The sequence below is a fragment of the Polaribacter aquimarinus genome (genome assembly GCF_003129485.1).
In the GTDB taxonomy this organism is placed as follows: Bacteria; Bacteroidota; Bacteroidia; order Flavobacteriales; family Flavobacteriaceae; genus Polaribacter; species Polaribacter aquimarinus.
The window spans coordinates 634,385-692,055 of record NZ_QFFG01000001.1 but is presented as its reverse complement, the minus strand read 5'-3'; the positions used below and the strand labels follow the sequence as shown (position 1 = coordinate 692,055).

Here is a 57,671-nt window from a genome sequence, read left to right as displayed (position 1 = left end):
AAACTAGACTCAGTAAAGGTGTTTTGTCTATTTTTTTGAAACTTAGTAACTTGCCAAATTCCATATAAAGGAGATTTAGAATTTAAGTATCTTTTTTTATATCTGGGGTAACTTGTAAGGATAAAAAAAACTGTAGTTACCAAAAATAATACTGTTTTTGAAATCAATATAATTTTTCTGTCTTCCTTATTTTGTTGAGGATATATAGTGTAATTATTAATGTTTTTGTTTAAAACTACTACTCCAAAAAATCTTTTAAAATCAGCCATTAAAATTAAGATGCCCATTAACATTAAATGGAAAGAAAATATTTTTACTGGAATGTCGAAACATAAATTCATCATAAAAACATTTAGCATCACAACAATAGTTGCAATTGCACCATATGTTTGTGTTCTTCTAGATATTAATAAAATGCCAGCGGTAACTTCTGCTAAACCAGCAAAAACACTATAGGTTTTTGAAAATCCCATAAAATCCCAAGCTAACCCCATTGGAGATTTGTTGCCAAATGTTGAAATTAAATCTGAGTTTGATAAAGCTGGCATTTGTAAGTGAAATATTTTTACAATACCGTATGTAAACATAAAAAAGATAAGAATAAACCTTAATCCAACTAAAAGTCCATATTGTAGTTGGTTATATGATTTTCTTTTCCGGTCTAAAAAAGACCAAATGATATTTCCTAATATAGAAAAGCATAAGAACAGAAAAAGCATTAAATATGCATAAGTTGTATCTCCACTTCCTCTGCCATTTGATGAGAAGTCATAATCAATATTAAAAACAAAAGTTCCTATCCAATTAATTACAGGCTCCCACAAACTGGAAGTAAATATTGATAAAACATAAAGCGAAAAATATAAAAATAAAAATCTGAAACTCATTTTTTCAAACGAACTCCAGATTTCTTTTTTTTCTCTTGTTAAAATCATAGTCAGTAATTTTTATACTAACTAAAATTACAAATTTTACTTTGATAACTCAGTAAAATATTGATAAAAGTAAGGTATTGTTTCAATTCCTTTTAGGTAATTCCAAATGCCAAAATGTTCGTTTGGAGAGTGAATTGCATCCGAATTTAAACCAAATCCCATTAAAATCGTTTTACTTTTTAGTTCTTGTTCAAACAAAGCTACAATAGGAATGCTTCCTCCACTTCTTTGAGGAATTGGCGTTTTACCAAATGTAGTTTCATAGGCTTTACTTGCTGATTGATAGGCAATATTATCTATTGGTGTAACATAACCTTGTCCTCCATGATGAGGTTTTACAACAACTTTTACAGATTTTGGTGCAATACTTTCAAAATGTTTTTTAAACAATTCTGTAATTTCTTTCCAATTTTGATTCGGAACTAAACGCATAGAAATTTTAGCATAGGCTTTACTTGCAATAACCGTTTTAGCTCCTTCACCAGTATAACCACCCCAAATTCCGTTTACGTCTAGTGTTGGTCTTATAGAGTTTCTTTCATTAGTAGAATAACCATTTTCACCATAAACATCATCAATATCTAATGCCTTTTTATAGTTCTCTAAAGAAAAAGGTGCTTTTGCCATTTCTTTTCTTTCTTCGGCTGTTAAATCTTCAACATTATCATAAAAACCAGGAATGGTAATATGATTATTTTCATCGTGCAAAGAAGCAATCATTTTGGTTAAAATATTAATAGGATTTGCTACTGCACCACCATACAATCCAGAATGTAAATCTCTATTTGGACCAGTAACTTCAACTTCAACATAGCTTAAACCACGTAAACCAGTTGTGATTGAAGGAATGTCGTTGGCAATCATACCTGTGTCAGAAATTAATATAACATCATTGGCTAGTTTTTCTGTATTTCTTGGGACAAACCAAGCCAAACTTTCTGAGCCAACTTCTTCTTCACCTTCAATCATAAATTTTACATTACAAGGTAAATTTCCAGTTGAGGTCATATATTCTAATGCTTTTACGTGCATATACATTTGTCCTTTGTCATCGCAAGCACCTCTTGCAAAAATGGCCCCTTCAGGATGAATTTCTGTTTCTTTAATTACTGGTTCAAAAGGGGGAGAAGTCCATAAATCAATTGGGTCCGCAGGTTGTACATCATAATGTCCGTACACTAAAACTGTTGGTAAGCTTTTATCAATAATTTTTTCTCCATAAATTATTGGATATCCAGGAGTTTCGCACAATTCTACTTTGTCACAACCGGCTTTTTTAAGACTTTCTAAAACAAAATCAGCAGTAATTAAAACATCTTTTTTATAGGCAGAATCTGCACTTATAGATGGTATTTTTAGTAATTCAATTAATTCGTTTAAAAACCTTTTTTTATTTTCTTTTATATAAGATTGAATTGCGCTCATTTGAAGTGATTTTTTTGTCTATCAAAAATAGAAAAATAATAATGAACTACTTTGCAGTTTGTAAGTATTGTTTATATTTGCATCCCAATTAAATTGGAAAGTTGCAGGCGTGGTGGAATTGGTAGACACGCTAGACTTAGGATCTAGTGCCGCAAGGTGTGAGAGTTCGAGTCTCTCCGCCTGTACAGATAAAAATCTCATCATATTGATTTCCAATAAGTTGAGATTTTTTAGTTTTTGAAATTGTACGATTTTTGTATTGTAGGTAAAACATAACGTGATTTTAGGAGGTGTATAAAAAATAAAGTGTAGTTATAACTTTATTTTTTTTCATTATCAAAGTTTTATAAATTTTTTATTTATTTTTTTTTCTCCATTAGAAATACGAATCATATAAATTCCTTTTGGTAATTCTTTAACGTCTATTTTACGTATATTTACTTTGGTACTAATCTTTTTTCCTTGAGCATTGTAAATAGTAATTTTTATTGGTGACTCACTTCCCTTTATGAATATATTAGCAATTACAGGGTTTGGGTATAATGAAATAGTATAATTATTACTTTCATTATCTTTTGTGCTTAAAGAACTACAGTCCAGTCCGTCGTCTATAATTATCCAACCAAATTTATCAATTATTCCTTGTCTTTCTTTTTGTGAATTGCAGTAATTTACACCTGCAGCCCCAAAATTAACTCCTTGTTTTAATGTTAAAGAAAACCAACCTGATAAAATTGCGTCGTAATTTTCGATTGATAAGCCAGTTTTACTAAATATATTATCCATTTTAGTAACATTACTTACATCCCAAGAACTAATGTCTTGGTTAAAAGCAGTTGCATTATAAAACATTCTATTCATTGAATTCACCTTACTTACATCCCAGGAACTTATATCTTGGTTGAACTCAGAAGCTTCAAACATTCCACCCATATTAATTACATTACTTACATCCCAAGAACTAATGTCTTGGTTGAACTTAGAATCACGAAACATATGCCCCATATTAGTTACATTACTTACATCCCAAGAACTAATGTCTTGGTTAAATGAACTTGGTTTGTAAAACTCAGATTTAAACATACTGCTCATATTAGTTACATTACTTACATCCCAAGAGCTTATGTCTTGGTTAAAAGCATCTGAATTCCAAAATAGACCAGTCATATCTTTTACGTTGCTTACATCCCAAGAACTAATATCTTGGTTGAATTTAGTTTCTTCAAACATATACCTCATGGATGTTACATTACTTACATCCCAAGAACTTATGTCGGCATTAAATTCATATTTTAAATTAAAGGCTTCGTCCATATTAGTTACTTGACTAACATCCCAGTCTGGCATTGAACCATATTCGCTATTTGAACACAAACCATCTATATTATTACTACTAAGGCATTTGTTAATAGCTGTTTTGAAATTTGAATTTGTAATAGGAGTTTGAGAATACCCTATTAATGATATAATGTAAATAATGATAGTGATTCTTTTCATAGCTTCTTGTTTTTTCTCAAAGTTAAAAAATAAAGTTGTTTTTAAAACATCATTTTATACATTTCGTGCATAATTAGTTTAATGTACTTTACCTGATTCGTTTATTTAGAAATTAATAAACTTTCAATATCAGATTTATTAATGCTTTCGGCTTTATTAATTTGCTCTAAAAGTTTTAAATACTTCTTTGTTGGTTTCTCCGCCTGTACAGAAAAAAAGCTTCTCAAAATGAGAAGCTTTTTTAGTTTTGAAAAGTTTGTTATTTATAAACAATCTTTTATCATTTTTACTGCTTGTTCTGCAGTTATATCTCTTTGTGGAGTTCCAAACATTTCATAACCTACCATAAATTTCTTTACAGAAGCGCTTCTTAATAATGGTGGATAAAAACTCATATGCCAATGCCAATGTTTGTTTTCATTTCCATCTGTTGGTGCTTGATGAATTCCTGAAGAATACGGGAAAGATGTGTTAAAAATTTTATCGTAAGCTTTGGTTAAAATCGCAATTGCTTCTCCATATTGTAAAGCTTCTTCCGTATTCATTTCCAAGATATTAGCTTGTTTTTTTTTAGGAACAATCATTGCTTCAAAAGGCCAAATAGCCCAGAAAGGAACTAAAACTACAAAACCATCATTTTCAAAAATAATTCGTTCCTGTTTTTCTAATTCTTGTGCTAAATAGTCACCCAATAAGCTGCTGTTATTATTATTATAATAATTTAATTGTTGGGTATTTTTCTTATCAACTTCATTAGGTAATGACGATTGACTCCAAATTTGACCATGAGGATGTGGATTACTACAGCCCATTACAGCTCCTTTGTTTTCAAAAATTTGTACATAATTAATGCTAGGGTTTGCTACTAATTCTTTAAACTCTTTTTGCCATGCAAAAACTACTTTTTGAATTTCTGCTGCAGACATATCTGCTAAACTTTTAGAATGATCAGGGCTAAAACATATTACTTTACAAATACCAGTTTCACTTTGTGCTTTAAACAATCCATCATTTACATTAAAAGATGGCGAGTCATTTTGTAAAGCTGCAAAATCGTTTGTAAACACAAAAACATCTGTATATTTTGGGTTTATTTCACCATTAATTCTTGTATTTCCTGCGCATAAATAACACTTTTCATCATATGTAGGACGTTTTTCGTTATTTACTGCTTCATTTTGCCCTTGCCAAGGTCTTTTTGCTCTGTGAGGAGAAACTAATACCCATTCTCCAGTTAAGATATTAAATCGCTTATGCGAGTAATCTTGTAAATTTGTATTGTTCATTTTGTTGTTTTGTAGTTGATTATTTTACTAAATGTGTTCCTTGAAAAAGTTCTATAAAGTAAACAGAACAATCATTATCAAATTTATTTTTATATGCTTTAGATGCAGTTTCTGCAAAAGCTTTTGCTTCTTTTTTAGCGATTAAATTAATGGTACAACCACCAAATCCACCACCCATCATTCTTGCGCCTAAAACGTGCTTGTTCTTTTTAGCTTGAGTAACTAAAAAATCTAACTCATCACAACTTACTTTGTATTGGTCTGATAAACCTGCGTGCGATTGATAAATTAAAGACCCCAATAATTCCAAATCGTTATCTTCTATTGCTTTTGCAGCTTTAATAGTTCTTGCATTTTCTTGTATAACATACAGAGCTCTTTGATAATTAGAAGGAGTAACTTTATCAATCACGGTTTCTAAATCTGCTTCTGTAGCGTCTCTTAATGCTTTTACACCTAACAATTCTGAAATGCTTTCACAAGCAGAACGTCTATCATTATAAGCGCTATCAGACAAACTATGTTTTACATTTGTGTTGATTAACATTAATTGATGGTTTTTAAAATCAATCTTATAAGGACGAGATTCAACTGATCTACAATCTAAATGTAAAGCGTTGTCTTTGATACCAAACATACTTGCGTATTGATCCATAATTCCACAGTTAACCCCCACATAATTATGTTCAGCTTTTTGAGAAATTAAAATCATTTCGTGTTTGGTTAACCCTAATTCAAATAGTTCGTTCAATCCGAAAACTACTGAATTTTCTAATGCTGCAGAAGAAGACATACCTGCTCCTCCAGGAATATTTCCTTTAAAGATGATATTGAAATCACCCACAATTTTATTTCTATTTTGAATTTCTGCAACAACTCCAAAAACGTAATTTTCCCAATTTCCTTTCTTAGAAGGTTTTAATTTATCTAATTCAAAATTTACTGTACTATCCATATCTAGAGCAATAGCTGTACATTTTCCAGAATTACTTTTTTGAATTGCAGCTGCAATTCCTTTATCAACAGCAGCAGGAAAAACAAATCCGTCATTATAATCTGTATGTTCTCCAATAATGTTGATTCTTCCTGGAGAAAAAATTAATAAAGGTTCTGTTTTAAAAACTTCTAAAAATTTATTTTTTACTTCATTCATTAACGACTTGTCCATGATTAAATTATTTTTGTAGAACCGATATTTATTTACTTTTTATGGCAAGCTAGTTTTCTTAAACTATACTTTATGAAACAAATATAGTGAATTTCTAAAAAACCTACCAGTTCGTACTAGTTGTTATTAGGGTTAATCCTAGTAAAATTTCACAAGATGAAATTATTCTACTTCTTGAAATTAGGGTCAAAAATCCTTAAATAGGATATATTAGTACAATTTGTTAAAACAAGACGCTGGATTTTTCTTTTTTATCGTTTGTAATGTGTTGATTTTTATATATTTGAATAGGAAAATATATTTTAAAGAAATTTCTTTAAAATATATAGTTTAGATTTATTAAAAAATAAAGATAAAACAAGATAGTACAGGACATTCAAAAGAACTTACTTACTTACTTTTACTCTTTAAATTATACAACCAGATTTTAACTTATCAATGAGCAAAACAATCGTATTAACAGGAGCAGGTGGTGTTTTATGTAGCACAATGGCTATGGCACTTGCAAAAAAAGGAAACAGAATAGCTGTTTTAGATTTAAGAGAAGAAGCAGCTAATAAAGTGGCACAAGAAATTAAAGATGCAGGTGCAGAAGCTATTGGAGTTGCTGCTAATGTATTAGAAAAAGATTCTCTTGAAAAAGCAAAACAAGTTGTAAATGATGCTTTTGGTAAAGTGGATATCTTAGTCAATGGAGCTGGAGGTAATCATCCTTTAGGAACAACTTCTAATCCGTTTTTTGCAATGGAAGACTTACAAAATGCAGCTGAAGGTTTTAAAACTTTCTTCGATTTAGATCCAAAAGGAATTGAATTTACATTCAATTTAAACTTTTTAGGAACGTTAATTCCTACCCAGGTTTTTGCTACTGATATGGTTGGACGTGAAGGATGTTCTATCTTAAACATATCCTCTATGAACGCATACACTCCATTAACAAAAATACCAGCATATAGTGGTGCAAAGGCTGCAATTTCTAATTTTACACAGTGGTTAGCAGTACATTTTTCTAAAGTTGGTATCCGTGTAAACGCTTTAGCTCCAGGTTTCTTTTTAACGGATCAAAACCGAGCATTATTAACCAATGAAGATGGAAGCTTAACACAAAGAGGTCAACAAATTATAGATCAAACACCTATGGGGCGTTACGGAACTGCAGACGATTTAGTGAGTTCTACGTTGTATTTGTGTGATGATGCTTCTGCATTTGTTACAGGAATTGTAATTCCTATTGATGGTGGTTTCTCAGCATATAGTGGCGTATAAAAAAAGCATAAAATGATACAAAATTTAGAACAAACTTGGCGTTGGTATGGACCAAATGATCCAGTTTCTTTATCAGACATAAAACAAAGTGGTGCAACAGGAATTGTTTCTGCATTACATCATATTCCAAATGGAGAGGTTTGGACAGTTGAAGAAATTACCAAAAGAAAAGAAATTATAGAAAATGTAGGATTGACTTGGTCTGTAGTAGAATCGGTGCCAATTCATGAGAACATTAAAACTAAATCTGGCGATTATCAAAAATATATCGAAAACTACAAACAAACTCTTTTAAATTTAGGAGAATGTGGAATTGATATTGTTTGCTATAACTTTATGCCAGTATTAGATTGGACACGTACTAATTTAGATTACGAAGTGTCTGATGAATCTACTGCATTACGTTTTGAAGCTGCTGCTTTTGCTGCTTTCGAATTGTATTTGTTAAAAAGACCTGGTGCAGAAGAAGCTTATTCTGATAATCAAAGGCAAAAAGCAGCTGAGTTTATTAAAAACACATCTGAAGAGGAGCAAAAAAAGTTAATCAGAAATATTATTGCTGGTTTACCAGGTGCAGAAGAAGGATACAGTTTAGAAGAGTTCAATCAAATTTTAGCAACCTATAAAAATATTGGATCTAAAGAATTAAAAGCGAATTTATTTTCGTTTTTATCAGAAATTATTCCTGCTGCAGAACAAGCAGGAGTATTAATGTGTATTCATCCTGATGATCCACCTTTCCCAATTTTAGGATTACCAAGAGTAGTTTCTACAGAACAAGATATCGAAGATATTTACAATGCAGTTCCTTCTCAAAATAACGGATTAACTTTTTGTACAGGTTCTTTTGGAGTTAGAGCAGATAATGATTTAGCAGGAATGGTAGAACGTTTAGGAGATCGAATTCATTTTATTCATTTGCGTGCTACAAAACGTGATGAAGAAGGAAATTTCCACGAAGCAGATCATTTAGAAGGTGATGTAGATATGTATGCAGTAATGAAAGCTTTGATTTTAGAGCAGCAAAAAAGAATTGCTGCTGGAAGACAAGATTTGAGAATGCCTTTTAGACCCGACCACGGTCATAAAATGTTAGACGATTTAAAAAAGAAAACAAATCCAGGGTATTCAGGAATTGGTCGTTTACGAGGTTTAGCTGAGTTGAGAGGATTAGAATTAGGAATCAGACGTTCTTTATAATAGAAACAAAATAGAATAAAAAAGAAATATAATGGCAACAACTTTTGAAACAAGATATGCTTCAAGTCCGAAAGCAGTAAAAAAATACGACACACAAGAATTAAGAGATGAATTTTTAGTTACTGATTTAATGCAACCAGGAAATATCAAATGGGTATATACACATTATGATAGATATATGGCTGGAGGTGCAGTACCAACAACAGGTTCTTTAACATTAGAAACCATTGATCCTTTAAAATCAGACTTTTTCTTAGAAAGAAGAGAAGTAGGAGTTATTAACGCAGGAGGAACGGGAACTATAATTGCTGATGGTGAAGAGTTTAAAATGTTGCATAAAGACGCATTATATCTTGGTAAAGGTGTAAAAGAAGTTGTTTTTAAAAGTGATGATGCAAACAATCCTGCAAAATTTTATATGAATTCTGCACCAGCGCATACTTCTTATCCAACAAAACAAGTAACAAAAGCAGAAGCGAATAAAATTGAATTAGGTAGTTTAGAAACTGCAAACCATAGAACTGTTAATCAAATGATTATTGGCGGAATCGTAACTACTTGTCAATTACAAATGGGAATGACAGAATTAAAAACAGGTTCTGTTTGGAATACAATGCCTGCTCACGTTCACGATAGAAGAATGGAAATCTATTATTATATGGACATTATGGACGAACAAGCTGTTTGTCATTTTATGGGAGAGCCTCAAGAAACTCGTCATATTTGGATGCAAAATCACGAGGCTGTAATTTCTCCACCTTGGTCTATTCACTCGGGTTCAGGTACTTCTAACTATACTTTTATTTGGGGTATGGCTGGAGAAAATTTAGACTATGGAGATATGGATGTTGCAAAAATTACAGATTTAAGATAATAAACGATGTCACAAACTTTATTTGATATTACAGGAAAAGTAGCTTTAGTAACAGGTTCTACGCACGGTTTAGGAATGTCTATGGCTATGGGTCTAGGAAAAGCGGGTGCTACAATTGTTGTGAATGGAAATTCATCGCAAGAAAAAATAGATAACGCAGTGGCTTTGTACAAAGAAGCAGGTATTAATGCTGTAGGTTACAAATTTAACGTAACTGATGAAGCTCAAGTAATTGAAGCTATCAACAAAATTGAAAATGAAGTTGGGAACATCGATATTTTAGTAAATAACGCAGGAATCATTAAAAGAACACCACTTGCAGAAATGGAAGTGGAAGATTTTAAACAAGTCATTGATGTTGATTTGGTAAGTCCGTTTATTGTTTCTAAACACGTTATTAAAGGAATGATGGAGCGTGGAGCTGGTAAAATCATCAATATTTGTTCTATGATGAGCGAATTAGGTAGAAATACTGTAGGTGCTTACGCAGCCGCGAAAGGTGGTTTGGTAATGCTTACTAAAAATATGGCTACAGAATGGGCTCGTTTTGGAATTCAAGTAAATGGAATAGGACCTGGTTATTTTGCAACTTCGCAAACCGCTCCAATTCGTGTTGATGGACATCCATTTAACGATTTTATCGTAAACAGAACTCCAGCTAAAAAATGGGGAGATCCAGATGATTTAGCAGGAGCAGCAGTGTTCTTATCATCAAAAGCTAGTGATTTCGTTAACGGACATATTTTATATGTTGATGGAGGAATTTTAGCAACTATTGGTAAGCCTTCTAACGAAGAATAAGTATAATTTATTTATATCCTGCAAGGTTTCAAAAACCTTGTAGGCATATATTAAAAAGCATTTCTAATGAAAAAAATAGTTTTCTTTTTGTTAACAGCCTCTCTTTTCATCAATTGTGATAAAAAAGCAGAAATCGTTTCAACAGTTACCGTAAAAAATAACTTGTCTGTGGATAGGAAATTTGAAACAGTTGAGGTTGATATTTCTAACGTAGCTGCTGAAAAAGTAGCAGATTTGGTGATTTTAGATGCTGATAATTTAATTGTAACTTCTCAAATAGTAGATACTGATTTAGATGGTAAAAATGATGTTATTTTATTTCAACCAACCATAAAAGCAAACGATACGAAAACCTATACTATAGCAATTTCTGATGAAAAGAAAGACTCTGTAACTGCATATTGCTATTCGCGTTTTGTTCCGGAAAGAACAGATGATTATACTTGGGAAAACAATAGAGTTGCTTTTAGAACTTTTGGACCAGTAGCTCAAAAAATGGTAGAAGATGGTGTAAAAGGAGGAACGTTATCTAGCGGAATTGACGCTTGGTTAAAACGTGTAGAATATCCTATTATTAACACTTGGTACAAAAGAAATGATGTTAAAAAAGGAGCATATCATAAAGATCACGGTGAAGGTTTAGATAATTTTCACGTAGGTGTAAGTCGTGGAATTGGAGGTACTGCTGTAAAAGTAGATACATCTTACTACTTTTCTAAAAACTTCACATCATATAAAACTATCACCACTGGACCATTGAGAACAAGTTTTGTGCTCACCTATGCAACTTGGGATGCTAATGGAAAACACATTGATGAAACCAAACACATTTCTTTAGATTATGGTCAAAATTTAACTCGTTTTGAAATTGATGTAAAAGGAACAGAAACTATTTCTTCAGGAATTACTTTACACAAGAAAAAAGGCGTTACTAACCAAGATAACACTACCTTTTGGGTGAGTCATTGGGAAACTTTAGATGATTCTGAAGTAGGAACGGGAATTGTAACTACAAAACCATATTTTTTGGGTTCAGAGAAATATGTTACCTCAAGAAAAGACGAAAGCAATCACTTTTTACATTTAAATGTCGTAAACAATAAAGTTGTTTTTTACAGCGGTTTTGGATGGGTAAAGAGTAAACAATTTGCGAATCAGCAAGATTGGGAAAGCTATTTGACAGATTTTTCTAAAAAAATAAATAGTCCATTAATTGTGACTAAAAACTAAATCAACCTTTAAAAATGAAGAAACCTCACTTTTTTCAATATCTATTTGTACTAACCTTTTCAGTATTTGTTTTGGGTTGTCAATCAGAAGCATCCATCACAACTTTACGACTAGGTCACGCTTTAGATACACAGCATCCTGTGCATAAAGCAATGGTAATTTTAGGACAAGAAATAGAAAAGCAATCACAAGGAAAATTAAAATTAAACATTTACCCAAGTGGACAATTGGGTGGAGAAAGAGAATGTTTAGAATTGTTGCAAATTGGAAGTTTAGATATTACAAAAGTTTCTGCAGCAGTTTTAGAAAATTTTATCCCAGAATACAAAGTATTTAGTGTACCCTATATGTTTAGAGATAAAGCACATACTTTTAGTGTTTTTGATAGTGAAATTGGTGAAAGTTTATTGTTAAAAGGAGAAAAGTTTAGACTACGTGGATTAACGTTTTACGATGCCGGAAGTAGAAGTTTCTATATGAAAGACGCTCCTGTTAAATCGCCGTCAGATTTAGTAGGAAAAAAAATTAGAGTACAAAAAAGTAATATGGCTGTGGCTATGGTCAATGATTTGGGAGGTTCTCCAACACCAATTTCTTGGGGAGAATTATACACTGCCTTACAACAAGGAGTTGTAGATGGAGCAGAAAATAATCCACCAAGTTTTTTCACTTCAAAACATTACGAAGTTTGTAAGTTTTATTCTTTAGATGAGCATACGGCTGTTCCAGATGTTTTGTTAATTGGAACTGATACTTGGAAAAGATTGACAGACCAACAAAAAGGATGGGTAAAAAAGGCTGTAAGAGTAAGTACAATAGCTCAACGAAAATTGTGGGCAGCTTCAGAAAAAGAATCAATTGCAGCTGTTAAAGAAGCTGGTGTACAGGTAGTTTACCCGGATAAAAAACCTTTTGAAGAGCAAACCAAAGGAATTTTAAAAATGTTTGATGGAAACGAAGAAATGAAAAATTTAATTACATCTATAAAAAAGCAACAATAATGAGAGCAAAAATAGATAGTGTTTTAGAAAAATTAGTGCTTTTAATATTAGTGATTATGCTAGTAAGTGTAGTATGGCAAGTATTTTCGAGATTTGTATTACGTGCACCAAGTACTATTACTGATGAAATATCAAGCTTCTCATTAATTTGGGTTGGTTTGTTAGGCGCCGCTTATGCTGCAGGTAAAAACTTACATTTAGCTATTGATTTAATTCCGGAAAAAGTGGTTCAAAAAAGACAAAATTTATTCAACGGAATTGTGTTTGTATCTATTGCAGTTTTTGCATTAACAGTAATGATAATTGGTGGATTTAGATTAGTTCAATTAAGTTTTCAGTTTGGACAAACATCCGCAACCTTAGAAATTCCTTTAGGATTTATTTATATGGTAGTACCTATTTCAGGAATTTTAATTTGCTATTATAGCATAGACACACTTTTAAATCTAAGAAAATTAAATAAAGCATAGTTATGAATTTAGTAGAAGTCCTTATTTTAGTTGTTAGCTTTTTAGTTTTCTTGTCGTTAAGAGTTCCTATTGCATTTGCTATTGGTTTAGCAGCTTTGTTTACTTTATTGAGTGCAATGCCTTTTTTACCTAGTGTAACCACTTTAGCACAAAGAATGGCAACATCATTAGATAGTTTTACCTTATCTGCTATCCCGTTTTTTATTTTAGCAGGACAGATTATGAACAGAGGAGGAATTGCAGTCCGACTCATAAATTTTGCCAAAGCCATAGTTGGGCCTCTTCCAGGTGGATTAGCTTTCGTAAATATCATTTCATGTATGTTATTTGGGGCGATTTCTGGTTCTGCAGTAGCAGCAGCATCAGCAATTGGAGGTTTTATGAACCCGATGATGGAAAAAGATGGGTATGATAAATCATTTAGTGCAGCAGTAAATATTACTAGTGCTACAACAGGGTTAATTATTCCTCCAAGTAATGTGTTAATTGTATATTCTTTGGCAAGTGGTGGTGTTTCTATTGCAGCGTTATTTATTGCAGGTTATGTTCCTGGTATATTAATTGGTTTGGCTTTAATGATTGTGGCTTTAGTGTATTCAATCATCAAAAAATATCCAACAGATAAAATGGTTGGGTTTAAAGAGTTTTTTAAAAGATTCATAGACGCTTTTCCAAGTTTAATGTTACTTGTAGTTGTAATTGGTGGTATTGTAGCCGGAATTTTTACAGCCACAGAAGCATCAGCAATTGCTGTAATTTATACCTTAGTTTTAGGGTTTGTATATAAAGAAATTACGGTAAAAGATATTTCTCCAATTTTATTGGAAACAATTAAAACATCCGCAATTGTATTATTGTTGGTTTCTACCTCTATTGCAATGTCTTGGGTAATGAGTTATGAGAATATTCCACAAGAAATTAGCAATACGTTATTAGCAATTAGTGATAACCCAATTGTAATTTTAATTATCATCAACTTGATTTTATTATTCGTTGGTGTTTTTATGGATATGACTCCTGCAGTTTTAATCTTTACACCAATATTTTTACCAATTGTAACAGAATTAGGAATGGATCCAATTCACTTTGGAATCATAATGATAATGAACTTATGTATTGGTTTATGTACGCCGCCAGTTGGTTCTGTACTCTTTGTTGGGTGTAGTGTTGCCGATTTAAAAATACAACAGGTTATAAGGCCATTATTACCTTTATTTTTAGTGATGATTGGTGTGTTATTATTAATAACCTATTTCCCAGATTTAACATTGTGGTTGCCTAGAGTTTTTGATTTAGTATAAAATTAATTTACTTTTTTTAAAGGTGTAATAAGACATGTATTGCATTATATTTGCGTCAACTAAATGACACAAAACAAAGCCATTATCTACATGATTTTTAGTGCAATAGCATTTGCACTAATGGGTTCTGTTGTAAAATATTTGAGTACGTTTAATGTCTACCAAGTTGTTTTTTTTAGATCAGTAGGAACCCTATTATTTACGATTCCGTTGGTTCTCAAGGCAAGAGTTGCATTTTTTGGAACAAATAAGAAATGGTTAATTATTAGAGGGGTTACAGGAGTAATTTCATTAACTTGTTTTTTTCAATCATTAAATTATTTAAGTATTGGTACTGCAGTTTCTTTAAGGTATACAGCACCAATATTTGCAGCTGTTTTTGCACTTTTCTTTCTAAAAGAAAAAATAAAACCCATTCAGTGGTTGTTGTTTTTTATAGCTTTTTTAGGGGTGTTAATTATTAAAGGTTTTGGAACTGATGTAGAATTTTTAGGTTTATTTTTTGTGATTCTTTCAGCTATTTTTTTAGGGGTCATTTTTGTAGTTATTCGTAAAATAGGGAACACAGAACACCCTTTAGTAATTATCAACTATTTTATGCTTATGGCATTTACTTTCGGAGGGTTAATGTCTATAAAATATTGGGAACAACCTTCTTTGATAGAGTGGGTTTTGTTTATAAGTACTGGTGTTTTTGGCTATTTTGGACAGTTGTATATGACCAAAGCTTTTCAAGCAGAAGAAACCAATTTAGTAGCACCTATAAAATATTTAGAAGTAGTTATTACCATTATTATAGGAACATTTTGGTTTGGTGATATTTATAATGGTTGGACGTTATTGGGGATATTACTCATCCTTTCTGGATTGATTTATAACATCTATATCAAAAGAAAATCAACCTAAAATTACTTGATTTTAGGTTGTAAAAGTATCTAATATTTTCATTACTTCAACTCCATCTTTTATAGTACAAGGATTCTCTCTATCACCTAAAAAATAGTTCACTGTTTGTTCTATTAATGGTTGTTGTACATGAGCAGGATTTTGAAATGAAAATACGTTATTTTTATCAGAAATATTTAACAATACTTCTTCGCCATAAAAAGAAAAGGTAATCGTACCGTTTTCTCCATATATTTTACATTCATCTTTAACATCCTTTTCTGCAGCAATAAAATTCCAAATCCCTCTGAATTGAATTCCGTTTTCGAATTCAATAATTCCATTTACAATGTCTGCAACTTTGTTATTGAGAATTGATGTTGAAAACCCTTCGGCGGTTTTAATACTACCAAAATAATGAAGCATCAAATCTATTTGATGCGGAGCAATATCATGAAAATATCCACCTCCTGAAGTTTCTGGGTTCAATCTCCAATTATCATCTGTTTTTGCAATAACATTGTTTGTAGTAGATTGCAAAATGGTTATATCTGCAAAATATACCTTCCCAATACTATTTGCATCTAACAATGCTTTCACTTTCTGAAAGGCAGGCAAATTTCTTCTATAGTGAGCAACAACAATTTTATGATTTTCCTTTACAAAGGTTTCAAGTGTTTTTGCTTCATCAGCGTTCATTGTCATTGGTTTTTCTAAATAAACAAACTTACCAGCGGCCAAACATTGTTTGGCAATTTCTAAATGTGTTGATGGTGGAGTAGCAATATAAAGTGCATTTATTCCTTTATGATTGATAATGTCATTAACAGAATCATAAAAAAAAGGAACTTTGTGTCTTTTAGCAAAATCTTTGGCTTTTGTTCCATTTCTTCTCATAACAGCAATTAATTCTGAATTGGCAACTTTTTGAAAAGCAGGACCACTTTTTACCTCTGCAACATCACCGCACCCAATAATTCCCCATTTAATAGTGTTCATGATTTTTTATTGAAAGTTAAAGTAGTTTTTAGCGTTTTTATAACAAATGTCACTTACTATTTTTCCTAGAAATGCTTCGTCAGCAGGCAATTCACCATTTTTAACATCAGTTCCAATTATATTACACAAAATTCGTCTAAAATATTCATGCCTTGGAAAAGATAAAAAGCTTCTGGAATCAGTTAACATCCCAATGAAACAGCTTAATAAACCTAAATTAGATAATGCATTTATTTGCTTTTCCATTCCGTCTTTCTGGTCTAAAAACCACCAAGCAGCACCATATTGCATTTTTCCTTTTATAGTACCATCATTAAAATTTCCAACCATTGTTGCAAAAACCTCGCTATGAGAGGGGTTTAAATTATATACAATGGTTTTTGCTAATTGATTAGTGCTGTCTAGTTTATTTAAGACACCACTTAAAGCTTTCGCTTGAGAAAAATCACCAATCGAATCAAAACCAGTATCAGGCCCTAATTCATCTAATAATCTTTTATTGTTATTTCTTATTGCACCTAAGTGGAACTGTTGTGTCCAGCCAATTTTATGATACATTTTGCATAACTCAATAACGGTTTTAAATTTAAAGAAATCAACTTCTTCAGTTGTTAAAGATTCAATGTTTTTTACTTTATTGAATAGTGTATGTATATCATAAATATCATTTTCAAAGAATGATAGTTTCTCAAAACCATGGTCAGAAAGTCTTCCACCATTTTCATTAAAGAAATTGATTCTATTTTCTAAAGCATTTAATAAATCATCATAATTATGAATAGTGACATTAGAAACATTTTCAAGTTTTGTTAAATACTTATTGTAGGTAATCGCGTTTTCAACTGCGAAAGATTGATCAGGTCTAAAAGTAGGGAAAGTTTTTACTTTTGAAGTGTCTTCTTGAATAGCAATATGATGCTCTAAGGAATCAGCAGGGTCATCGGTAGTACAAATACTTTCTACATTCTGCATTTTTAGTAATCCATTAGCAGAATGAGATTTTTGTTGTAAAATTTTTGAAGTCTTCTCATAAATTTCTTCTGCATTCTCAGGAGTTAAAATTTCATCTATATCAAAATATGCTTTTAGTTCTAAGGCTGTCCAATGAAACAGGGGGTTTTTAATGGTATAAGGTACGACTTCTGCCCATTTTAAAAACTTTTCTTTATCTGTTGCATTTCCAGTAATGTATTTTTCATCAATACCAAAAGCACGCATTGCCCGCCATTTGTAATGGTCTCCATAGAGCCAAACTTGTGTAATGTTCTTGAATTGAGTATCTTGAGCTACCTGTTGTGGTGAAAGATGGTTATGGTAATCAATTATTGGTAATTTCTTTGCATAATTATGGTATAATTTAACTGCGTAGTCATTTTGAAGTAAAAAATCTTTAGTTAGAAATGAGTTCATTTTGTATCGTTATTTACAGTATATTAGACAATATAAAATTTTGATACAAATATAACATCTCTATCCATATTTATAAGTCTTAAGCCTTTTATTAATATTTAATATAAATAGGTTAAAATAATATAGATTTCAGTATAGTACAGGATACATAAAAACTAGTTTGTATATAATATTGTATATTAATGTAAGTTGAAGAAACCTTTTGTTTTACTTACTTAAAAAAATTAAATCAATCAATTTATTTTAAAAATTAATTTAAACATGAAACAAACCTTAAAAAAACGAAATCCTTTATACGGGCTAAAGCTGATGCTTTTTCTCTTGTTTATGGGTTTTACAACTTTTAATTTAGAGGCGCAAGAAAAGGTTACTGGTGTTGTAAAAGATGTTGGAGGTATTACTTTGCCTGGTGTAAGTGTAGTGCAAAAGGGGACAACTAGAGGAACATCTACAGATTTTGATGGAAATTATTCTATTAATCTAACTGTAGGTCAAAAAACTTTGGTGTTTTCTTATCTTGGCTTTAAAACAATAGAAATTCCAGTTAACGGTAAAAAAATTATCAATGTAACTTTAAAAGAAGAAGTTGCAAGCTTAGATGAAATCGTTATTGTTGGTTATGGTACTCAAAAGAAAGAAAGTGTTGTAGGAGCCATTACACAAATTAAAGGTGTGGAGTTAATGGATAGAGCTGCGGGTATTACAAACGTTGAAGAAGCATTACAAGGTAATTTACCGGGTGTTACTTCAATACAAGGTAGTGGTACTCCAGGAGAGTCTAATATGAGAATTTTTATTCGTGGATTAAGTTCTTGGAATGGTGAAGGAGGCCCGCTTATACTTGTAGATGGTGTTAAGAGGTCGATGACTGATATCGATATGAATGATATTGAAAACCTGTCTGTTCTTAAAGATGCATCTGCTACCGCAGTATTTGGTGTAGAGGGAGCTAATGGTGTAATATTAATTACTACTAAGAGAGGTCAAACAGGGAAAGCGCAGTTGTCGTTAAATGTGAATACAACCATTAAAATGGTTTCACAATTACCAGAAAAATTAAATTCTTATGATGCCTTAAGACAAATGAATAGCTCTATACTTAGAGAATTAGCTGTTTCACCTGTTTCTTGGGGTGCTTATACTCCTGATAATATTCTAGATAAATATCGTAACCCTTCAAGTTTAGAAGAAAGTTATATTTACCCTAATGTAAATTGGGAGGATGAGTTGTTGAAAGATTTTGCTCAAGATTATAGGATTAATTTATCTGTACGAGGAGGTAATAAAACTGCGAAGTATTTTGGTAGTTTAGCTTATCAAACTGTAAATGATATTTTCGATGGAGGTAGATATGATAATGGTAGAGGATATTTAGGAGAATACAATTATCAAAGATTTAACTATAGAAGTAATATTGATTTTAATATTACAAAAACTACAGAGTTGTCTGTAAATCTTTCAGGTTTCTTAGGGATTAGAGAGAATCCAGGTAGTTTAGCTACTGTAACTAATGGAATCTATCAAATTGCTCCAAGTATGTATACACCTGTATATCCAGATGGATTTTATGGGTTAAATGTAAATCAAGCTTTTGTTTTTTCTAATCCTATAGTAAGTTTATCTGCTAGAGGTTTTAGTACTTTTACAAACTTCCAAGTGAATACAGATTTTATTCTAAAGCAAAAATTAGATTTTATAGCAAAAGGGTTGTCTTTTAAAGGTCGTTTTTCTTTAGATAATAACATGAGAAGTGTAAAACGTTTAAATGATGGTGGGGTTCAATATAGAATTTACAATGGTGATGTAGAGGAGTTTGAAATACCGCTTGTTGATCATGACTTTGCTTATGTACAAGCGCCCTGGACTGCAGGAGCTTCTAGTGTAGAGTCTGGTCAAAGAGAAAGAAGATTAGTGTATGACTTCTCTTTAAATTATAATCAAACATTTGCTGATAAACATAATTTCACAGCGTTATTCTTAATGAGAAGACAACAAGCTGCTAAAGGTAGTGTTTTTCCAAGATTCCGTGAAGACTGGGTAGGAAGGGTTACTTATAATTACGACTCAAGATACTTTTTAGATGTAAACGGAGCATACAATGGTTCTGAAAAATTTGGTCCAGGATTTCGTTTTGACCTCTTTCCTTCTGTAGCTTTAGGGTGGACTCCTTCTAATGAAGCTTTTTTAGAGGATGCAGAATGGTTAACCAAGCTTAAAATAAGAGGTTCTTATGGTGTGGTTGGAGATGATAATTTTTCTGGTAGATGGAAGTATGTAAGTCAATGGGCTTCTGGAGGTTCTGCATTTTTAGTGCCAAGTTCATACCAGGGTAATGGTGGAAGATCACCATATGTTTGGTATAGAGAGGCAAGTGTTGGAAATCCAAATCTTCAATGGGAAACAGCTACAAAATACAATATTGGTACTGAATTCTCTATATTTAATGGTTTGTTAACTGGTGAAATAGACTACTTTGCAGAAGACCGTGATAATATTGTGGTTGTAGGAAGTCAACGTAGTGTGCCAGATTGGTTTGGTCAGGCGCCACCAGATTTTAATGCAGGTAAAGTAGAAGTAAGAGGTTTTGAAGTAGTTCTTGGAGCAAATCATACATTTGAAAACGGCGTAAACGTTTATGGAAACTTTAACTTTACACAAGCAAAAGATTTAGTTATAGCAAGAGAAGATCCAGTATTTAGACCAGAACATCAAAAGTTAGCAGGTTTTCCAATTGGGCAATCTAGAACAGCTATACCAGGAGATATCATGACTAACTGGGATGATGTATATATGTCAACACCAAAAATTGCAAATCAAAACCTTACTCGTGTAGGATATTATGATGTTGTTGATTTTGATGGAGATGGTATTTATAATTCTAATTTTGATAATGCTCCATTTGGTTATGCTTCTCGTCCTCAAAGAAACTGGAGTGCTACAATAGGAGCACGTTACAAAGGTTGGAATGTATCAGCTCAGTTGTATGGAACACAAAATGCGAGTAGACAATTTTCTAATCAAACATTTACTCAGCAAACACCTTTAATTTTTACGCAAGATTTAAATTATTGGACAGTTGATACTCCAAATAATACAGATACTCAACCAAGATACCAAGCAGATGGAGCTACAAACCCTAGAGATAACTGGTTAGATGCTTCATTAACAAGACTTAAAGCGGTTTCAGTGTCTTACGATATACCTAAAAAGATTTGTGAAAAAATTGGGATTAAAAAACTTAGGCTTTTTGCTAATGGTAATAACTTATTCTTATGGTCAAACTTACCAGATGACAGAGAATTTAATACTTCAGGAGATGCGACGTCTAAAGGGGATTATCCAACCTTAAAAAGGTTTAACATTGGTTTTAATATGAATTTTTAAAAAGAAGATGTAATGAAAAACTATAAAATTAAATTATTAATTATTTTAGGACTCGTATTGTCATTTTCATGCGAAGACTATTTAGATCAGGCTCCTGAGTCTAACTTAGATCAAGAAGAGGTTTTTTCAACCTTCAAGAATGCGCAAGGTTTCGTTGAAGAAATGTATACTTTGGTTGTAGATTATGGAACATCGGCACACACCTTCCAGGATTATATCTATGGAGATGACGCTTATGGTAATAGAACATGGAAAGCAAGTTATTTAATTGATTTCGGAAATTTAAACGCTGCTGCAAGACATAGATACAGTTATTTATGGAACTGGCAAGGAGCTAACTACGGAACTAGTAATGCAAATATCAATAATACTAATGCTAGTAGAAGACCTGGTTTATGGGATGCTAGTTTAAGAGGTATTCGTAAAGCTAATATTGTAATTTCTAGTATTGATTTAATGGTTAATGCAACTCAAGCTGAAAAAGATGTTATTCTTGGTCAAGCTTATTTTTTCAGAGCATTTTTCCATAATGAAATTATGAAATTTTATGGGCGATTTCCTTATATAAATGAAGTTTTGGTTGGTGAATTTGATTTGCCACGTCCAGAAACCTACAAAGAATCTGCTTTGGCTGCTAATGAAGATTATAAGAAAGCAATTGAATTATTACCTAGAAACTGGGACGAAATGCCTTATGGGCAATTAACATTGGGTGAGAACATAGGAAGACTTACTAAAGGAGCAGCTTATGCTTTTCAAGGTAAAAACTTACTTTTTGCAGCAAGTCCTTTAATGTTTGGTAACAATGGTCCAATGAATACTTATTCATATGATACCGAACTTTGTGATATGGCTGTTGAAGCTTTTTCAGGAATACTTAAATTAGGTGATCAAGGATATTATGCTTTAGCTTCATGGCAGAATTATGATGAGGTATTTTGGAAAACACCAACGCCTAATTCATGGCCAGGTAGTACAGAATATGTCTTTGGCGCAACCGGAGGTAATACAGCTCAAGCACAAAGATTTATGACTGCGGGTGTAGATAGAGATTTTCACGGTAGAAGCGGTTCTGAAATAGTGAGTCCTACTCATAACTTTATTAAATACAATTTCGGAATGGCTAATGGTCTTTCTATAGAAGATGATTTAAGTGGTAAATATGGTCCTACAACTTATGACCCTTCTAAACCATTTGACAACCGTGATCCACGTTTTTATAAATGGCATATCATAGATGGAGATGTTGTAGCTCCAAAAACAAATGGTAAGCATAGAGTAGCACAACTTTGGTATGAAAACTCTGGTAAATTTGGTGAGCACCGTAGTAGAGGTAACGATAACCAACCTTCTACAACAGGATATATGCATACTAAATTTTACCCTAAAGTTGATGGTGAGTATCATAGCAAGTGGAATAATATTATTGCTCAATATATAGGAATGCGTTTGCACATGAGACTTACTGATGTATATTTAATGTATGCAGAAGCATTACATGCTTCTAAGGGTGCAACTACAGCACCAGCTTCTTATAATTTAACTGCTGAAGCAGCTATAAATTTGTTTAAAAACAGAGCTGGAGTTCCTAATGTTCATCCTAATATCGTTGCAGACAATAACAAGTTTATGGACGAACTTAGAAGAGAAAGAAGTGTTGAGTTAAGTTACGAAGCACATAGATGGGTAGATATTCGTCGTTGGGGTGTAGCACATTTAGATAGATATAAAAGAAAATTAGCCTTAGATTTTCCACAAGATAAATCTAGTTTCACAGAAAGACTTCTTATAGAAAGAATTTGTGATTACCCACAACACTATTGGTTGCCATTTGAGGCTAAACAAACGCAAATTTACGAGGGCTTCCCTCAAAATCCAGGATGGTAATCTTGTGCAATTCGTTTTAATTAATATAAAGGAAAAAATGAAGATAAATAAAATATATAGGGTGTTTACTCTAGCCTGCTTAATGTTTTTTTGCTTTTGTAATGTTACAATGGCTCAAAAAAAAGGTTTAAATATAAAAGCAACTGTGGTTGATAAACAAGGTAAACCTGTAAGTGGAGCTAGTGTTTATGCACCTAACGGAGATAAAACATCTTCGAATGCAAATGGACAATTTGAAATTAAATTACTTGATGATGACTCTATTACCATTGAAAAGAAGGGTTATGAGTCTAAAATAGTAAATGTTTTAGATTTATCAGGAAATATTACTTTGATAAAATCACCTTTTCTTGCTTCTAGAGAAGATGAAATAAAGATGGGGGTTTCTAATAGAAATCGTCGTGACATGGTTGGTTCGGCTTCAACAATTAATACAAGAGATCGTTCAACTTATGACAATACACAATTTGTTAGAAATTATATTAGCGGATTGATGTTAGGGGTAAGAGGTTCTGAAAATATTAGAGGAATTGGTAATGCTATTTTTGTTATTGATGGTGTAATTGGTCGTGATCCTAATATCCTAAACATGGAAGAGGTTGATCAGATAACCGTTCTTAAAGATGCAAATGCTGTTGCATTATATGGTAGTCAAGCAAGAAATGGAGTTATTGTAATTAATACTAAACGTGGAAAAGTAAATAGAAAAGAAGTTAATGTAAATGTGCGTTCTTCTTTTAGTACTCCTATAGCTTTGCCTAATTATTTAAGTTCAGCTCAATATATGGAGCTTTTTAATGAAGCTACCATTAATGATACGGCAGCCGGAGTAACTCCTATATTGCCTTTTTCGTCTGAAATGATAAGCAATACTAGAAATGGTGTAAACCCTATCAAATATCCTAATGTTGATTATTATTCTAATCAATTTGTAGAACCTTTTATAACTTCAACAAATGTAATTACTGAATTTTCTGGAGGTAATGAAAAGAACCAATATTATGTAAATGTTGGTTGGAACCGTTCAGGTTCATGGGTTGATATTAACGAAGATATTAATGCAGGAACAGACCGTTTTAATATTAGAGGTAATATAGATTTTAAAATTAATGATTGGATTACAAGTAGTTTAGATGGTATTGCAATCATTAGAACAACTAGAGCTTCTAGAGCTAATTTGTTAAGTGCAGCTACTACGATAAGACCAAATGCATATGCACCATTTATCCCTGCAAATTTGATTAACACAAGTGATCCAGTTTTAGCAGGACAATTGCAGTCTGCACGTCAATTTAACGGGATGCTTTTAGGTACAACTCAGGAGTTCGGTACAAATGCACCTGTGGCATTGGCTATTGCTGGTGGATATAGAAATACAGTTGAACGTGCTACACAGTTTAACAATAGCATTAATTTTAATTTAGATAAAATTGCAAAAGGTTTATCAGCTAAAACATATTTGAGTTTCGACTTTTATGATTCTTATAATTTAACCATTAATAATCAGTTTAAAGCATATCAACCAGATTGGACGGGGAATAGCATAACAAGTCTTGGTGTTTTTGGTGAGGATATTAAAGACTTATCTGAAAATGTGAGCACAAATGGATTTACATCTCGTTTCGGTTTTTATGGGTTGGTAAATTATCAAAAAACTATTGGTGAAAATCATTCTTTAAATACCACTTTATTAGCATTTTATAATTCGGAGAATAGAAATAATGTTATTCAAAGAGATATAGATTCGCATTTAGGATTTCAAGTATCTTATGATTACAAGAAAAAACTATACGTAGACTTTAGTGGTGCTTATGCAAATTCTATTAAATTGGCAGAAGGTAACAGAGGAGGTTTATCACCAACAGTTGGTTTAGCTTATGTTTTAAGTGAAGAGCCATTCTTAAAAGATAATGATTTTGTGAACTACCTAAAAATAAAAGCATCTGGAGGTATTATCAAATCTGATATTGGTATTAATGGATATTATTTGTATGATGAAAATTATACTAATGGAAACAATTTTACTTGGGCAGATGGACAAAGAAATAACATAAGACAAAATATCACACAAGGTGCTAATCCTAATTTAGGGTTTGAAGAACGAATAGATTTAAATGTAGGTTTCGAAACTTATTTAATGAACTCACTTTGGATTGAAGCTAATTATTTTAGATCAGAATTAGATAAACAAATAACGTTTTTAGTAGATCAATATCCTTCATTTTATAACGCTTTTAGACCATATGATAATTTTAATAAAAATTTATACACTGGTTTCGAATTAGGTCTTAATTATAATAAAACTTATGGAGATGTATCAGTGAGTTTAGGTGCAAACGTACTATATAGTCAAACCGAAAGAGTTAGAAGATCTGAAGTATTTACTGAAGATTATTTACAAACACAAGGAAGAGAGATTTCTACAATTTTTGGTTTAGTTGATCAAGGATTTTATCAAGAAGCGGATTTTGATGTTGATGCAACTGGAAACTACACTTTAAAAGCTGGTGCACCTGTACCTAATTTTGGAAAAGTACAACCTGGAGATTTAAAATATAAAGATCAAAATGGGGATAACATCATAGATAATGACGATAGAATTGCTATTGGTCAATCTAGTAGTCCTTGGTCTTACGGAGTAAACTTAAATATAAAGTATAAATCATTTAATTTATTTGTACTTGGAACTGGACAAACTGGAGCTTTTGGTAATAAGTTAAACAGTAGTTTTAACAACTATTATGCTGTAAATGGAAATGTAAAGTATTCTGAGGTTGTTAAAGGAAGATGGACTCCTGCAACAGCAAATACAGCAACCTTCCCTAGATTGTCTACTAATGCAAATCAAAATAACTTTAGGGCTTCTACATTTTGGATTTATGACAATAGTTTCTTTAATATTAACCGTGCTCAGTTAACCTATGAGTTTGATGATGTTTTTATTAAGAAATTAGGTGTTGAAGATTTCAGTATGAATATTTCTGGTACAAATTTATTCGAGATTTCTAAAAATAGAGATGTTCGTCAATTAAGAATTGGTTCTAATCCTTTATCTAGAGCTTTTACTCTAGGTTTGAGAGTGTCATTTTAATTCAATTATAAATTAGATAAATAAAATGAAAAATTTAATAAAAAATATATTAATTGTGCTGGTTTTTGCTGGTATGATTGGCTGTGATACCTTTGAGCCAATTGATGAAAACAGGTTAGAATTTGATGATATTAGCGTCTTTCCTGAAAGAGCTGAAGGAATATTGTTAAATGGATATACAGGTTTAGTAAGCCAATATTCATTTTCGGAAGCGGCAACGGATGATGCAGTAAATAATAAGTTAAGTAATGGGTACAAGAGAATGGCTCTTGGTGAGTTAAATGCACAATTTAATCCTGCTGCCCGTTGGAATAGTTATGAGAGAGTGTTTTGGATGAACCGATTTTTGCAAATTATAAATGCAGGTGAAATAGTTTGGTCAAGACAAGATGATATCAATAAATTATTTTATGATCGTTTAAAAGGTGAGGCATTAGGTTTAAGAGCATTACACCATTTTTATGTACTTCAAGCACATGCAGGGAAAAATGCTTCTGGAGAATTGTTAGGTATACCTTACTTTACAGAGTTTATAGAAGCCGATGGTAATTTTAATGTACCTCGTTTATCATTCGAAGCTACTATTCAAGCTATTATAAAAGACTTAGATGAAGCTATCGCATTGTTACCAACCGATTATACCAACAGTGCAGCTGATATTGACGCCAAATATGCTGGGATAGATATAGACTCTTATAGAAAAGTTAATGGAGCACAGAATAGTTTACGTTTATCAGGTAGAATAGCAAAAGCTTTAAAAGCACGTGTGGCACTTTTTGCAGCAAGCCCATCTTTTTTAAATGATCAAGGTTATTATAACACAGCAGCAAATGTTGCAGCTGATGTCTTAAATACTATTGGTGGTGTTGCAGGTTTATCTCCAAACGGTCTTGAGTTTTATACATCAGATAGTAATGTGCAAGGTGATGAGATGTTATGGCGTGGTACTATAGGAGGTAATAGTGTAACTTATGAAAGAAGAATGTTTCCACCGTCTGTAAACGGTACAGGAGAGATTAATCCAACACACAATTTTGTGATGGCATTTCCTATGAGTGATGGTACTCCAGCCACTCAAGCTAATGGTTTTGATCCACAAGCACCATATGCAAATAGAGATCCTAGACTTGAGAAATATGTAGTTCTTAACGGAGCTTCTTTTGGTGGAGGTACTATTAATACTGGTCTCGGTGGAGGAATTGACAGATTAGATTCTATTCCTGAATTTTCTACAACTACTGGATATTACCTTAAAAAATTATTACAACCAGAGGTTAGAATCAATAGCGATGGTACAACATCAGGAAAAAGACATGCTAATGTGTATTTTAGATATACAGAATTGTTTTTAATCTTAGCTGAAGCAGCTAATGAAATTGGTGGTCCAGACAGTCAAGTTAATGGGATTTCTGCTCGCGATGTTATTGCAGCAATTAGAAATAGAGCAGGTATAACACAACCAGATAACTATTTAGCATCTATTACAACTAAAGATGCAATGAGAGAATTGATTAGAAACGAAAGAAGAATAGAATTAAGTTTTGAAGGACACAGATTCTGGGATCTTAGACGTTGGGGCAAGTCATTAAATGAAACAGCTAAAGGTTACTTTTTCGATGGAAATAAATATATAGAATTACCATCTGTTGAAATTAGAAACTATCAACCTTTTGCTACTTATATGCCAATTCCAAATGCTGAGACGATAAAGTTTTCTGAACTGGAGCAAAATAACGGATGGTAAGATAATTTTGTATTTAAAACAAATTAAAAAACATTAAAAATGAAAATAAAATTAGTAATAATATTCGCTTTTGCCCTAGCTTTTATGGCTTGCGAAAATCAAGAAAATTCATTTGACGACTTTGGCTCGACTTCAGTGTATTTTCCTTTTCAAACTCCTATAAGAACCTTAATTCAAGGAAAGTATGATTTAGGATTTAACGACAACGATAACAAAGGGAGATTTGAAATAGGACTTATTATGTCTGGAGTTTATGAAAATAAAACAGATAGAAAGGTAAGTTTTGAGGTTGCTCCTCAAATGATAGATGCAGTAGCATTAGGATTAGATACTGTTAATGTGAAGGTTTTACCATCTTCTTATTATACTATAGAACAAGCAAGTCCAGTTACAATACCAGCTGGTTCTACTAAAGGACGTATTCCAATACAACTTAATGATGCTTTTTTTGATGATCCTTTAGCATTTGCAGGAGAAAATGAGGTGCATTATGCAATTCCTTTAAAAATTACAACTTTTGAAGGACTAGATTCATTATTAACAGGTGTTCCAGCAGTTGCTAACCCTATTAGAATTAAAGCAGAAGATTGGACAACAGCTCCAAAAGATTACACACTTTATGGGATTAAATTTATAAATAAATATTCAGGTATTCATTTACGACGTGGCGAGGATAAGGTTGTGGGATCTATTCAATCGGTTAAAACTACAGCTGCAACAGGAGCAACAGAAACAAAAACAGAAAATGTAGATGGTACTACAGTTTATCGATCAGCTAGTATTGTAGAAGATGAATTATCTGAGGTTGTAACTGCCGGAAGGAATAAAGTAACTAATACGAATATTGTTAGAAGACCAGGTCTAAATACTAATAAAACACTAACTTTAGAATTGACTTTTAATGATAACGGAGAAGCTGTATTAGCAAATGCAGATAAAAATAGTACTACTACTACTGTATCAGGAACTGCTAAGCTTTTAGAAGATGGTGCTGAATGGGGAGGAAAAAAACATAATGTAATTTATTTAGACTACCAATACAGAGAACAAGAAGTAGAAACTACTGAAGAAAGAGTATTTGGGAGGTTAATTTCAACGACTGTAACAACATTAGATTTAACACATACTGTAAAAGATACTTTAGTAATGAGAAACAGAAATGTTAAATTTGAGGAATTAGTAATTGATTTAGCAAAAAAATAATTGAAACATATTTATTTCTAAATAAACAACTTCGATTATAAATTATTTAATAAAAAAGACCTTCATTATTTATTTAATGAAGGTCTTTTTGATTTATTATTGTTAAATTTAAACCATATAAAAACACACTATTAATTATGAAATCTACAAGATTTATTTTATTTAAAACTTTATTAATTGTATTAGTATTGTCTTCCTGTAAAAAAACAGAAGAACAAATACCTTGGATTAATTTAATCGAGAGTGAAGGTTTAGAGGGCTGGAATATAAAAGGAGGAACAGCTATTTATAAGAATGATAATGGTACTATTGTTGGAACAACAGTAGCCGATTCTCCAAACACTTTTTTAACAACGAATAAAATATATAAAGATTTTATTTTAGAAATTGATTTTAAAGTTGATCCAGAAATGAATTCTGGTATTCAAATACGTAGTAATTCACTTCCGTATTATAGAGATGGAATTGTCCATGGATACCAAGTGGAGATAGATCCTTCAAAAAGAGCTTGGAGTGGAGGGATTTATGATGAGAAAAGAAGATTATGGCTAAACCCATTAAAAGAAAACCTTGAAGCACAAAATGCTTTTAAACAAAATGAATGGAATCATTATAGAGTTGAAGCTATTGCAGATACTATTAAAACTTGGATAAATGGAGTGCCAGCAGCTTATTTGATAGATGATAAAACAGCATCCGGTTTTATTGGACTTCAAGTTCATGGAATAGGAAAACACAAAGAAAAACTTGGAAAGCAAATTTTTTGGAAAAATGTTAAAATTTTAACTTCAGAACTTGCTAAACATTCTACAAAATCTCCTCTTAAACCAATCGTTACAAAAAACAACTTAACGTTTCAAGAAAGAAGAACGGGTTGGAAAATACTTTGGGATGGTAAAACAACCAAAGGTTGGAGGGGTGCTAAATTAGATAAATTTCCAGAACAAGGATGGTCCATAGAAAATGGAGAATTAATTGTAGCAGAAACAGGTGGGGCTGAATCTGCAGCAGGTGGAGATATTGTTACCACAAAAGATTATAGTAATTTTGAGCTTCAAGTAGACTTTAAACTAACTGCAGGTGCCAACAGTGGAATTAAGTATTACGTAGATACAGAAATTAACAAAGGTCCTGGGTCGTCTATAGGTTTAGAATATCAAATTTTAGATGATGCTTTACATGAAGATGCCAAAAGAGGCTCTCATGAAGGAAGCAGAACGGTGTGTTCTTTATACGATTTGATTAAAGCAGATCCAATAAAGCCTTTAAAACCGATAGGAGAATGGAATACTGCTTATATAAAATCTATAAATAACCATGTAGAGCATTGGGTTAACGATGTAAAAGTTTTAGAATATGAACGAGGTAGTAAAGCATTTTTAAAACTGGTATCTGAAAGTAAATATGCAAAATGGCCTAATTTTGGGTTATTGGAGAAAGGTCAAATTTTATTACAAGATCATGGAGATAAAGTATCTTTTAGAAATATTAAAATTAGAGTTCCAAAATCCAAAAAGAAAAAATAATGAAAACAAGTAGAAGAAGCTTTATAAAAAAAACAGCTACAGCAGCTGCAGGAATTGGTTTAGTAGGGACTGCAAATGCAATGTCTGCAAAAAGTTATAGAAATATTATTGGTGCTAATGATAGGATAAATCTCGCTATACAAGGTTTAGGTCGTCGTTATTCTGGGTTTATAGATGGTATTGCGGCTAAAGAGAATAATGTTCGCTTAAAGTATTTATGTGATGTAATGCCAAGTCAATTAGAAAAAGCTCAGATAAAAGTTGGAAAAAAAATTGATTATAAGATTAAATCAGAAAGTGATATTAGAAATATCATAAATGATAAAAAAATCGATGCTATTTTTATGGCAACTCCAGATCATTGGCATACACCAGGAGCAATTATGGCTATGCAAGCAGGAAAACATGTATATCTAGAAAAACCATGTAGCCATAATCCTTATGAAAATGAATTGGTAGTTGCTGCCCAAAAAAAATACAATAAAATTGTGCAAATGGGTAATCAACAAAGATCATCATTAGAAAGCCAAGAGATTATTACAGATATTCATAAAGGAGCTATTGGTGATGTCTACAAAGCCGTAGCTTTTTATACAAATAGAAGAGGAAAAGTGCCTGTACCCGTAAAAGCAAATCCTCCAGGAGGATTGGATTGGGATCTTTTTCAAGGACCATCACCCAGAAAAGAATACACTCATGACACGTGGAACTACAACTGGCATTGGTATGGTTGGGATTTTGGAACTGCAGAAATGGGGAATAATGCAACTCATGAATTAGATATCGCACGTTGGGCTTTAGATGTTAAGTATCCTGAATATGTAGACGTAATTGCGGGGAAAAGACAATTTAAAGATGACGGTTGGGAGATGTACGATCAAATGGAGGCAACTTTTACATTTGCAGATAACAGAGTTATTCAATGGGATGGAGATAGCAGAAACGCTTATAAAAAATATGGACGTGGAAGAGGAACTATCATTTATGGATCAAAAGGTTTGGTTATGGTGGATAGAGATGGCTATGAATTATATGATCTAAAAGGAAAACTAATTAGAGAAAAAAAATCTAGCGGTTCAGAAGGTGGACTCGCCTTAGGTGGAGGAGGTAATTTAACTACAAGACACGTAACAAACTTTTTTGACGCAATTAGAGGTAAAGCTAAATTAACATCTTCTATAGAAGTGGGCGCAGTTTCTCAAATGCTTACGCATTATGCTAATATTTCTTACAGAATTAATAAAGGATTTAATGTTGATGAAAATTCTGGTAGAATTTTTGATAGAGATGCCATGAAACTATGGTCTAGAACTTATGAACCAGGTTGGGAACCAAAATTATAAGATTTGAAAAGACGTACTTTTATAAAAAATGCAGGTATTGCTTCAGCAGGTATTTTAAGTGCTAATTCTGTTTTAGGTAATATATCTAAACTTAATTTTAGTCCTAATGATACAGTTAATATTGGTGTTATTGGAACTGGTCAAAGAGGTACAGGATTAACATCAATAATTAATAATATTGATGGAATTAGAGTAGTGGCTTCTTCAGATGTAATTCCTTTTCGATTAGAAAAAGGTATAGCCAAAGCAAACACAAAATCTAAAGGATATCAAAACTATAAAGCACTTTTAGATAACAAAGATGTGGATGCTGTAATTGTGGCCACTCCTTTTCATTTACATTCTAAAATAGCTATTGATGCTCTAGATGCAGGTAAACATGTGTATTGTGAAAAAACTCTTGCCAAAGGATATAGTGGAATTCAAGAATTAATTCATAAAGCAAAAAAATCCAATTCTATTTTTCAGACTGGGCATCAATACCATAGTTCAAGACTATATACTCATGTTGTAGATTTAATTCGACAAGGAAAAATTGGAAATATTATAGCTTTTGAATGTCAATGGAACAGGCATGGAAACTGGAGAAGAAAAGTACCAAATCCAAAACTAGAAAAAGCAATCAATTGGAGGATGTATAGAGAGTATTCAGGTGGTTTAACAGCAGAGTTATGTTCTCATCAAATAGATTTTGTAAATTGGGTGTTAGGAGAAATGCCAAAACAAGTTATGGGAGTTGGAGGTGTAGATTATTGGAAAGATGGAAGAGAAACTTATGATAATGTACATTTAACTTATTCTTATTCAAATGGAGTAAAAGCTAAATTTTCTTGTTTAACAAGTAATGCAAAAGATGGCTATCAAATAAAGGTTTTAGGAGATAAAGGAACCATTGTTATAGATACTAAAAATGCATGGTTTTATCCTGAAGGAAAGAAAAATAAAGTGATGGGAGAAGTAGATGGAGTAAGTGGAGCTACAGCTCAGTGGAATAAAGATAAAGGTTATAATATAAATATTGCCCATTTAGATCCTAGTAAGCAGGCCTTAGTAGATTTTAAACAAGCAATTATCGATAATAAAACACCTTTGTCTAACATAACTTCTGGTGCAAAGACATCGGTTTGTGTTCAAATGGCTCTAGATGCCATGTATAATAATAAAATAGTAAAAAGGAATAATAGTATAATTTATTAATTAAATGAAATGGGTAAATAAATACTTTTTAAGTATCTTATTGATTTCAGTATCGTTACAAGCTCAAACTAAGGTATCTTCAGTTTTTAGTGATCATATGGTGTTGCAACAAAAAGAAACTATTTCTATTTGGGGCAAAGATAAACCGAACACAACAGTTTATATTTCTACAAGCTGGAAGTATTTTACAAAAACAACATCAAATAAAGAAGGTGTTTGGGAAGCTAAATTAAAAACTAAAAAGGCATCTTTTAACCCCAAACAAATCACGATTCAAGGTAGTTCTAAAATTACATTGAAAAATGTATTAATTGGAGAGGTTTGGTTTTGTTCTGGGCAATCTAATATGGAAATGGCTTTACAAGGTTTACGAAAGTCTAAAGTTTTAAACGCTCAGAAATATATTAATATTGCAGATAATAAAAATATTAGGTTGTTTAATGTGCCAAGAACAGCTTCTGTTTTACCAAGTTTAGATGTAGATGCAAAATGGCAAGAATCTTCAGTAAAATCTGCAAAAAGTTTTAGTGCAGTTGGATATATTTTTGCAGTAGAATTATACGAGAAATTAAAAGTGCCCATAGGTATTATTGAGGCATCTTGGGGTGGTACAAGAATAGAAAGTTGGATTCCAAAAAAAGATTTAATAAAATATAATGGAATACGTTTTTTTGATGAGCTACCAAAAGAACAGAAAAAACAGAAGAAACCATCATTTTTATACAATGGTATGATTCATCCTTTTAAAGATTTTACGGTAAAAGGGTTGCTTTGGTATCAAGGAGAATCAAATAGAACCCAACCAAATGCTTATAAAAAATATATGGAAGACTTAATTACATCTTGGAGAATGCAATGGAAAAATAAAAAACTTCCATTTTATTTTGTGCAAATAGCACCCTATGACTATGCAAAACATAAACGAGGTACTTCTCTTAGGCCTAATTTAATTAGAGAAACTCAACTAGAAATAAGTCAAGAAGTAAAAAATACAGGTCTTGTTGTAACTACAGATGCAGGAGATTGTAATGATATTCATCCTTCAAAAAAAGAGGTTATTGCAAAACGTTTTTCAAATTGGGCTTTATCAAAACAATATAACTTTAAAAATAGATTTTTTAAAAGTATCGAATTAAAATCGTTTAAAATTAAAAATAACCAAATCAAACTTAAATTCAAGCATTATAACAAAGACCAATTTATAAGTTCAAATAAAATAAAAGGTTTTGTTATTGCTGGCTCAGATAAGGTTTTTTATCCTGCAGATGTTATTATTGATAAAAAAGGGAAACACATTTTTTTGTCAAATAAAAATGTAAAAAAGCCAGTTGCGGTGAGATATGGTTTCGAAGCCTGTTTCGAAAGTAATTTAAAAACAAAGTCTGGATTACCTATTTCTGTTTTTAGAACAGATCGATGGTAATCAAAACTAATGCATAAATACCTTACGGGTTCAGGATAGGACAGGATACAATTTGATACACTAAGCCTTACTTTTATCAACTATCAAACTTATGAAAAATCAAAATTAAAACAATTAATATTTTAAGAAAACAAGATATGTTTAAAAATAGTTTTTTACTAGCACTACTATGTGTTTTTAATGGTTTACTTTCAGTAAACGCTCAACAAAAAACGGATTCAGAGAAACCTAATATAATTTTTATCCTAACAGATGACCAACGTTTTGATGCTATTGGTTATGCAGGAAATAAATTTGTGCAAACTCCAGAAATGGACAATTTGGCAAAATCTGGAACTTATTTCAATTCGGCTATTGTTACCACTCCAATTTGTGCAGCTAGTAGAACTAGTATCCTAACAGGGTTGTATGAGAGAGCTCATAATTTTAATTTCCAAACTGGTAATGTAAGAGATGAGTATATGGATAACTCTTATCCAAGATTACTAAAAGATAACGGATATTATACAGGTTTTTTTGGAAAATATGGTACTAGATACAATCACTTAGATAAGCAGTTTCATGAGTATGAATCTTATGATAGAAACAACCAGTACAAAGATAGAAGAGGATATTACTATAAAACTATTGGTAAAGATACGGTTCACTTAACAAGATATACTGGTCAAAAAGCATTAGATTTTATAGATAAAAACGCTAGTGGAGATAAACCTTTTTGCTTGTCGCTAAGTTTTAGTGCACCCCACGCACATGATCGTGCTCCAAAACAATATTTCTGGCAAGAACCATTAGATGCTATGCTAGAAGATACTACAATTCCAGAACCTGAATTAGGTAGTGACAAATACTTTTTGGCACAACCAAAAATTGTTAGAGATGGTTTTAATAGATTACGTTGGACTTGGAGATATGATACTCCAGAAAAATACCAGCATAGTTTAAAAGGATATTATAGAATGATTTCTGGAATTGATTTAGAAATCAAAAAAATACGTGCTAAACTTAAAGAAAAAGGACAAGATAAAAATACTGTAATTATCTTAATGGGAGATAATGGTTATTTCTTAGGAGAACGTCAGTTTGCAGGAAAATGGTTAATGTACGAAAACTCAATAAGAGTTCCTTTAATTGTTTTTGATCCAAGAGTAGAACAACATCAAGATATAGATGATATGGTATTGAATATAGATGTACCACATACTATTGTTGATTTGGCAGGTATAGAAGCCCCTAAAACATGGCAAGGAAAAAGTTTAATGCCAATTGTTAATAAAGAAAAGAAATCTATTGAAAGAGATACTATTTTAATTGAGCACATTTGGGATTTTAAAAATATTCCACCAAGTGAAGGCGTAAGAACTAAAAAATGGAAATACTTTAGATACGTAAATGATAAAACTATTGAAGAGCTTTACAATTTAGAAAAAGATCCACAAGAAATTAAAAACCTAGTAGGTAAAAGAAAATACAGAAAAATTTTAGCTAATTTAAGAGCGAAAACTGACGAGTTGATCAAGAAAAATAGCAACAAGTTCAGAGCGGCACCTACAGATTTAACAGTAGAATTAATTAGAGAACCAGGTTCAGAAGTTAAAGTATTTGACTTAAAACCAGAATTTGGATGGACAGTTCCTTTAGGTGCTAAATACCAAGGAGCCTATCAAATTTTAGTAGCATCAAACAAAGCAAGTATAGATGCAAATAATGGTGATGTTTGGGATAGTGGTAGAGTAGCATCTTCAAAATCTACAGATGTTGAATATGGAGGTACAGCCTTAGAAGTTGGTAGAACTTATTTCTGGAAAGTACGCATTTGGGATGAAGCAAATAGATTGGTAGATTATGCAGAAGCTCAAAAATTTACCACAGGAAAAAGTGAGAGTTACATCATTTCAACCGAAAATAAATTCATCACCACAAAAGTTAAACCTGTAAAATTTGAAAAAAGAAACAATTTCTATTTCATCGATTTTGGAAAAGCAGCATTTGCTACAATGAATTTTACTTACAATGCAAAAACACCACATACGTTAACTGTAAGAGTAGGTGAAATGGTTGATGATAAAGGTAATGTTAGAAGAATTGTTCCAAAAAGAAGTAATATTCGTTATCAAGAAATAAAAGTAGATGTAAAGCCTGGTAAAACTCAATATCAAATAAAAGTTCAAACTGATGAAAGAAATACGAGACCTAACAAAGCGGTTCCATTACCAGATGGTTTTCCTCCATTAGTTCCTTTCAGATATGCAGAAATAGAAGGTTCTCAAGAAGAATTAAATGCAGAAGATTTTACACAATTAGCTTTTCATACCTATTGGGATGAAGAAGCAAGTAGTTTTAAAAGTAACAATGATATCTTAAACCAAGTTTGGGATTTATGTAAATACTCTATTAAAGCAACAACTTTTAATGGCTTATATGTAGATGGGGATAGAGAGCGTATTCCTTATGAGGCAGATGCGTACTTAAATCAATTAAGCCACTATACTACAGATAGAGAGTTTGCAATGGCACGAAGAACCATAGAGTACTTCATGAAAAACCCTACTTGGCCTACAGAATGGCAACAACATGTACCTTTATTAATTTATGCAGATTACATGTATACTGGTAATACAGAATTAATAGAGCGTTATTATGAGCCTTTAAAGCATAAATCTTTGTTTGAACTATCTAATGAAGACGGTTTAATTACTTCTACAAAAGTTGATGCAGCATTTATGAAAAAGTTAGGTTTTCCTGACGGATACAAAAAACCTTTAACAGATATTGTAGATTGGCCAGGAGCTCGTTTTGCAGGTAGTAAAACAAAAGGAGAGCGTGACGGATTTGTATTTAAACCATATAGTACTGTAATTAATTCTTTCTTCTATGAGAATATGAAAATTATGGCTGAGTTTGCTAAACTTTTAGGAAAAACGCAAGAAGCTTTAGATTTTGAATACAGAGCAGCAAAAGCAAAAAAAGCCGTTAACGAACAAATGTTTGATAAAAAAAGAGGTGTTTATGTTGATGGTATTGGTACAGATCATGCTTCATTACATGCCAACATGATGCCTTTGGCTTTTGGTATAGTTCCAGAAGAACATTATAAATCTGTTGTAAATTATGTAAAATCTAGAGGAATGGCTTGTAGTGTTTACGGAGCTCAGTTTCTAATGGATGGTTTATACAATGCTGGCGAAGAGGATTACGCTCTAGAATTGTTAGCTAGTAAAGCAAAAAGAAGTTGGTATAATATGATTAGAGCAGGTTCTACAATTACTTTAGAAGCTTGGGATTATGAGTATAAAATCAACTTAGATTGGAATCATGCTTGGGGCGCAGTTCCTGCAAATGTAATTCCTAGAGGATTATGGGGTATAAAACCAAAAACTCCTGGTTTTGGTATTGCTACGATTAAACCTCAAATGAGTAAATTAAGAAATAGCGAAATTACTGTACCAACTGTAAGAGGAGCAATAAAAGCAAAATATACTTTTAAAGGCAAACGTTTACAAGAATACGAAATTGAAATTCCGGGAAATATGGTAGCTGAATTTTCTTTAAATGATATAGGTGGTAAAGATTTAATCCATAATGGAGAAAAAGTTCCGTCAGCATTTACTTCTATTCGTTTAGCACCAGGAAAACATATTATTCAATTAAAAATAAATTCTTTTTAATATTATTATGTGTACTGTAATTTATTAAAAACTTAATCGACTGAACAAAAGGTAGTTTCTTACTACCTTTTGTTGTTTTAAATAGAAAAATAAACTTAGAAAACAAATGCTAAATATTGTCTATTAAATTCTTCTTTTCATGAAAAAAATACTTTTTATAATAGTAACTATTGGTTTCTTAAATACAATTAATGGGCAAAAACAATTTTCAGCAACTTTAAATAGTACAACAAAAGTTTCTAAAGAAGGAGAAGGTGGGTTGTATTTTGCAGGTACAAAAAATGTAAATTATCGTTTTTCTCAAAGAATATCACCACATGGAGATTGTATAGATGTAGTAAACGGTTTTGCTTTTGTAACTTGGTATAAAGGAGGTATGGATCAACGTAACTTAATGTTGTCTCGGAAAAACTTAAATGTAGCAGATTCGCCTTGGGTAACTATAGAATTTCCTCACAAACATGTTGGTCAATCAGGAGAAATTTTAAAAGGAACAGGTATTAGAGGAGATTCTCATAATACTGCAGCCATTGGAATAAGTACCATAGACAATACCATTCATATTATTTATGATATGCATGCTTACAATAAAACTAGTTTACCAAACGATTTTTTTAATTATTCAGTTTCAAAAAAAAATATGGCTTTTGTTTCTGATGCTGAATTTACTTTAGATATTTTTAATACAAAAAGAAACTATTTAAAATCGGGTCAGGATTACGAAAGAATGACGTACCCTATGATTCATAGGGCAGATGATGGAAGTTTAGTGGCAAGATATAGAAAAGGAGGTTCTGGAAATGGAGATATTTTATTGGCACATTATAATGGTACTTCTTGGTCTAACAATTGGTTGTTTCACGAGGGTACTTTGCCATTACCAAACAGAAATAATATGTATGGAGGAGAACGTTTTTTAAACGGAAAATTCTACTCAGGTTTTTCAATACGGTATGCCAATAACAATAATGATAACCCAACTAATGGTTATGCGTATAATAGTGGCTTGTATTTTGCGTATACAAACCAAGTTCCCAAAAGTCAATCTAGCCAATGGTTTAATGCAAATAACCAGGCCATTACATTACCAATAAGAAATAATATAGATAAAAACTCAGACCCAGTAAAAATAGGAGAACCTGGTGATGATTTTGGAACAGCAACCAACCCAAGAACTACTTCAGACCCAGCCTGGACAGTAACTAAAAATGGAGCCATACATTTTATAACACGTGTAGATAATCAAAATGTTCATTATTATAGAGCAGCTGGTACTTCAGAATTTTCTAAAAATAAGGGAGGATTAATACCAAACCCTCAAGTGCGTGGAGAAATTTATAGCTACCAAGGTTTTGTGTTTATGGTTGAAATTATTTCGGGAAAAGTAGTTGTCAAAGTTACCCCAGAAGGAAAAAACGATTGGTCAACAGTATATTCAGGAACAGAAACGATTCGTTTCAACCACTTTGATGCGTTTGTAGAAAACGATAAATTGTATGTGTATTTAATGCAAGATACTAGAAATAATACAGTGGGTGAAGGTGATAAACGCCCTCTCTATTTTCAGGAATTTACTTTAGCCGTTAATGATAAGAGTAATACCATTGGTGTAGAAGCAGAAGATTTTACAACAGCTTCATCTGGAATAGTGGTTACTGACAATGCAGCTGCTTCAGGAGGTAAATATATTGGAGAATTTAGAACGAATGAATTTTTAGAGTATAATTTTCAAATAAATGCCGATAAAGCAGGTGTGTATGACTTTAATTTAATTGCATCCAATAGAAATAGAGACGATTCTACAATGGATATTAATATTAACGGAATGATATACTTTGGTGTTAATATTACCAGAACTTTTGATTGGGATATTTTTAAAGCTTCTACAATACCAAATATTACATTAAATGAAGGAGAAAATACCATAAGAATAACACAAAAAAGGTCTTTATCAAGCAGGCCAGATAAAATAGAATTAGTGTTAAAATCTACTTTAAATACTGATGTTTTCAGCAAAGAAGCTATTGCAATATATCCAAATCCAAGTAGTGGTATTTTTAGAATAAAAACAAGTTTTAAAAACATAACTTACCAATTGGTTAATATTCAAGGGAGTGTTTTGGAAAAAGGAAAAGTTGAAGAAAATCAAATAGATTTTTCAAAATATAATAGCGGAATCTATTTTCTAAGATTAAACTCAGCAAATAAAACTACTTTTATTAAAAAAATTCTTGTAAAATAGACTAACCATTTTAAATGATAAGACGATGAATCCTCAATTAAAGCATCTAATATTTATTTTAAGCACTATTTTTTTTATAGCATGTAATCAGCAAAAAGAAATTAAAATAGAGGGTGAACTCAAAAAATGGCACAGAATTACACTAAATTTTGAAGGACCAGAAACGAATGAGTTGGCAGAAGATAACCCTTTTTTAAATTACAGATTAGAGGTGATTTTTAAAAACGGAAATGAGGTATTTAAAATTCCTGGTTTCTTTGCGGCTGATGGTAATGCAGCTGAAACAAGTAGTAGTAAAGGAAATATCTGGAAAGTGCGTTTTACACCCAATGCAGTTGGCGAATGGACGTTTACAACATCCTTTAAAAAAGGAAAAAATATTGCTGTTGCAAACAATTTAGATAAAGCTACTAGTGCAGGTTTTATGGATGGTCAATCAGGGAAATTTCAAATAACCAATACAGATAAAACAGGAATTGACAACAGAGCAAAAGGGAAACTTCAATATGTAGGAGAATCGTATTTAAAGTTTGCAGAAACGCAAAAATACTTTATCAAATTAGGAGTAGATGCTCCAGAAAATTTATTGGCCTATACAGATTTCGATGTTTCTACAAACGCTTTAGGTTTTCAAAAAAAATGGCAACCTCATGCCAAAGACTTTGATGTAACTGCGGCACCTTTTGTATGGCAGAAAAATAAAGGAAAAAATCTTTTAGGGGCTATTAATTATTTGGCAAATGAAGGTTTAAATGTATTTTCTTTTTTGACCTTTAATGTAGATGGTGATGACAGAAATGTTTTTCCTCATTTATTAAAATCATCTATTGTAGAATATGAAGAATATGCAAGTAAAAAGAAAAATAAAGAAGCTTGGGAAACTCACTTTCATAAAACACGTTTCGATGTTTCTAAACTAGCACAATGGGAGCGAATTTTTGAATATGCAGAAACTAAAGGGATGTTTTTACACTTTAAAACCCACGAAACTGAAACCGATCATCTAATGGATAAGGGCGTTTTTGGAATAGAAGGTAAATTGTACTACAGAGAGTTAATTGCCAGATTTGGGCATCATTTGTCGATGAATTGGAATTTAGGTGAAGAAAACAATCAACCTATACCAGAAGTTTTAAAAGTTGCCAATTACGTAAGAAACTTAGATGCTTACAAAAGTCACTTAGTTATTCATACTTTTCCAAATAAAGATCATAGATATGCAGATTTAATTGGGAATCAATCTCCATTAACTGGCGCTTCTTTACAACTGAGTCATCCAGATTTTAATGATGTGCATCCAAGAGTACTAAAATGGAGGTCAAAATCGAATGCTACAGGTAAAAAATGGGCAATTGCTGTTGACGAACCAGGTAAAGCAAAAATTGCCTTATTACCAGATGATGAAGATCCTGAGCATAATTTTGCAAGAGGTAGGGCTATGTATGGTACTTTATTTGCAGGCGGGTATGGTGTGGAATGGTATTTTGGGTATGCAAGCCCAAACTCTGATTTAACCTGTCAAGATTTTAGAAGTAGAGATTTGTTTTGGAAACAGAATAAATATGCTTTAGACTTTTTTGGTAAAATTCCATTTTGGGAGATGCAGCCAAAAGACAACTTAATAGAAAATAAAACCGCTTATTGTTTAGCAAAAGAAAACCAGGAGTATGCTATATATACAGAAACAAATGCTAACAAAATTAAATTAGATTTAGGAAATTCGAATCAAGAGTTTCAAATATTTTGGTATAACCCTAGAAAAGGAGGAGAGTTGCAAAGAGGTAACCTTACAACGGTAAAAGCTAAAGGGGTTGTAAATCTTGGTAATCCACCGTCAGAAAAGGAAAAAGACTGGTTGTTGCTGCTCAAAAAATAGCATTTAGAATAAAATATAGTAACAAAATTAACCTATTTCTATACTATTTTACCAAAAAGCAGTATTGTACAGGATACTCATTGTTAAAGAAACTGTTAAAATTGTGACAATATTTAAACTAATCTGAACTAATATTAATATTCCTTTATTTTTATTGGTCAAAAATCAAATGACAATTATGAAAAAAATTTTACTTACAATGTGCTTTTTTGCTTCTGTAGTAATTTCTGCACAGACTTTTACAGCAAACAAAGATGGTGATTGGACAGATACTACTTTATGGACAATAACAGGAGCCATTGATGCTAGTACTTTGCCAACGGCAGATTATGATGTGGTTCTTCCTACAGGAATGGCCGTTAGGGTTAAAAATGGTGTATCAGCAAATATGAAATCTTTAACTATAGGTGGTAGTGGAGCTCAGCTTAGAATTGATAATGGATCAATAGTAAAAGTTACTGGTGCTGTACATATTACAAGATCTCAAGATGGTATTGCAATGTATGCCCAAAGTGGTCCTTTAGGTTCATTTACTTATGGAAGTGTTACCCAGAATAAAAGAATTTTTATTAGACCTAGATTGGCAGCAAACAATAAGTGGGCTTTAATATCATCTCCATTAAAAGAGTCTAGAATGAATGAGATTGCAGAAAAAAATAGTTCTAATGTAGTAACAAGTGGTACTGATATAGGTCTTGCTTCTTATGATGATTCTCAAGGAACTGATTTAAAATATGTATACTATCAAACAGCTAATAGTCCTCATGCTAATTCTGCACAATTAACACAGGGTAAAGGGTATTCTATTTTAATTAATAATGCGGGAGACAATACTAAGCCAGATCATTATCAAAGAGGTCTACTTGTGGATGCTTGGCCTATAAATATTACTTTGTCAACAGGAGGTAATGGATTTAATTTATTAGGTAATCCATTAACAGGGTTTTTAAATGTAAATTCTAACGCTCACGCTACGAATAATATTTTAACTGCAAATAATGGTATTTTGTCTGAAGCTACGGTTTGGTTTTGGGATAGTGTAAATTCTGCGTGGATTACAAAAAATCAAAGTGATGCTGCTTACAAAATGCCAGGTGTGCAAGGATTTTTTGTAAAAGCGAGTTCTGCAAGTTCTTTTACTTTTACAAAAGCAATGCAATCTGACACAGGTGATGCTTTCTTAAAATCATCTGCTACATCTAATAGATTTGAAATAGATTTAAATGTAACAATTGGTAAACAAAAAAGAAGTGCATCTATAAGATATATAGATAACATGACTACTGATTTTGATAATGGTTACGATAGTTCTACATTTGGAGGGTATGGATCTTCATTCGAAGTATATACAAACCTTGTAGGAAAAGATAGTGGTAAGAAATTAGCAATTCAGTCTTTACCAAATGCTAATTTCGAAGATATGATTATTCCTGTTGGAGTAACTGCAAATGCAAATTCAGAAATTACTTTTTCTGCTAAAGCTTTAAATGTGCCAACAGGTTACAAAGTGTTTTTAGAAGATAGATTAAACAGCACGTTTACAAGATTAGATGAGGTAGATGCAGAATATACAGCAACAGTTACTGAAAAGACTACAGAAGGTCGTTTTTATCTTCATGCAAGAACTAGTGCATTATCTTTAGATTCAGAATTATTAAATAGTGTAAGAATCTATAAATCTAATACTTCTACGTTAAAAATTGTTGGTTTATCTCAAGGAAAAACAAATGTTAGTTTATATAATGTTATAGGAGAGCAAGTATTAAAAGCTTCTTTCAATGCTAATGGTACTAAAGAGATTTCTTTACCTAGATTATCTTCAGGTGTTTATGTTGTTCAATTAGAAACTGAAACTGGAAAAGTAAATAAAAAGATAGTTTTAGAATAATCGAATAAAAAGTAACAATAAAAACAAGATATCATGAAAAAAAATATAGAGACAATTCAAAATAACGAACAAGAAATCACGCGTAAAGAAGCAATTAAGAAAATTGGAAATTACGGTAAATATGCAGCATTAACTGCATTAGGTACTTATATGATTTTAAACCCACAAAAGGCTCAGGCGCAAAGCCCTGAAGATCCAGGATCAGGATTCGGTGATTAATCTTATGTTAATACTAAAAAAAAGGCACCAATTTATTATATAATAAATTGGTGCCTTTTTTTTGATAAAACCTTTTGTTTAATTAATTAAAAAAGACAATATAATCTAATAGCTATTATAAATGACAAGATGTTATCTTTTACATGATAGTTCAGGATGCCATTGCCATGAGTTTTATGAAATTTTGTAAAATTAATAAGTTAGGTTACTATAAATCGTTATGAGAAAAAATATATTGAACTACGTCTTACTTTTTGCTTTTTTGTTTTTGTCACTTTTTATAAATGCTCAGTCAGCAGCGGCAGACGAAGATACTGGTACTTATACTACTTGTAATCCAGATGGGGAAAATGCTACGAGAACCTCAAATGATTTAACACCTCGCGCTAATGTGGGTACTATTGATGATAGAAGTTGTTATGCCAATTATAAAGAGAGTATTCTTTACGGCAAAACTTGGGGTATATATAATATTACACACAACTCTAATAAACAAGATACAAACGGACTTCAGCCTCGAATAGAACGATCATTATCCAGGTCTCAGACTACCGGAGTCGGTAGTTATGCAAAATTTACAGGAACTCTTAGAATTCTTGAAGTAGGTAAAACTAACAATACTAATAATGATGGAACTTATTTTATGCAAGCTAAGGGAAAACACACTGGAGAAGGTGGTTCTACAGATCCTGCTATTTGTTTGTATTTGGCAAAACCTGTATATGGTCCAGATGGTAATGGTAATCAAGTACAGGTATCATTTAATATTTACAGGGAACAAATAAAGTATAGAGGAGGTTCAGGGGCAGCCGGAAGAGATGTCGTTTACCTTACGAATATAGCAAAAGATGCTTTAACCACCATAGAACTTAAGGTGGGCTTTAAACAAGATCCTGCAGATTCCTCAAAAAAAATACATTATGCAGATGCAATAATAGGAGGGACAGCTTTTAATTGGGAAATTCCAGAACCAGAGAGAGGAACACAATCAGGTATCAGGTATGGAGCATACAGAGTTAAAGGAGGTAGAGCCCAAATTAGGTGGGCAGACACAACTTATGAAAAAGTAGAAAATGCATCGTCAGGAGTAACTATTACTTCTGCGGCAACAGGAGATTGGAATACTGGATCTACTTGGGTTGGTGGAAATGTGCCAACAATTAATGATGATGTAATTGTAAACCATGTGGTTACAGTAGAAAGAAATGGTGTTGGGGCTCATGCTAAGTCACTTACTTGTGGTGCAAGTCCAGCGCAACTTATTGTAAGAGAGAACACATCAGTAACAGTTACGGGAAATATTAGTTTGTCTAGATCAGTAGATGCAATAATATTCTATGGACAACAAGTAAATGGTAAAATAGGAACAATAACTTTTGGAGGAACATATACTTCTGGAAGAAGAACTCAAATAAGAAAAAGATTAACACAAGATAAATGGTTTTTAATTTCTAATCCTTTTGTTACCCCTAAAGTAGAACATACCACTGGGCATACCAGTACAAAATTGCGAACTAACGGGACAAAGCTAGCATTTGCTTCTTACGATGATAGTAAAGTTGTAGGTTCTAAATATACATATTTTGATACAGGAGCTACCAGCGGACAGCTTGGTTTTTTTGATAGTGCTTCAACGCTTGGAAATGCTCAAGGATATTCGATTAGTGTTAATGCTGCAGATGTAAAAGATGATTACGTAATGCAAGGAAAACAGCATGATGGTTCTGTATCATATGCTTTATCTACAGGCGGTAATGGTTTTAATTTAGTAGGAAATCCGTACATTTCATATCTATATGCTAATGATGCTGCTAGTATTGCAGATGGAACTGAAAACATTTTAAAACTTAACGGTTCATTAGGTTCAGATTTATTAGTAGAAGATACTATTTGGCTTTGGGATGGAGATAATGGGGTTTGGATAACAAAAAATAGAGGAGGTGCTAAATATCATATTAATCCTTTACAAGGCTTTTTTGTAAAAGCAAAATCTACGGGTAATTTTACTTTTAATAAGACTATGGAAACTCATGCTTCTAATAGTGATGTTTTCTTGAAAAATAGTGATAATAGATTTGAAATAGATTTATCGATAGCTAAAGGAAAGAAAAGAGTTAGCACTTCTATCAGATATATGGACAAGATGACAACAGATTTTGATAACGGTTACGACAGTTCTATATTTGGAGGTTATAGTTCTTCATTTGAAGTATATACAAATCTTGTAGGAAAAGATAGTGGTAAGAAATTAGCAATTCAATCTTTACCAAATGTTGATTACCAGAACATGATTGTACCAATTGGGGTAAATACAGATGCAAATTCGCAAATTGTTTTTAAAGCAGATGCTTTAAATGTGCCAATAGGCTATAAAGTATATTTAGAAGATAGATTAAACAGCACGTTTACAAGATTAGATGAGGTAGATGCATATTATACAGCAACAGTTTCTGAAAAGACTACAGAAGGTCGTTTTTATCTTCATGCAAGAACTAGTGCATTATCTTTAGATTTAGAATTATTGAATAGTGTAAGAATTTATAAGTCTAATATTTCTACGCTAAAAATTGTTGGTTTATCTCAAGGGAAAACAAATGTGAGTTTATATAATATTATAGGAGAGCAAGTATTAAAAACTTCTTTCCATACCAGCGGTTCTAAAGAGATTTCTTTACCTAGATTACCTAAAGGTGTTTATGTCGTTCAATTAGAGACTGAAACAGGTAAGTTAAATAAAAAGATAGTTTTAGAATAATCTAAAAAGAATTAATACTTTTTTCTAAGAATAACCTAACACCACAGGATATTATATTTGTTTTCTGCTTTTACTTTAGCTTTAAATTATATCAAACTAATATTAAGCAGTAAACAAAGATGAATTACATATTAAGAATCATATTATTAAGTTTGTTTTTTGCATATTTTGGGTGTAAAACACATCAATCTCACTTAAATAAGATTGCTACCAAAGATTTTGTTTTTATAGAAGTAGAGAACACACAATCTAACTTAAACAAATGGCAAATTGTAAAAAAAGGAAATCTAAATTATGTCAAGGGAGCTTCTAAGGAAACTTACTTAGAATTTATGGGCAATAAAGCAATTACTGGTAAGCCCAATTCTCCTTTAGAATATAAATTTACTTCCCCAAAAACCGGCAACTTTAAATTGATGCTAATGACTAGCAAAAGATTAGAGGGGGTTAAGAGTGACTGGTGCAACGATGCTTTTGTAAGACTATCAGGAGATTATGAATCTGCAAGTAAATTGAACACAGAAGATTTACAAAAGGACATCAAAATTTTACAAGATGGTAATGATGAAGTGCCAGAACTAGAGTGGCATTGGGCATCTACTGCAGAAAAAGATAGACATGTTTATAATGAATTTATTTATAAACTAAAAGAAGGAGAAACTTATACGTTAACCTTATCAGGAAGGTCTAAACGTTTTAGTGTAGATTATATCGTATTATACGATACAGATGCATTTGAAACTAAAGAAGCAAAAAAACAATTTAAGATTAAGAAATGATTAAAAGAAATCTACTTGTAATTTCAATACTAAGTTTTGTATTTATAATCAATATAAATGCGCAAGAAACTAGAGTTAAATACAACTTTAATCCAGACTGGAAATTTATTAAGGCAAACCCAACCAATGCGCAAGTTGTTAATTATAACGATGCTTCTTGGAGTACCGTAAGTGCACCTCATACTTTTAATGATACAGATACTTTTGATGATTTAAGTATCGGAAAACACATTGGAGAGAAAAATCAGTTTAGAGGAACAGTTTGGTATAGAAAACACTTTAAATTACCAAAATCAGACGCTGGTAAAAAAATATATATTGAATTTGAATCTGTCCGTCAAATTGCAGATGTTTATATTAACGGACAATATTTAGGAACCAACAAAACAGGTTTTATTCCTTTTGGGTATGATCTTAGTTCTTATTTAAATTATGGTGATAAAGAAAATATCATCGCTGTTAAGGTAAATAACGATAGAGGAGAACATTTTAGAGACAATTTTCCATTAGTTTGGCATCACGAACATTGGCACCCAAATCATGGGGGTATTTATAGAAATGTCTTTTTACATGTAATGGATCCTGTTCACATTACTTTACCTTTATATGATAATTTAAAAACTGTTGGGACTTATGTTCATGCAAAAAACATATCAAAAAAGAAAGCTAATGTTTATGTTACAGCAGAAACGGTTAACGAGTCTAAGAAAGATAGAAAAATAACTTTCGAAGCTAAAATTGTTGATGCCAATGGTAAAGAGGTAAGTTGCGAAAGAAAAACAGAACTTTTAAAAGCTGGTGAAACAAAGACTTTTGCAACTAAAAACAAAGTAACCAAACCTAAACTATGGTATACACGTAGGCCATACATGTATAAAGTGGTAACTACCTTAAAAGAAGGTGATAAAGAATTAGATTCTTACACAACTCCATTAGGAATCAGGTCTTTTTATTTTAGTAAAGACACAGGCTTTCACAATAACGGAGAGTATGCTAAATTACATGGTTGGGGGCAAAAACCAACTGCTGGATGGGCAGGTTTAGGAGCAGCACAACCAGATTGGTTAAAAGAGTTTACCTATCGTTTGATGGACGAAGCTGGTGGTAATTTTATTCGTTGGGGACACTGTGCTGGTTCTCCAGCAGAAATAGCTATGGGAGACAAGTACGGTTTCGTAACATTAATGCCTGGTGTGAGTGGAGAATCTGAAGATGAAGGAGAAACATGGGATATTAGAATAGCTGCGTTTAGAGATATGATTGTATATTACAGAAATCATCCATCAATTTTTATTTGGGAAGGTGGTAACTGGGCTGAAACTGCTGCGCACTACGAAGAAATTTTAAAAATTATAAAAACGTATGATCCTCATGGAAAAAGATTAATGGGAAATAGAAGAGCGGATGTTAAAAATGATTCAGAAGCTTATATTTCGATAGAAATTGGTACAGAAGGTTGGCAAAGAGAGTATGCGCATTTACCATTAATAGAAAGTGAGTATTTAAGAGATGAAGGACCAAGACGTGCTTGGGATAAATTTACACCAGATGATAATTTTTGGACACATCCAAATTTATCAAGAAATGTATATAAAATAGGTTCAGAGGTTTTTGCTATTCGTCAAGTAGAAGATTGGTGGGAGAAAATGGGTAAAAAATCATACCATAGTGGAGGTGCAAACTGGGTGTTTACAGATGGTACTCATGGAGGCAGAAACCCTACAGAAGTAACTAGAGCCAGTGGTGAAGTAGATGCAGTAAGATTAAAAAAAGAAGCTTTTCATGCAACAAAAGCAATGTGGAGGCCAGAAGCTCAAATTCATGTAATTGGGCATTGGAATTATGCAGAAGATACCCAAAAGACAATGTATGTGGTTTCTAATTGTACTAAAGTAAAATTATATATTAATAATAAATTAATTGGGACAGATGAAAAAGCAGACAATGGATACTTGTTTAAATTTCCAAAAGTAAAATTTGAAGCTGGAGAAATAAAAGTAGAAGGATACTTAAATGATAAGCTTTTAGTTTCTCAATCTAAAAAAACAATTGGAGAGCCAGTAGCTATTAAGTTAACACCAATTGTTGGGCCAAAAGGATGGATGGCAGATGGTTCTGATATTGCTTTAGTAGATTTTGAAGTAGTTGATAAAAATGGTGATAGATATCCTTTAGGGAAAAACACTGTAAATTTTACCATTTCTGGTCCAGGAATATGGAGAGGAGGTTATAATAGTAGTAAAGCAAATACAACAAATAATCAATTTTTAGATGCAGAAGCAGGAATCAATCGGGTAGCTATTCGTTCTATGTTAGAAGCAGGAGAGGTAACTATTACAGCTAAAAGCGAAGGATTACAATCTGCATCGGTTACCATTTCTTCTAAAGGTGTAACTATTAGTAATGGAATGTCTAAAGAGCTTCCGCAAACGTACACGGTTGATTTTAATAGTGAAGAACCATTACCAATTTACACACCCAAAACAGAACCTTATAATCCTGCACGAGTTAATAAAAGTGACTTGTTTACGAAATTTAGTTATACTGGAAATGGTAAAGCAGCTTTAAGAAAAAATGTACATTGGGGAAAGAAAACCTATACAGATTTAGAGTATAATTATACAGTAATACCTCGTTATTTAGTGGGCGCAGAATATGTAAGAATGCCAAATTCGGATGGGAAATATTGGGCAAGAGATCAGCTGCAATTTATTGCAGGAGCAGATATGGAAATTTATATAGGTCATGATGATAGAGTGCCAAGACCAGCATTTTTACTAAATGATTATAAAGACACTGGAGATGATGTAAATCTTGTAGGTGTTAAAATGTCGCTTTTTAAGAGGGTAGCTAAGAAAGGAGAAAGTATTATTATGGCAGGAAATAGTGATGGAGAAGTTCCGGACGATACAAGAATGTATTTTGTAATTGGAAAGAAAATAAAAAAATAAAAAAAAATTAATTAAAGATTTTTTGAAAAGAAAAGTATCTTATACTATATAACCATTATAGTACAGGATACTTTTTTTTATGATAGACTTTACTTTTATTATTTGAATTTACACAGTAAAAATAGATAACCACAATAAAATTATGAGAAAGAATAAGAAATTTAAAATACTGATTTTCATATCATTATTTTGTTTTTTAGAATCTTTTGCTCAAAATCCAATTGTACCCAACAAAGGATTAAACGATCCTCATATTCATATTTTTAACGATACGGCTTATGTTTACGCTTCTCATGATAAATCAATAAAAAACAAAAAGTTTATTATGGAAGACTGGTGGATCTGGTCTTCTCCGGATTTAGTAAATTGGTCAAAGAGAAGTGTTTTAAACCCAAAAGATACCTATATTGGTAAAGATTTTACTAGATGTTGGGCAACAGATGTTGCCTATAGAAACGGTAAATACTATTGGTATTTCTCTGAAGGAAATCAACAAACAGGAGTTGTTGTTGGAGATTCTCCTATAGGACCTTGGAAAGATCCTTTAGGGAAACCACTATTAACTTCAGAATTAACACCTACAGACGAATATGATATGGCTGTTTTTGAAGAAAATGGAGAGCATTATATTATTTTTGGAGTTTGGGAATATTATATTGCTAAATTGAATTATGATATGATTAGTTTGGCAGAAAAGCCAAAAAAAATTATCATCAACAACCCAAAAGGACCTTACAACCAAAATGGTAAAAATTTAGAAAAGCCAACTGACGATAAACCTTTTATTCACAAATACAATGGAAAATATTATTTATCTTGGGGTTGTTTTTATGCAATGTCAGATAATTTATATGGACCTTATGATTATAAAGATTCAGTAATCAAAGCAGAAAGTTTTGCAAAAGGATATGATGCTCCTACTTGGCCAAATGGATTTTTACAAGGAAGACATGGTTCTTTTTTCGAATGGAATAATCAATGGTATTACACCTATTGTGATATTAGTCAGACTGGGAATCGTTACTTTAGAGATACATTTATAAGCTACGTACATTATAAAGAAAATGGTGAAATGGCTACCATTAGAGTTGATGGAGTTGGTGTGGCAAATTACAATGGAAATTCTACAATTGAGGCTGAAGATTTTTTTAAAGCAGAAGGGATTGCAAAAATTGAAATTGATAAGGGTTTTGCTATTCAAACAAATGCTAGTAAAAGCTATGTAACATACTCGAATGTAAAAGGTTTAGAAAATAAATCAAAATTAACGTTAAAAACATTAGCTAAAAATGGAGGGAAATTCTCCATAAAAATTTTAAAAAATAGTTTAAAAGGAGATTTGATTGGATTTAAAAGATTTGATATTAATAAAGAAGTAAATCAATTTTCAAAAATTTCTTTCAGGCTTAAAAAATTAAAATCAAAAGAAAATATTTATATAATTATAGAGCAATTAACAGATAATCAACTACAAATTGATTCATTTACATTTTCAAAATAATCACAACTAATGAAAAAATTACTAATCCTATCTTTAACAATTATCCTTTTTTCCGCTTGTGGAGAATCTACATCAAAAAAAGATTACAAAGACAAATCTTTATCTATAGATGAAAGAGTTGACGCATTATTACCTTTAATGTCTATTGAAGAAAAAGTAGCACAAATGCGAATTTTTCATGCGAACATTGGTACAAAACCAGATAAAGACGGAAATTTAGTGTTATCTAAACGAGTTATTAAGAAATTAAAATTAGGTATTGCAGGGATTAAAAATCCAGGTGAACATATAGATCCTGTTACTGCTGCTAAAATGAATAATGAACTTCAAAAATATATCATTGAAAACAACAGATGGGGTATTCCTGCTTTGTTTGTAACAGAATCTTATAATGGTGTAGATGCAGAAGGATGTACATTGTTTGGTCGTCCTATGACATCTGCAGCTTCTTTTAATCCTGAATTGGTACAAAGACAATGGGATGTTGTTGGTAAAGAAGCACGATTAAGAGGAATGCACATGTGTCATTCCCCAGAGGCAGATGTAGTTAGAGATCCTCGCTTTGGACGTATGAGTGAAGCCTTTGGAGAAGATACTTATTTGGTAACACAAATGGTAAAAAGTGCTGTTAAAGGAGTACAAGGAGATTATAAAGGTTTAGGAGCAGGAACACATATTGGAGCAGTTGCTAAACATTTTGCAGGTTACGGTCAAGTATTAGGAGGTTCTAACTTTGCTGCGATAGAAATTTCAGAAAGAACTTTAATTGATGAAATTTATCCTCCTTTTGAAGCAGCTGTTAAAGAAGCAAAAACGTTAGGAATTATGGCTTCTCATGGTGATTTAAATGGAGTTGCATCTCATGGGAATAAAGAGTTGTTAACCGGTGTTTTAAGAGATCAATGGGGCTTTGAAGGTTATGTAGTTTCAGACTCTAATGATATAGCACGTTTATTTTACTTTATGAAAGTTGCTGAATCTCCAGAGGCTGCTGCACAAATGGGATTAGAAGCAGGTATAGATATCGATTTATATGCAGAAGATTCGTATTCATATTTGCCAAAAATGGTAAAAGATAATCCAGAGTTAGAGAAATTAATAGATAGATCTGTAAGACGTGTTTTAAGAACCAAATTTATTTTAGGGTTGTTTGATAATCCTTATATCGATTTGGAAGAAACAAAAAAAGGAGTTCGTTCTGATTCATCTTTAAAACTAGCTAGAGAATCAGATTTAGAATCTGTGATTCTACTAAAAAATGAAGAAAATACCTTACCTCTTAATAAAAATAAATCAACAAGGGTTGCACTTTTAGGACCTTTATTAAAAAAGAATACTAAAGAAATGTTTGAATCTGCCGTAGGTAATAGTAATATTAAATTTATTGCAGAGAAAGGATTTACCTTAACTAATGAAAAGGGTGGTGCTCCAGAATTGTTACCTAGAAACCCTAAAGCAATTGCTAAGTTGGTAAACATTGCAAAAAAGTCAGATGTAGTGGTGCTGTTCTTAGGAGGTGATAAATTTACAGCAAAAGAAGCATATTTTAGTAACAGTACTTTAGGAGATAGAGCTACTATAGATCCAGTTGGACCACAAGATGAGCTTGTAGAAAAAATTACTGCCTTAGGGAAAAAAGTAATTGTGGTTTTAAAGCATAGAAGAACATTATCTATTAACACTATAGCTGCTAAAGCAGATGCGATTTTAGATACCTGGGATTTAAGTGAATTTGGTGATGAATCTACAGCAAGAATCATTTTTGGAGAGGTTTCTCCTTCTGGAAAATGTCCTGTAACTATTCCTAGATCAATTGGGCAGTTGCCTTATCATTATAGTATGAAAGAAATCAACTATAAAAAAGAGTACTTATTTTTAGGAAAAGGACCTTTGTATCCTTTTGGGCATGGTTTAAGTTATGGTAAGTTTGATTATACTAATATTAACGTATCGAATTCAGAAATAACACCAAATACTGAAATTACTGCAAGCGTAACTGTTACCAATTCAGGTAAAGTAAAGGCTAAAGAAGTAGTACAAATGTACATTAAAGATGAAATAGGTTCAGTTACGAGACCAGACAAAGAATTAAAAGGTTTTGAGAAAATTGAATTAGCTCCAGGAGAAAGCAAAACAGTATCATTTACAATTACTCCAAAAATGTTAGAATTTACAGGTAAATCAATGGAAAAAGTTTTAGAAGCTGGAGATTATACTGTAAAAATAGGAACATCATCAAAAGAATATATAGAAACAAAATTTAAATTAAAAAAATAAGCTAAAAATGAACAAATCAATCTTAACAATATTAGCTATTGCACTAACACTTTTTAGTTGTTCAGTTTCACAAAATACGGTTGCTCAAACATCTACGGATTTAGATAATGCAGCAATTAAAAAATCAATGATCAAAGCTTTAGAATGGCAAGAAGCACATCCTGTTTTTGCAATTCATCCTACAGATTGGACAGCAGGAGCCTACTATACAGGTGTTGCTAGAGCGCATAAAACAACAAAAAACATGATGTATATGGCTGCTTTAAAAAACCAAGCAGTTCAGAATAATTGGCAGACTTATAAAAGATTGCATCATGCAGATGATGTGGCTATTTCTTACAGTTATTTGTATATATCAAAAGCAGAAAAGAGGAGAAATTTTGTTGATTTAGAACCGACAAAAAAGTTCTTAGATGCCCATTTATTTGAAGATGATAACTGGAAATCAGGAAAAAATCCTGGTAAAGAGGGAAAAACTATTTTATGGTGGTGGTGTGATGCTTTATTTATGGCTCCACCAGTCTTAAACCTTTATGCAAAGTATACGAATCAACCTAAATATTTAGAAGAAATGCATAAATTTTATATGCAAACTTATAATCAGTTATATGATAAAGAAGAAAAGTTATTTGCAAGAGATATGCGTTTTGTTTGGAAAGGAAATAAAAAGGATTTGAAAGAGAAAAATGGAAAAAAAATATTTTGGTCTAGAGGAAATGGTTGGGTTCTTGGTGGTTTAGCATTGATTTTAGATGATATGCCAAAAGATTATGAACATAGAGATTTTTACGTAAATCTGTATAAAGAAATGGCTGCTAGAATTCTTGAATTACAGCATGAAGATGGTTTATGGAGAACAAGTTTATTAAGCCCTGAGTCTTTTAATCATGGAGAAGTTAGCGGAAGTGGATTTTATACTTTTGCTTTAGCATGGGGTATTAATAATGGTTTTTTAGATAAAAAACACGCATCAGCTGTTAAAAAAGCATGGAAAGGATTAGCTGCTTGTCAACATGAAGATGGTAGAGTTGGTTGGGTTCAAAATATTGGGGCTTCTCCTGAACCAGCATCTGCAGATAGCTGGCAGAATTTTGGTACTGGAGCCTTTTTAATGGCTGGAAGTGAAGTACTAAAGTTAGATTAATAATCTATTTAAATAAAACAATAATAAAAAATCGAGGAGTATATCCTCGATTTTTTTTATATTAAAGACTATTTTAAATTTAATGCATAGAATTTTAAAGCTATTTTGTTTTCAGTTTTTTTACATCTTTATAGGCTTTTGTTTTGCTCAAAATAAAGCTTATAAATTTACTCAAATAACAGAAGCTAATGGTTTATCTCAAAATTCAATAATTGCCATTCATCAAGATAAACTTGGCCAGGTTTGGATTGGTACAAAAGACGGTTTAAACAAGTACGATGGTGAAGAATTTAAAGTTTTTAAACATCAAAAAGAGAATAAAAATTCAATAAGTAATAATGGCATTCTTAGTATTGAAGAAGAAGAAGGTTTTATTTGGGTAGGAACTTCTTTTGGATTAAATAGGTATGATCCTAAAAAAAATGTTTTCAAAAAATATTTTATAAACGAAAAGAAAAAATTTTTAGGAAGAAATATGATTTGGGCAGTTAAAAAACTATCCAACGGACAATTATGGATTGGTTCCTCAAACGGAATTTCTATTTATGATAAAAAGTCAGATACCTTTAAGCAAATTCTAGATAAAAAAAGAATCACTTCAATTTATGAAACAAAAAGTGGATCAGTTTTTATTGGAACCACAAATGGGATGTTACAGCTAAGCTCAAGTTTAAATGATAATTATTATTTTACAACAATTAAACACACAGAAGAACTTCATGTTAACGATATTATAGAAAGTAAAAAAGGTACTATTCTTTTAGGAACTCAAACAAAAAATGTTTTAGAATACAACCAAAAGAAAGGCGAACTTTCACCTTATTTTACCGCAGATATTTTAATAAATAAAAACAAAAACGTTAGAAAATTACTTTTTGATGATAAAGATTTCCTCTGGATAGCAACTTATAACGGGCTTCAAGTATCTAAAAACAAACAAAATTTAGTAGCTCTTTATAACAATGATGAAGACCATAAATCGATAAATGATAATTTTATAAAAACTTTATTTAAAGATAACATGGGTTCTGTTTGGGTAGGAACTTATTATGGCGGTTTAAATATTTGGAATAGTTTTAATAAAAATTTTATAGATATTGCTCAAAAAACTTCTAAAGAAGGTCTTAGTTTTAAAGTAGTAAGTGCTATAAAAAAATATAAAGATTATCTCTTTTTTGGTACTGAAGGAGGAGGTATTACAATATTAAATAAGAAAACAAACGATGTAGCTTATATAACTACAAAAAATGCAAAATTGCTTAAAAGTGATAATATTAAAGCGCTTTGTATTACAAAAAATGAAAAACTTTGGATTGGTACTTTTACAAATGGTATTTCTATTTACAATTTAAAAACCAAAGCATTTGAACAAAATCCTTTTCCTGAAAGGCTAGTTGCTTTTTTAAAAAATGTAGGAGTATTAAGTATTGTGCAGTATGATGAGCATCATATTCTTTTAGGAACCAATTATAAAGGATTAATAAAGTACAATTTAAAAAAGAACTCTTTTAAACTTTTCGATTCTAACTCAAAACCTAAAGGCCTTACAAATAACAATATAAAGTCACTAAAAGTAGATTCGAAAAAAAACATTTGTGTGGGTACATTAAGAGGTTTAAATATAATATCTACTAAAGAAGAAGTTACTCGGTATATTTACGAATCTGACCTAAAGGTAAAATTTGAAATAAATACAATTTTTGAAGATAAAAACGGAACTTTATGGATAGGAACTTTTGAAGACGGTCTTTTTAAATTTAATAATGATCAATTTGAACCTATTGATTTAAAAATTGGTGAAATTAGTGTTAATGGAATAAGAAGTATT

Annotated in this window: 37 protein-coding genes and 1 tRNA gene (2 of these 38 running past the window's edge); 31 read left to right on the top strand and 7 right to left on the bottom strand. The window is 31.7% G+C overall.

The window, feature by feature from the left end; genetic code table 11:
* Both DIS07_RS02740 and DIS07_RS02735 read right to left on the bottom strand, forming a co-directional pair.
* A protein-coding gene (locus DIS07_RS02740; protein WP_109403679.1) for a DoxX family protein crosses the window boundary here: on the bottom strand, window positions 1-935 show its 5' portion. It extends 304 nt beyond the left edge of the window; the window shows 935 of its 1,239 coding nt (coding positions 1-935); its start codon is at window positions 933-935; the stop codon falls past the left edge of the window.
* A gap of 36 nt (window positions 936-971) precedes the next feature.
* The gene (locus DIS07_RS02735; RefSeq protein ID WP_109403678.1) at window positions 972-2,360 is read right to left on the bottom strand and encodes a dipeptidase; all 1,389 of its coding nucleotides are present in this window, start codon (window positions 2,358-2,360) and stop codon (window positions 972-974) included.
* A 103-nt stretch (window positions 2,361-2,463) separates the two neighbouring features.
* Between DIS07_RS02735 and DIS07_RS02730 the strand changes: the two genes are divergently transcribed.
* Window positions 2,464-2,545: transfer RNA gene (locus tag DIS07_RS02730), tRNA-Leu, on the top strand.
* Window positions 2,546-2,696: 151 nt separating this feature from the next.
* Here DIS07_RS02730 and DIS07_RS15030 read toward each other — a convergent pair.
* The 3 genes from DIS07_RS15030 to galK all read right to left on the bottom strand — a co-directional run bounded on the left by DIS07_RS15030 (window position 2,697) and on the right by galK (window position 6,311).
* Window positions 2,697-3,857 (bottom strand): BspA family leucine-rich repeat surface protein, encoded by a 1,161-nt coding sequence (locus DIS07_RS15030; protein WP_181374518.1) that lies wholly within the window; start codon window positions 3,855-3,857, stop codon window positions 2,697-2,699.
* A gap of 263 nt (window positions 3,858-4,120) precedes the next feature.
* The gene (locus DIS07_RS02720) at window positions 4,121-5,143 is read right to left on the bottom strand and encodes a UDP-glucose--hexose-1-phosphate uridylyltransferase (RefSeq protein ID WP_109403677.1); all 1,023 of its coding nucleotides are present in this window, start codon (window positions 5,141-5,143) and stop codon (window positions 4,121-4,123) included.
* A 19-nt stretch (window positions 5,144-5,162) separates the two neighbouring features.
* Entirely contained in the window at window positions 5,163-6,311 is a 1,149-nt protein-coding gene (gene galK / locus DIS07_RS02715; protein WP_109403676.1) for a galactokinase, read from the bottom strand.
* A 438-nt stretch (window positions 6,312-6,749) separates the two neighbouring features.
* On the opposite strand from galK, the gene DIS07_RS02710 reads away from it, so the two are divergent.
* The 9 genes from DIS07_RS02710 (at window position 6,750) to DIS07_RS02670 (ending at window position 15,360) form a co-directional block, all read left to right on the top strand.
* The gene (locus DIS07_RS02710) at window positions 6,750-7,577 is read left to right on the top strand and encodes an SDR family oxidoreductase (RefSeq protein WP_109403675.1); all 828 of its coding nucleotides are present in this window, start codon (window positions 6,750-6,752) and stop codon (window positions 7,575-7,577) included.
* 12 nt (window positions 7,578-7,589) lie between these two features.
* Window positions 7,590-8,777: a mannonate dehydratase gene (gene uxuA, locus DIS07_RS02705; RefSeq protein ID WP_109403674.1), complete on the top strand. Its 1,188-nt coding sequence runs from the start codon at window positions 7,590-7,592 to the stop codon at window positions 8,775-8,777.
* A gap of 31 nt (window positions 8,778-8,808) precedes the next feature.
* Window positions 8,809-9,651, top strand: coding sequence for a 5-dehydro-4-deoxy-D-glucuronate isomerase (kduI, locus tag DIS07_RS02700; RefSeq protein ID WP_109403673.1), 843 nt, complete (start codon window positions 8,809-8,811; stop codon window positions 9,649-9,651).
* 6 nt (window positions 9,652-9,657) lie between these two features.
* Complete coding sequence (locus tag DIS07_RS02695; protein ID WP_109403672.1) at window positions 9,658-10,452, top strand: gluconate 5-dehydrogenase; 795 nt, start codon at window positions 9,658-9,660, stop codon at window positions 10,450-10,452.
* Window positions 10,453-10,518: 66 nt separating this feature from the next.
* On the top strand, window positions 10,519-11,682 hold the full coding sequence (locus tag DIS07_RS02690; protein ID WP_109403671.1) for a DUF4861 family protein: 1,164 nt from the start codon (window positions 10,519-10,521) through the stop codon (window positions 11,680-11,682).
* 14 nt (window positions 11,683-11,696) lie between these two features.
* On the top strand, window positions 11,697-12,683 hold the full coding sequence (locus DIS07_RS02685) for a TRAP transporter substrate-binding protein (protein WP_109403670.1): 987 nt from the start codon (window positions 11,697-11,699) through the stop codon (window positions 12,681-12,683).
* Entirely contained in the window at window positions 12,683-13,153 is a 471-nt protein-coding gene (locus DIS07_RS02680; RefSeq protein WP_109403669.1) for a TRAP transporter small permease, read from the top strand. Before DIS07_RS02685 ends, DIS07_RS02680 begins: the two co-directional genes overlap by 1 nt.
* Before the next feature lie 2 nt (window positions 13,154-13,155).
* On the top strand, window positions 13,156-14,454 hold the full coding sequence (locus DIS07_RS02675; protein ID WP_109403668.1) for a TRAP transporter large permease: 1,299 nt from the start codon (window positions 13,156-13,158) through the stop codon (window positions 14,452-14,454).
* A 63-nt stretch (window positions 14,455-14,517) separates the two neighbouring features.
* Entirely contained in the window at window positions 14,518-15,360 is an 843-nt protein-coding gene (locus tag DIS07_RS02670) for a DMT family transporter (protein ID WP_262503119.1), read from the top strand.
* Window positions 15,361-15,372: 12 nt separating this feature from the next.
* Here DIS07_RS02670 and DIS07_RS02665 read toward each other — a convergent pair whose 3' ends face one another.
* Together DIS07_RS02665 and uxaC are read right to left on the bottom strand one after the other, a co-directional pair.
* Window positions 15,373-16,338 (bottom strand): Gfo/Idh/MocA family protein, encoded by a 966-nt coding sequence (locus DIS07_RS02665; protein WP_109403667.1) that lies wholly within the window; start codon window positions 16,336-16,338, stop codon window positions 15,373-15,375.
* 6 nt (window positions 16,339-16,344) lie between these two features.
* A complete protein-coding gene (gene uxaC / locus DIS07_RS02660) occupies window positions 16,345-17,748 on the bottom strand; it encodes a glucuronate isomerase (protein ID WP_109403666.1) in 1,404 nt (467 codons plus the stop codon).
* Between the two features lie 261 nt (window positions 17,749-18,009).
* Here uxaC and DIS07_RS02655 point away from each other — a divergent pair, with 261 nt between their 5' ends.
* The 21 genes from DIS07_RS02655 to DIS07_RS02555 all read left to right on the top strand — a co-directional run.
* Complete coding sequence (locus DIS07_RS02655) at window positions 18,010-21,132, top strand: SusC/RagA family TonB-linked outer membrane protein (protein ID WP_109403665.1); 3,123 nt, start codon at window positions 18,010-18,012, stop codon at window positions 21,130-21,132.
* A 12-nt stretch (window positions 21,133-21,144) separates the two neighbouring features.
* On the top strand, window positions 21,145-23,019 hold the full coding sequence (locus tag DIS07_RS02650; RefSeq protein WP_109403664.1) for a RagB/SusD family nutrient uptake outer membrane protein: 1,875 nt from the start codon (window positions 21,145-21,147) through the stop codon (window positions 23,017-23,019).
* Window positions 23,020-23,128: 109 nt separating this feature from the next.
* Complete coding sequence (locus tag DIS07_RS02645; RefSeq protein ID WP_181374517.1) at window positions 23,129-26,110, top strand: SusC/RagA family TonB-linked outer membrane protein; 2,982 nt, start codon at window positions 23,129-23,131, stop codon at window positions 26,108-26,110.
* 25 nt (window positions 26,111-26,135) lie between these two features.
* Complete coding sequence (locus DIS07_RS02640) at window positions 26,136-27,854, top strand: RagB/SusD family nutrient uptake outer membrane protein (RefSeq protein ID WP_109403662.1); 1,719 nt, start codon at window positions 26,136-26,138, stop codon at window positions 27,852-27,854.
* Window positions 27,855-27,893: 39 nt separating this feature from the next.
* Window positions 27,894-29,057: a BT_3987 domain-containing protein gene (locus tag DIS07_RS02635; RefSeq protein ID WP_109403661.1), complete on the top strand. Its 1,164-nt coding sequence runs from the start codon at window positions 27,894-27,896 to the stop codon at window positions 29,055-29,057.
* Window positions 29,058-29,194: 137 nt separating this feature from the next.
* Window positions 29,195-30,583, top strand: coding sequence for a 3-keto-disaccharide hydrolase (locus DIS07_RS02630; RefSeq protein WP_109403660.1), 1,389 nt, complete (start codon window positions 29,195-29,197; stop codon window positions 30,581-30,583).
* Entirely contained in the window at window positions 30,583-31,926 is a 1,344-nt protein-coding gene (locus tag DIS07_RS02625) for a Gfo/Idh/MocA family protein (protein WP_109403659.1), read from the top strand. Before DIS07_RS02630 ends, DIS07_RS02625 begins: the two co-directional genes overlap by 1 nt.
* A 3-nt stretch (window positions 31,927-31,929) precedes the next feature.
* Window positions 31,930-33,123: a Gfo/Idh/MocA family protein gene (locus tag DIS07_RS02620; RefSeq protein ID WP_109403658.1), complete on the top strand. Its 1,194-nt coding sequence runs from the start codon at window positions 31,930-31,932 to the stop codon at window positions 33,121-33,123.
* Window positions 33,124-33,127: 4 nt separating this feature from the next.
* Window positions 33,128-34,546 (top strand): sialate O-acetylesterase, encoded by a 1,419-nt coding sequence (locus DIS07_RS02615; RefSeq protein WP_109403657.1) that lies wholly within the window; start codon window positions 33,128-33,130, stop codon window positions 34,544-34,546.
* 137 nt (window positions 34,547-34,683) lie between these two features.
* Window positions 34,684-38,211 carry a sulfatase-like hydrolase/transferase gene (locus DIS07_RS02610; RefSeq protein WP_109403656.1) on the top strand — a complete coding sequence of 1,176 codons (3,528 nt, stop codon included), beginning with the start codon at window positions 34,684-34,686 and terminating at the stop codon, window positions 38,209-38,211.
* 139 nt (window positions 38,212-38,350) lie between these two features.
* Complete coding sequence (locus DIS07_RS02605; protein WP_109403655.1) at window positions 38,351-40,453, top strand: BNR-4 repeat-containing protein; 2,103 nt, start codon at window positions 38,351-38,353, stop codon at window positions 40,451-40,453.
* A 25-nt stretch (window positions 40,454-40,478) separates the two neighbouring features.
* Window positions 40,479-42,329 (top strand): DUF5060 domain-containing protein, encoded by a 1,851-nt coding sequence (locus DIS07_RS02600; RefSeq protein WP_109403654.1) that lies wholly within the window; start codon window positions 40,479-40,481, stop codon window positions 42,327-42,329.
* 178 nt (window positions 42,330-42,507) lie between these two features.
* On the top strand, window positions 42,508-44,217 hold the full coding sequence (locus tag DIS07_RS02595) for a T9SS type A sorting domain-containing protein (protein ID WP_181374516.1): 1,710 nt from the start codon (window positions 42,508-42,510) through the stop codon (window positions 44,215-44,217).
* A 33-nt stretch (window positions 44,218-44,250) separates the two neighbouring features.
* Complete coding sequence (locus DIS07_RS02590) at window positions 44,251-44,436, top strand: hypothetical protein (protein WP_109403652.1); 186 nt, start codon at window positions 44,251-44,253, stop codon at window positions 44,434-44,436.
* Window positions 44,437-44,671: 235 nt separating this feature from the next.
* Window positions 44,672-47,191 (top strand): T9SS type A sorting domain-containing protein, encoded by a 2,520-nt coding sequence (locus DIS07_RS02585; RefSeq protein WP_181374515.1) that lies wholly within the window; start codon window positions 44,672-44,674, stop codon window positions 47,189-47,191.
* Window positions 47,192-47,310: 119 nt separating this feature from the next.
* Window positions 47,311-47,970 carry a hypothetical protein gene (locus DIS07_RS02580; RefSeq protein ID WP_109403650.1) on the top strand — a complete coding sequence of 220 codons (660 nt, stop codon included), beginning with the start codon at window positions 47,311-47,313 and terminating at the stop codon, window positions 47,968-47,970.
* Window positions 47,967-50,921 carry a glycoside hydrolase family 2 protein gene (locus tag DIS07_RS02575; protein WP_109403649.1) on the top strand — a complete coding sequence of 985 codons (2,955 nt, stop codon included), beginning with the start codon at window positions 47,967-47,969 and terminating at the stop codon, window positions 50,919-50,921. The genes DIS07_RS02580 and DIS07_RS02575 overlap by 4 nt, the downstream gene beginning before the upstream one ends.
* Window positions 50,922-51,063: 142 nt before the next feature.
* Entirely contained in the window at window positions 51,064-52,422 is a 1,359-nt protein-coding gene (locus tag DIS07_RS02570) for a family 43 glycosylhydrolase (RefSeq protein WP_109403648.1), read from the top strand.
* A gap of 9 nt (window positions 52,423-52,431) precedes the next feature.
* Window positions 52,432-54,699, top strand: coding sequence for a glycoside hydrolase family 3 N-terminal domain-containing protein (locus tag DIS07_RS02565; RefSeq protein ID WP_109403647.1), 2,268 nt, complete (start codon window positions 52,432-52,434; stop codon window positions 54,697-54,699).
* Window positions 54,700-54,706: 7 nt separating this feature from the next.
* Window positions 54,707-55,843, top strand: a complete 1,137-nt coding sequence (locus DIS07_RS02560; RefSeq protein WP_109403646.1) for a glycoside hydrolase family 88/105 protein — start codon at window positions 54,707-54,709, stop codon at window positions 55,841-55,843.
* Window positions 55,844-55,925: 82 nt separating this feature from the next.
* Window positions 55,926-57,671: the beginning of a hybrid sensor histidine kinase/response regulator transcription factor gene (locus DIS07_RS02555; RefSeq protein ID WP_109403645.1), read on the top strand. Its footprint extends 2,319 nt past the window's final position; only the first 1,746 of its 4,065 coding nucleotides appear in the window; it begins with the start codon at window positions 55,926-55,928; its stop codon lies beyond the right edge, outside the window.

Bases quoted from the DNA above. Each gene is read 5' to 3' on its own strand.
- DIS07_RS02665 (WP_109403667.1), bottom strand. From the start codon at position 16,338: ATGAACACTATTAAATGGGGAATTATTGGGTGCGGTGATGTTGCAGAG.
- DIS07_RS02710 (WP_109403675.1), top strand. From the start codon at position 6,750: ATGAGCAAAACAATCGTATTAACAGGAGCAGGTGGTGTTTTATGTAGC.
- DIS07_RS02655 (WP_109403665.1), top strand. From the start codon at position 18,010: ATGAAACAAACCTTAAAAAAACGAAATCCTTTATACGGGCTAAAGCTG.
- DIS07_RS02720 (WP_109403677.1), bottom strand. From the start codon at position 5,143: ATGAACAATACAAATTTACAAGATTACTCGCATAAGCGATTTAATATC.
- uxaC (WP_109403666.1), bottom strand. From the start codon at position 17,748: ATGAACTCATTTCTAACTAAAGATTTTTTACTTCAAAATGACTACGCA.
- DIS07_RS02570 (WP_109403648.1), top strand. From the start codon at position 51,064: ATGAGAAAGAATAAGAAATTTAAAATACTGATTTTCATATCATTATTT.
- DIS07_RS15030 (WP_181374518.1), bottom strand. From the start codon at position 3,857: ATGAAAAGAATCACTATCATTATTTACATTATATCATTAATAGGGTAT.
- DIS07_RS02630 (WP_109403660.1), top strand. From the start codon at position 29,195: ATGAAATCTACAAGATTTATTTTATTTAAAACTTTATTAATTGTATTA.
- galK (WP_109403676.1), bottom strand. From the start codon at position 6,311: ATGGACAAGTCGTTAATGAATGAAGTAAAAAATAAATTTTTAGAAGTT.
- DIS07_RS02575 (WP_109403649.1), top strand. From the start codon at position 47,967: ATGATTAAAAGAAATCTACTTGTAATTTCAATACTAAGTTTTGTATTT.
- DIS07_RS02595 (WP_181374516.1), top strand. From the start codon at position 42,508: ATGAAAAAAATTTTACTTACAATGTGCTTTTTTGCTTCTGTAGTAATT.
- DIS07_RS02685 (WP_109403670.1), top strand. From the start codon at position 11,697: ATGAAGAAACCTCACTTTTTTCAATATCTATTTGTACTAACCTTTTCA.
- DIS07_RS02675 (WP_109403668.1), top strand. From the start codon at position 13,156: ATGAATTTAGTAGAAGTCCTTATTTTAGTTGTTAGCTTTTTAGTTTTC.
- DIS07_RS02645 (WP_181374517.1), top strand. From the start codon at position 23,129: ATGGCTCAAAAAAAAGGTTTAAATATAAAAGCAACTGTGGTTGATAAA.
- DIS07_RS02635 (WP_109403661.1), top strand. From the start codon at position 27,894: ATGAAAATAAAATTAGTAATAATATTCGCTTTTGCCCTAGCTTTTATG.
- DIS07_RS02560 (WP_109403646.1), top strand. From the start codon at position 54,707: ATGAACAAATCAATCTTAACAATATTAGCTATTGCACTAACACTTTTT.
- DIS07_RS02565 (WP_109403647.1), top strand. From the start codon at position 52,432: ATGAAAAAATTACTAATCCTATCTTTAACAATTATCCTTTTTTCCGCT.
- DIS07_RS02615 (WP_109403657.1), top strand. From the start codon at position 33,128: ATGAAATGGGTAAATAAATACTTTTTAAGTATCTTATTGATTTCAGTA.
- kduI (WP_109403673.1), top strand. From the start codon at position 8,809: ATGGCAACAACTTTTGAAACAAGATATGCTTCAAGTCCGAAAGCAGTA.
- DIS07_RS02690 (WP_109403671.1), top strand. From the start codon at position 10,519: ATGAAAAAAATAGTTTTCTTTTTGTTAACAGCCTCTCTTTTCATCAAT.
- DIS07_RS02670 (WP_262503119.1), top strand. From the start codon at position 14,518: ATGACACAAAACAAAGCCATTATCTACATGATTTTTAGTGCAATAGCA.
- DIS07_RS02640 (WP_109403662.1), top strand. From the start codon at position 26,136: ATGAAAAATTTAATAAAAAATATATTAATTGTGCTGGTTTTTGCTGGT.
- DIS07_RS02625 (WP_109403659.1), top strand. From the start codon at position 30,583: ATGAAAACAAGTAGAAGAAGCTTTATAAAAAAAACAGCTACAGCAGCT.
- DIS07_RS02580 (WP_109403650.1), top strand. From the start codon at position 47,311: ATGAATTACATATTAAGAATCATATTATTAAGTTTGTTTTTTGCATAT.
- DIS07_RS02735 (WP_109403678.1), bottom strand. From the start codon at position 2,360: ATGAGCGCAATTCAATCTTATATAAAAGAAAATAAAAAAAGGTTTTTA.
- DIS07_RS02695 (WP_109403672.1), top strand. From the start codon at position 9,658: ATGTCACAAACTTTATTTGATATTACAGGAAAAGTAGCTTTAGTAACA.
- DIS07_RS02600 (WP_109403654.1), top strand. From the start codon at position 40,479: ATGAATCCTCAATTAAAGCATCTAATATTTATTTTAAGCACTATTTTT.
- DIS07_RS02605 (WP_109403655.1), top strand. From the start codon at position 38,351: ATGAAAAAAATACTTTTTATAATAGTAACTATTGGTTTCTTAAATACA.
- DIS07_RS02590 (WP_109403652.1), top strand. From the start codon at position 44,251: ATGAAAAAAAATATAGAGACAATTCAAAATAACGAACAAGAAATCACG.
- DIS07_RS02610 (WP_109403656.1), top strand. From the start codon at position 34,684: ATGTTTAAAAATAGTTTTTTACTAGCACTACTATGTGTTTTTAATGGT.
- uxuA (WP_109403674.1), top strand. From the start codon at position 7,590: ATGATACAAAATTTAGAACAAACTTGGCGTTGGTATGGACCAAATGAT.
- DIS07_RS02680 (WP_109403669.1), top strand. From the start codon at position 12,683: ATGAGAGCAAAAATAGATAGTGTTTTAGAAAAATTAGTGCTTTTAATA.
- DIS07_RS02650 (WP_109403664.1), top strand. From the start codon at position 21,145: ATGAAAAACTATAAAATTAAATTATTAATTATTTTAGGACTCGTATTG.